The 54928-nt window shown below is 64.4% G+C and carries 55 protein-coding genes (2 of these 55 only partly in view); 29 read left to right on the plus strand and 26 right to left on the minus strand.

Going from position 1 to position 54928, the window contains the following annotated elements; all coding sequences use genetic code 11:
• Positions 1-714, plus strand: partial view of a threonine ammonia-lyase, biosynthetic gene (gene ilvA, locus NRG23_RS21010; protein ID WP_009051358.1) — the 3' portion only. 801 nt of this gene lie to the left of the window's left edge; 714 of the gene's 1515 nt are visible here — the last part of the coding sequence; its start codon lies off the left edge, out of view; the stop codon is at positions 712-714.
• Between the two features lie 40 nt (positions 715-754).
• Positions 755-1183, plus strand: a complete 429-nt coding sequence (locus tag NRG23_RS21015; protein ID WP_009051357.1) for a DUF2269 family protein — start codon at positions 755-757, stop codon at positions 1181-1183.
• An 81-nt stretch (positions 1184-1264) separates the two neighbouring features.
• On the opposite strand, the gene NRG23_RS21020 is transcribed toward NRG23_RS21015, so the two are convergent.
• Complete coding sequence (locus NRG23_RS21020; RefSeq protein ID WP_009051356.1) at positions 1265-1921, minus strand: HAD family phosphatase; 657 nt, start codon at positions 1919-1921, stop codon at positions 1265-1267.
• A gap of 143 nt (positions 1922-2064) precedes the next feature.
• Here NRG23_RS21020 and NRG23_RS21025 point away from each other — a divergent pair, with 143 nt between their 5' ends.
• Together NRG23_RS21025 and ptsP are read left to right on the plus strand one after the other, a co-directional pair.
• On the plus strand, positions 2065-2544 hold the full coding sequence (locus tag NRG23_RS21025) for an RNA pyrophosphohydrolase (RefSeq protein ID WP_007927344.1): 480 nt from the start codon (positions 2065-2067) through the stop codon (positions 2542-2544).
• A gap of 22 nt (positions 2545-2566) precedes the next feature.
• Positions 2567-4846 (plus strand): phosphoenolpyruvate--protein phosphotransferase, encoded by a 2280-nt coding sequence (gene ptsP / locus NRG23_RS21030; RefSeq protein ID WP_016704812.1) that lies wholly within the window; start codon positions 2567-2569, stop codon positions 4844-4846.
• 87 nt (positions 4847-4933) lie between these two features.
• Here ptsP and NRG23_RS21035 read toward each other — a convergent pair whose 3' ends face one another.
• Positions 4934-5680, minus strand: coding sequence for an NRDE family protein (locus NRG23_RS21035; protein ID WP_009051354.1), 747 nt, complete (start codon positions 5678-5680; stop codon positions 4934-4936).
• A 123-nt stretch (positions 5681-5803) separates the two neighbouring features.
• On the opposite strand from NRG23_RS21035, the gene NRG23_RS21040 reads away from it, so the two are divergent.
• The 3 genes from NRG23_RS21040 to NRG23_RS21050 all read left to right on the plus strand — a co-directional run bounded on the left by NRG23_RS21040 (position 5804) and on the right by NRG23_RS21050 (position 8506).
• On the plus strand, positions 5804-6586 hold the full coding sequence (locus NRG23_RS21040) for a sulfite exporter TauE/SafE family protein (RefSeq protein ID WP_257371933.1): 783 nt from the start codon (positions 5804-5806) through the stop codon (positions 6584-6586).
• A 79-nt stretch (positions 6587-6665) separates the two neighbouring features.
• The gene (gene lgt, locus NRG23_RS21045; protein WP_009051352.1) at positions 6666-7487 is read left to right on the plus strand and encodes a prolipoprotein diacylglyceryl transferase; all 822 of its coding nucleotides are present in this window, start codon (positions 6666-6668) and stop codon (positions 7485-7487) included.
• Between the two features lie 47 nt (positions 7488-7534).
• The gene (locus NRG23_RS21050) at positions 7535-8506 is read left to right on the plus strand and encodes a thymidylate synthase (protein ID WP_257371942.1); all 972 of its coding nucleotides are present in this window, start codon (positions 7535-7537) and stop codon (positions 8504-8506) included.
• Positions 8507-8611: 105 nt separating this feature from the next.
• Here NRG23_RS21050 and cadR read toward each other — a convergent pair whose 3' ends face one another.
• Together cadR and NRG23_RS21060 are read right to left on the minus strand one after the other, a co-directional pair.
• Positions 8612-9061, minus strand: a complete 450-nt coding sequence (cadR, locus tag NRG23_RS21055; RefSeq protein WP_009051350.1) for a Cd(II)/Pb(II)-responsive transcriptional regulator — start codon at positions 9059-9061, stop codon at positions 8612-8614.
• A 49-nt stretch (positions 9062-9110) separates the two neighbouring features.
• On the minus strand, positions 9111-9290 hold the full coding sequence (locus NRG23_RS21060) for a hypothetical protein (RefSeq protein ID WP_232539797.1): 180 nt from the start codon (positions 9288-9290) through the stop codon (positions 9111-9113).
• 45 nt (positions 9291-9335) lie between these two features.
• Between NRG23_RS21060 and NRG23_RS21065 the strand changes: the two genes are divergently transcribed.
• The 7 genes from NRG23_RS21065 to NRG23_RS21095 all read left to right on the plus strand — a co-directional run bounded on the left by NRG23_RS21065 (position 9336) and on the right by NRG23_RS21095 (position 18349).
• Positions 9336-11534: a heavy metal translocating P-type ATPase gene (locus tag NRG23_RS21065; RefSeq protein ID WP_238534129.1), complete on the plus strand. Its 2199-nt coding sequence runs from the start codon at positions 9336-9338 to the stop codon at positions 11532-11534.
• Positions 11535-11554: 20 nt separating this feature from the next.
• Positions 11555-12418: a LysR family transcriptional regulator gene (locus tag NRG23_RS21070; protein ID WP_009051348.1), complete on the plus strand. Its 864-nt coding sequence runs from the start codon at positions 11555-11557 to the stop codon at positions 12416-12418.
• 222 nt (positions 12419-12640) lie between these two features.
• Positions 12641-13717, plus strand: a complete 1077-nt coding sequence (locus tag NRG23_RS21075; RefSeq protein WP_038636035.1) for a putative 2-aminoethylphosphonate ABC transporter ATP-binding protein — start codon at positions 12641-12643, stop codon at positions 13715-13717.
• Between the two features lies 1 nt (position 13718).
• Positions 13719-15443 (plus strand): putative 2-aminoethylphosphonate ABC transporter permease subunit, encoded by a 1725-nt coding sequence (locus NRG23_RS21080; protein ID WP_257371955.1) that lies wholly within the window; start codon positions 13719-13721, stop codon positions 15441-15443.
• Between the two features lie 38 nt (positions 15444-15481).
• Entirely contained in the window at positions 15482-16507 is a 1026-nt protein-coding gene (locus NRG23_RS21085; RefSeq protein ID WP_016704819.1) for a putative 2-aminoethylphosphonate ABC transporter substrate-binding protein, read from the plus strand.
• A 154-nt stretch (positions 16508-16661) separates the two neighbouring features.
• On the plus strand, positions 16662-17795 hold the full coding sequence (locus tag NRG23_RS21090; protein WP_257371957.1) for a TIGR03364 family FAD-dependent oxidoreductase: 1134 nt from the start codon (positions 16662-16664) through the stop codon (positions 17793-17795).
• Complete coding sequence (locus NRG23_RS21095; protein ID WP_009051343.1) at positions 17795-18349, plus strand: phosphonate degradation HD-domain oxygenase; 555 nt, start codon at positions 17795-17797, stop codon at positions 18347-18349. The genes NRG23_RS21090 and NRG23_RS21095 overlap by 1 nt, the downstream gene beginning before the upstream one ends.
• A gap of 113 nt (positions 18350-18462) precedes the next feature.
• On the opposite strand, the gene NRG23_RS21100 is transcribed toward NRG23_RS21095, so the two are convergent.
• Together NRG23_RS21100 and NRG23_RS21105 are read right to left on the minus strand one after the other, a co-directional pair.
• Positions 18463-19851: a GTPase/DUF3482 domain-containing protein gene (locus NRG23_RS21100; protein ID WP_103331437.1), complete on the minus strand. Its 1389-nt coding sequence runs from the start codon at positions 19849-19851 to the stop codon at positions 18463-18465.
• Positions 19844-21223: a DUF2868 domain-containing protein gene (locus NRG23_RS21105; RefSeq protein WP_038636051.1), complete on the minus strand. Its 1380-nt coding sequence runs from the start codon at positions 21221-21223 to the stop codon at positions 19844-19846. The genes NRG23_RS21100 and NRG23_RS21105 overlap by 8 nt, the downstream gene beginning before the upstream one ends.
• A gap of 96 nt (positions 21224-21319) precedes the next feature.
• Here NRG23_RS21105 and NRG23_RS21110 point away from each other — a divergent pair, with 96 nt between their 5' ends.
• Positions 21320-21832 carry a dihydrofolate reductase gene (locus NRG23_RS21110; protein ID WP_103331438.1) on the plus strand — a complete coding sequence of 171 codons (513 nt, stop codon included), beginning with the start codon at positions 21320-21322 and terminating at the stop codon, positions 21830-21832.
• Positions 21833-22036: 204 nt separating this feature from the next.
• Here the strand turns inward: NRG23_RS21110 and NRG23_RS21115 are convergent, their stop codons facing one another.
• Entirely contained in the window at positions 22037-23428 is a 1392-nt protein-coding gene (locus tag NRG23_RS21115) for an L-cystine transporter (protein ID WP_016704825.1), read from the minus strand.
• 240 nt (positions 23429-23668) lie between these two features.
• Here NRG23_RS21115 and NRG23_RS21120 point away from each other — a divergent pair, with 240 nt between their 5' ends.
• Entirely contained in the window at positions 23669-24724 is a 1056-nt protein-coding gene (locus tag NRG23_RS21120; RefSeq protein WP_101283854.1) for a phosphorylcholine phosphatase, read from the plus strand.
• Positions 24725-24879: 155 nt separating this feature from the next.
• Here NRG23_RS21120 and ilvD read toward each other — a convergent pair whose 3' ends face one another.
• Positions 24880-26721, minus strand: coding sequence for a dihydroxy-acid dehydratase (gene ilvD / locus NRG23_RS21125; RefSeq protein WP_038636062.1), 1842 nt, complete (start codon positions 26719-26721; stop codon positions 24880-24882).
• Positions 26722-26882: 161 nt separating this feature from the next.
• On the opposite strand from ilvD, the gene NRG23_RS21130 reads away from it, so the two are divergent.
• Positions 26883-27605, plus strand: a complete 723-nt coding sequence (locus NRG23_RS21130) for a hypothetical protein (protein WP_257371963.1) — start codon at positions 26883-26885, stop codon at positions 27603-27605.
• Between the two features lie 77 nt (positions 27606-27682).
• On the opposite strand, the gene NRG23_RS21135 is transcribed toward NRG23_RS21130, so the two are convergent.
• On the minus strand, positions 27683-28879 hold the full coding sequence (locus NRG23_RS21135; protein WP_007921262.1) for a class I SAM-dependent rRNA methyltransferase: 1197 nt from the start codon (positions 28877-28879) through the stop codon (positions 27683-27685).
• A gap of 264 nt (positions 28880-29143) precedes the next feature.
• Between NRG23_RS21135 and NRG23_RS21140 the strand changes: the two genes are divergently transcribed.
• Together NRG23_RS21140 and mutM are read left to right on the plus strand one after the other, a co-directional pair.
• Complete coding sequence (locus NRG23_RS21140) at positions 29144-29956, plus strand: HDOD domain-containing protein (RefSeq protein WP_164485217.1); 813 nt, start codon at positions 29144-29146, stop codon at positions 29954-29956.
• 34 nt (positions 29957-29990) lie between these two features.
• Positions 29991-30803, plus strand: a complete 813-nt coding sequence (gene mutM / locus NRG23_RS21145; RefSeq protein ID WP_007921258.1) for a bifunctional DNA-formamidopyrimidine glycosylase/DNA-(apurinic or apyrimidinic site) lyase — start codon at positions 29991-29993, stop codon at positions 30801-30803.
• Between the two features lie 106 nt (positions 30804-30909).
• Here mutM and NRG23_RS21150 read toward each other — a convergent pair whose 3' ends face one another.
• The 5 genes from NRG23_RS21150 to NRG23_RS21170 form a co-directional block, all read right to left on the minus strand.
• Complete coding sequence (locus NRG23_RS21150; RefSeq protein WP_007921257.1) at positions 30910-31161, minus strand: YfhL family 4Fe-4S dicluster ferredoxin; 252 nt, start codon at positions 31159-31161, stop codon at positions 30910-30912.
• Between the two features lie 158 nt (positions 31162-31319).
• Entirely contained in the window at positions 31320-31799 is a 480-nt protein-coding gene (gene coaD, locus NRG23_RS21155) for a pantetheine-phosphate adenylyltransferase (protein ID WP_003229157.1), read from the minus strand.
• 115 nt (positions 31800-31914) lie between these two features.
• Complete coding sequence (locus tag NRG23_RS21160; RefSeq protein WP_016704830.1) at positions 31915-33510, minus strand: GMC family oxidoreductase; 1596 nt, start codon at positions 33508-33510, stop codon at positions 31915-31917.
• A 114-nt stretch (positions 33511-33624) separates the two neighbouring features.
• Entirely contained in the window at positions 33625-34170 is a 546-nt protein-coding gene (locus NRG23_RS21165) for a hypothetical protein (protein ID WP_016704831.1), read from the minus strand.
• Between the two features lie 27 nt (positions 34171-34197).
• Positions 34198-35628, minus strand: a complete 1431-nt coding sequence (locus NRG23_RS21170; protein WP_257371977.1) for a coniferyl aldehyde dehydrogenase — start codon at positions 35626-35628, stop codon at positions 34198-34200.
• Positions 35629-35773: 145 nt separating this feature from the next.
• Here NRG23_RS21170 and NRG23_RS21175 point away from each other — a divergent pair, with 145 nt between their 5' ends.
• The gene (locus NRG23_RS21175; protein WP_038575050.1) at positions 35774-36445 is read left to right on the plus strand and encodes a TetR/AcrR family transcriptional regulator; all 672 of its coding nucleotides are present in this window, start codon (positions 35774-35776) and stop codon (positions 36443-36445) included.
• 39 nt (positions 36446-36484) lie between these two features.
• The gene (locus tag NRG23_RS21180; RefSeq protein WP_257371981.1) at positions 36485-37339 is read left to right on the plus strand and encodes a sulfurtransferase; all 855 of its coding nucleotides are present in this window, start codon (positions 36485-36487) and stop codon (positions 37337-37339) included.
• A gap of 121 nt (positions 37340-37460) precedes the next feature.
• On the opposite strand, the gene NRG23_RS21185 is transcribed toward NRG23_RS21180, so the two are convergent.
• The 5 genes from NRG23_RS21185 to NRG23_RS21205 all read right to left on the minus strand — a co-directional run bounded on the left by NRG23_RS21185 (position 37461) and on the right by NRG23_RS21205 (position 42817).
• Entirely contained in the window at positions 37461-38294 is an 834-nt protein-coding gene (locus NRG23_RS21185; protein WP_257371983.1) for an AraC family transcriptional regulator, read from the minus strand.
• Entirely contained in the window at positions 38291-39295 is a 1005-nt protein-coding gene (locus tag NRG23_RS21190) for a hydrolase (protein ID WP_110175766.1), read from the minus strand. The genes NRG23_RS21185 and NRG23_RS21190 overlap by 4 nt, the downstream gene beginning before the upstream one ends.
• Before the next feature lie 63 nt (positions 39296-39358).
• Complete coding sequence (rsmD, locus tag NRG23_RS21195) at positions 39359-39979, minus strand: 16S rRNA (guanine(966)-N(2))-methyltransferase RsmD (protein ID WP_007921224.1); 621 nt, start codon at positions 39977-39979, stop codon at positions 39359-39361.
• The gene (locus tag NRG23_RS21200; RefSeq protein ID WP_103331444.1) at positions 39979-41469 is read right to left on the minus strand and encodes a pitrilysin family protein; all 1491 of its coding nucleotides are present in this window, start codon (positions 41467-41469) and stop codon (positions 39979-39981) included. Before NRG23_RS21200 ends, rsmD begins: the two co-directional genes overlap by 1 nt.
• Positions 41462-42817, minus strand: a complete 1356-nt coding sequence (locus NRG23_RS21205) for a pitrilysin family protein (protein ID WP_009051328.1) — start codon at positions 42815-42817, stop codon at positions 41462-41464. Before NRG23_RS21205 ends, NRG23_RS21200 begins: the two co-directional genes overlap by 8 nt.
• A 621-nt stretch (positions 42818-43438) precedes the next feature.
• On the opposite strand from NRG23_RS21205, the gene ftsY reads away from it, so the two are divergent.
• The 4 genes from ftsY (at position 43439) to rpoH (ending at position 47637) form a co-directional block, all read left to right on the plus strand.
• Positions 43439-44980, plus strand: coding sequence for a signal recognition particle-docking protein FtsY (ftsY, locus tag NRG23_RS21210; protein WP_016704837.1), 1542 nt, complete (start codon positions 43439-43441; stop codon positions 44978-44980).
• Complete coding sequence (gene ftsE, locus NRG23_RS21215; RefSeq protein WP_009051326.1) at positions 44977-45648, plus strand: cell division ATP-binding protein FtsE; 672 nt, start codon at positions 44977-44979, stop codon at positions 45646-45648. Before ftsY ends, ftsE begins: the two co-directional genes overlap by 4 nt.
• Entirely contained in the window at positions 45645-46667 is a 1023-nt protein-coding gene (gene ftsX / locus NRG23_RS21220; protein WP_081359510.1) for a permease-like cell division protein FtsX, read from the plus strand. The genes ftsE and ftsX overlap by 4 nt, the downstream gene beginning before the upstream one ends.
• 115 nt (positions 46668-46782) lie before the next feature.
• The gene (gene rpoH / locus NRG23_RS21225) at positions 46783-47637 is read left to right on the plus strand and encodes an RNA polymerase sigma factor RpoH (RefSeq protein ID WP_007921212.1); all 855 of its coding nucleotides are present in this window, start codon (positions 46783-46785) and stop codon (positions 47635-47637) included.
• 162 nt (positions 47638-47799) lie between these two features.
• Here the strand turns inward: rpoH and mtgA are convergent, their stop codons facing one another.
• The gene (gene mtgA / locus NRG23_RS21230) at positions 47800-48522 is read right to left on the minus strand and encodes a monofunctional biosynthetic peptidoglycan transglycosylase (RefSeq protein WP_009051324.1); all 723 of its coding nucleotides are present in this window, start codon (positions 48520-48522) and stop codon (positions 47800-47802) included.
• A gap of 73 nt (positions 48523-48595) precedes the next feature.
• On the opposite strand from mtgA, the gene NRG23_RS21235 reads away from it, so the two are divergent.
• The 4 genes from NRG23_RS21235 to trmB all read left to right on the plus strand — a co-directional run bounded on the left by NRG23_RS21235 (position 48596) and on the right by trmB (position 50987).
• Positions 48596-48976 (plus strand): DUF423 domain-containing protein, encoded by a 381-nt coding sequence (locus NRG23_RS21235; RefSeq protein ID WP_016704840.1) that lies wholly within the window; start codon positions 48596-48598, stop codon positions 48974-48976.
• A 71-nt stretch (positions 48977-49047) separates the two neighbouring features.
• Positions 49048-49248: a sulfur carrier protein ThiS gene (gene thiS / locus NRG23_RS21240; protein WP_016704841.1), complete on the plus strand. Its 201-nt coding sequence runs from the start codon at positions 49048-49050 to the stop codon at positions 49246-49248.
• Between the two features lie 209 nt (positions 49249-49457).
• Positions 49458-50252: a thiazole synthase gene (locus NRG23_RS21245; RefSeq protein ID WP_007921204.1), complete on the plus strand. Its 795-nt coding sequence runs from the start codon at positions 49458-49460 to the stop codon at positions 50250-50252.
• 9 nt (positions 50253-50261) lie between these two features.
• Positions 50262-50987: a tRNA (guanosine(46)-N7)-methyltransferase TrmB gene (gene trmB, locus NRG23_RS21250; RefSeq protein WP_016704842.1), complete on the plus strand. Its 726-nt coding sequence runs from the start codon at positions 50262-50264 to the stop codon at positions 50985-50987.
• Positions 50988-51056: 69 nt separating this feature from the next.
• Here the strand turns inward: trmB and NRG23_RS21255 are convergent, their stop codons facing one another.
• From NRG23_RS21255 to metW, 6 genes are all read right to left on the minus strand, one after another.
• The gene (locus NRG23_RS21255; protein ID WP_257372020.1) at positions 51057-51605 is read right to left on the minus strand and encodes an RNA 2'-phosphotransferase; all 549 of its coding nucleotides are present in this window, start codon (positions 51603-51605) and stop codon (positions 51057-51059) included.
• A 157-nt stretch (positions 51606-51762) separates the two neighbouring features.
• Positions 51763-52086, minus strand: coding sequence for a DUF3392 domain-containing protein (locus tag NRG23_RS21260; RefSeq protein WP_007921199.1), 324 nt, complete (start codon positions 52084-52086; stop codon positions 51763-51765).
• Positions 52087-52108: 22 nt separating this feature from the next.
• Positions 52109-53311, minus strand: coding sequence for a radical SAM family heme chaperone HemW (hemW, locus tag NRG23_RS21265; RefSeq protein ID WP_041984940.1), 1203 nt, complete (start codon positions 53309-53311; stop codon positions 52109-52111).
• Entirely contained in the window at positions 53308-53904 is a 597-nt protein-coding gene (gene rdgB, locus NRG23_RS21270; protein WP_041984937.1) for an RdgB/HAM1 family non-canonical purine NTP pyrophosphatase, read from the minus strand. Before rdgB ends, hemW begins: the two co-directional genes overlap by 4 nt.
• Positions 53901-54335, minus strand: a complete 435-nt coding sequence (locus tag NRG23_RS21275; RefSeq protein ID WP_028683555.1) for a DUF4426 domain-containing protein — start codon at positions 54333-54335, stop codon at positions 53901-53903. Before NRG23_RS21275 ends, rdgB begins: the two co-directional genes overlap by 4 nt.
• Positions 54336-54362: 27 nt before the next feature.
• Positions 54363-54928 carry the 3' portion of a methionine biosynthesis protein MetW gene (gene metW / locus NRG23_RS21280; protein ID WP_007921185.1) on the minus strand. The gene runs 55 nt beyond the window's last position, so the window shows 566 of its 621 coding nt (coding positions 56-621); its start codon lies off the right edge, out of view — the gene reads right to left on this strand; its stop codon occupies positions 54363-54365.

Consider the following 54928-nt stretch of genomic DNA (forward strand, 5'->3'; position numbering starts at 1 on the left):
TACGACGACACCCGCTCCATCACCGAGCCGGCTGGCGCCCTGGGCGTGGCCGGGATCAAGAAATACGTCGAGCAGCGTGGCGTCAGCGGGCAGACCCTGGTGGCCATCGACTCCGGTGCCAACGTCAACTTCGACCGCCTGCGCCATGTCGCCGAGCGTGCCGAACTGGGCGAGGGCCGCGAAGCCATCATCGCCGTGACCATTCCCGAGCAGCCGGGCAGCTTCAAGGCGTTCTGCGAAGCCATCGGCAAGCGCCAGATCACCGAATTCAACTACCGCTACAACACCGGCAGCGAAGCGCACATCTTCGTTGGCGTGCAGACCCACCCGGAAAACGATCCGCGCAGCGCGCTGATCGCCAGCCTGTCCGAACAGGGCTTCCCGGTGACCGACCTGACCGACAACGAACTGGCCAAGCTGCATATCCGTCATATGGTCGGCGGGCATGCCGCGCGGGTCAGCGATGAAGTGGTGTTCCGCTTCGAGTTCCCGGAACGCCCGGGCGCGCTGTTCAACTTCCTCAACAAGCTCGGCGGGCGCTGGAACATCTCGATGTTCCACTACCGCAACCATGGCGCGGCCGATGGCCGGGTGGTCGCCGGCCTGCAAGTGCCGGCGAGCGAACGCCATCTGGTGCCGGCGGCGCTGGAGCAGATCGGGTACCCGTATTGGGACGAGAGTGATAACCCGGCGTATCAGCTGTTCCTCGGCTGAACGGCTACGCTGGTGGGCTAGGCCTCAAGGAGTCGATTACATGGAAACGCTGACCGTCCTCAAAACCGTCCATATCCTGGCCACCGTGTTGCTGCTGGGCAGCGCGCTAGGGCTGGCGATCTGGGTCTGGCGCGCTCGTAGCAAGGGTGACGCAAGCATCTACAGCCGGCTGTTGCGCCGGCCGCTGGTGTTCGTCTGGCTGTTGCTGGTGATCTGCCTGGCCAGCCTGCCGTTCAGCGGCTGGTGGCTGGTGCACCTGCTGGGCTGGTCGCTGGGGCAGACCTGGATCCTGGCCTCCAGCCTGATCTATACCCTGGGTGCCCTGAGCTGTTTCTGGCTGCTGGCGCGGCTCAATCGGGTCCGGATCGCTTCGGGTGTAGGGAGTCCGAAGTTCACCCTGGCGCTGGCGGTGTTCAGCTTCGTGTGTTTCTTCGCCATTGCCGGGTTGATGGGCGCCAAGCCTGTCTGATCGGCTTTTAGCATTGTTATCGCGAGCAAGCTCGCTCCTACAGAGATTGGCGTAGGAGCGAGCTTGCTCGCGATGGCGTCCTCAGGTGCGCAGGCTGATCACCGGCCAGCCACGCTGCTGGGCCAGGGCCCGCAGGTTCGGGTCCGGATCCACGGCGATCGGGTTCGCCACCAGATCCAGCAGCGGCAAGTCATTCATCGAATCGCTATAGAAGTAGCTGTCTTCCAGGCTGTGGCCGGTTTCCTCGAGCCAGCGCGTCAGGCGGGTGACCTTGCCTTCGCGAAAGCACGGGACGTCGATGCTGCGCCCGGTGTAGCGGCCGTCTTGCATCTCGCACTCGGTGGCGATCAGGGTTTCCACGCCCAGGCGTTCGGCGATCGGCGCGGTGACGAAGCGGTTGGTGGCGGTGATGATCACCAGCTTGTCGCCGGCGGCCTTGTGCTTGGCCAGCAATTGCGCAGCCTTGGGCAGCATCAGCGGCTCGATGCAGTCGCGCATGTAGTCGCGGTGCCATTGGTCGAGCACGTCCATCTCGGTGCGGCCGAGAACCTCCAGGCAGAAGTTCAGGTATGCAGCCTGGTCGAGCTTGCCGGCCAGGTAGTCCTGGTAGAACTCGTCGTTGCGGGCCTTGTAGGCGACGGCGTCGAGGAAGCCTCGTTCGCACAGGTAATCGCCCCAGGCGTGGTCACTGTCGCCGCCCAGAAGGGTGTTGTCCAAGTCGAATAAAGCCAGGCGCATCACGGTTACTCGCTGATAAGTCTGAAAAAAGGCGTCCAGAATACGGTCTTTTCACAAGAGTGCACATAAGCTAGGAAGCCTCGTTGCTGCTTTCACAACCTTTGTGGAACAATGCGGCGACATGCGTTTGCGAGGTTGTTGCCGTGATCGACCCCGATGGTTTCCGCCCCAATGTCGGGATCATTCTGACGAATGATGCCGGCCAGGTGCTATGGGCTCGCCGTATCAATCAAGATGCCTGGCAGTTTCCGCAAGGGGGAATCAACCCCGAAGAGACGCCGGAAGACGCTCTGTACCGCGAGTTGAACGAAGAAGTAGGCCTGGAACGCGAAGATGTGCAAATTCTCGCCTGCACCCGGGGCTGGTTGCGCTATCGTTTGCCGCAACGCCTGGTCCGTACCCACAGCCAACCGTTGTGCATCGGCCAGAAACAGAAATGGTTTCTCCTGCGCCTGATCTCCAACGAGCAGCGGGTGCGGATGGATTTGACCGGTAAACCGGAGTTCGATGGCTGGCGCTGGGTCAGTTATTGGTATCCGTTGGGCCAGGTGGTGACATTCAAGCGCGAGGTTTATCGCCGCGCTCTCAAAGAGCTTGCCCCGCGCCTTCTAGCGCGCGACTGACGACGGAGTTCGACCCCGAGCCATGCTCAATACGCTGCGCAAGATCGTCCAGGAAGTTAACTCCGCCAAGGATCTCAAGGCGGCGTTGGGGATTATTGTGTTGCGCGTCAAAGAGGCCATGGGCAGCCAGGTCTGCTCGGTCTATCTGCTGGATCCGGAGACCAACCGTTTTGTCCTGATGGCCACCGAGGGCTTGAACAAGCGCTCGATCGGCAAGGTCAGCATGGCACCCAACGAAGGTCTGGTCGGCCTGGTCGGTACGCGCGAAGAACCGCTGAACCTCGAAAACGCCGCCGATCACCCGCGTTATCGCTACTTCGCCGAGACCGGCGAGGAGCGCTATGCCTCCTTCCTCGGCGCGCCGATCATTCACCACCGCCGGGTCGTCGGCGTTCTGGTCATCCAGCAAAAGGAGCGTCGTCAGTTCGACGAGGGCGAAGAAGCCTTCCTGGTGACTATGAGCGCCCAGTTGGCGGGGGTTATCGCCCATGCCGAAGCCACCGGTTCGATCCGTGGCCTGGGTCGTCAGGGCAAGGGTATCCAGGAAGCCAAGTTCATCGGCGTGCCCGGCTCGCCCGGCGCGGCGGTCGGTACCGCGGTGGTCATGCTGCCGCCGGCCGACCTGGACGTGGTGCCTGACAAGAGCATTACCGACATCGACGCCGAGCTGGCGTTGTTCAAGACCGCCATCGAAGGCGTGCGCGCCGACATGCGCACCCTCTCGGAAAAACTCGCCACCCAGCTGCGCCCCGAAGAGCGGGCGCTGTTCGACGTCTACCTGATGATGCTCGACGATGCCTCCCTGGGCAGCGAAGTGACCACCGTGATCAAGACCGGCCAGTGGGCCCAGGGCGCGTTGCGCCAGGTGGTCACCGATCACGTCAACCGTTTCGAACTGATGGACGATGCCTACCTGCGCGAGCGGGCGTCGGACGTCAAGGACCTGGGCCGTCGCCTGCTGGCTTATCTGCAGGAAGAGCGCCAGCAAACCCTGGTCTACCCCGACAACACCATCCTGGTCAGCGAAGAACTGACGCCGGCCATGCTCGGCGAGGTGCCGGAAGGCAAGCTGGTCGGCCTGGTCTCGGTATTGGGTTCGGGCAACTCCCACGTGGCGATCCTGGCCCGGGCCATGGGCATCCCGACAGTGATGGGCCTGGTCGACCTGCCGTACTCGAAAGTCGACGGCATCCAGATGATCGTCGATGGCTACCACGGCGAGGTCTATACCAACCCCAGCGATGTGCTGCGCAAGCAGTTCGCCGATGTGGTCGAGGAAGAACGGCAACTGGCCCAGGGCCTGGATGCGCTGCGCGACCAGCCGTGCGTGACGCTGGACGGCCACCGCATGCCGCTGTGGGTCAACACCGGCCTGCTGGCGGACGTGGCGCGGGCGCAGAAGCGCGGCGCCGAAGGTGTGGGTCTGTACCGCACCGAAGTGCCGTTCATGATCAACCAACGCTTCCCGAGCGAAAAGGAGCAGCTGGCGATCTATCGCGAGCAACTTGCGGCCTTCCACCCGCAACCGGTGACGATGCGCAGCCTGGACATTGGCGGCGACAAGTCACTGTCGTATTTCCCGATCAAGGAAGACAACCCCTTCCTCGGCTGGCGCGGCATTCGCGTCACCCTCGACCATCCCGAGATTTTCCTCGTCCAGACCCGCGCCATGCTCAAGGCCAGCGAAGGCCTGAACAACCTGCGCATTCTCCTGCCGATGATCTCCGGCACCCATGAGCTGGAAGAAGCTCTGCACCTGATCCACCGCGCCTGGGGCGAAGTGCGCGACGAAGGCACCGACGTGCCGATGCCGCCGATCGGGGTGATGATCGAGATCCCGGCCGCGGTGTACCAGACCAAGGAACTGGCGCGCCAGGTGGACTTCCTGTCGGTCGGCTCCAACGACCTGACCCAGTACCTGCTGGCCGTGGACCGCAACAACCCACGGGTGGCGGATCTCTACGACTACCTGCATCCGGCGGTGCTGCAAGCCTTGCAGACCGTGGTGCGCGACGCCCATGCCGAAGGCAAGCCGGTGAGCATCTGCGGCGAGATGGCCGGCGATCCGGCGGCGGCGGTGCTGCTGATGGCGATGGGCTTCGACAGCCTGTCGATGAACGCCACCAACCTGCCGAAAGTGAAGTGGATGCTGCGTCAGATCAATCTCAGCAAGGCCAAGGAACTGCTGGCCGAGTTGATGACCATCGACAACCCGCAAGTTATCCACAGCTCGCTGCAACTGGCGCTGAAGAACCTGGGCCTGGCACGGATGATCAATCCGGCGTCGGCCAAGACTCTTTAAAAACGATCGCGAGCAAGCTCACTCCTACAGACGTCACCAAACCCTGTAGGAGCGAGCTTGCTCGCGATAGCGTACTTTCAGACGCCGCTAAACCCTCAGCTCCACTTCCCCCAGATGCCCGCCATAGGGCCCGAAGCTGCGCTCGACTATGTGCCTGGAACCATCGGCCCGGACGATCAGCGCCGTGCTGGCCCGCGTGCCATAACTGGGACTGGCGATAAACACGCTCGACAGCAGGCTCTCGGTGGCCAGGCCAACCCCGGTGTCGGGCAGGTCGGCAAACGGCGCGGTCTGCGCATCGCTGAGCAGGGCGAGCAGAGCCTGGGGGTGCGGGTCGTGCAGTACTTCCTGCAGCGCCGCCTTGGCCTTGAGCAGCTTGGGCCAGGGTGTGTCGAGCCCGGCATTCGACAGGCCGTACACGCCACTGTCCAGTTGCTGCGGCTCACGGGCCTGGGCGTTGTAGTGCCAGAGCTGGTCAGGGGTGCCTATCAGCAGGTTGAAGCCGGCATATTCCAGGGATCGGCCGACAACGTCGCTGAAATAGTCGTCTATCGACATCTTGTTGCTGAGAAAACGCGCTACCAGCTCGCCTCGGGAACGGCGTGCGGGGGGCTGGTGGGGATTGCGGATATTGGTCAGGGCGGCGAAGCGTCCGTCGGCGCCGAGGCCGAGCCAGGTACCGCCGGCCTCGAGGTCGCGCCCGGCGTAGATGTCGGGCGCTTCGGGCCATTGCGCCAGCGGCAGGCTGGGGCGGGCGTAGAACTCGTCACGGTTGGCCGCGACGATCAGGGGCAGGGCGTGGCCCGGCCGCCAAGCGAATACGATCAAGCACATCAGGTCGTCCCTTTTGTGTTTTTTGCCCACTCTACGCACAGATCGACTGGGTATCCATCGCCATCCAGTGGAGCCAAGGGCCATGCATCCGTTACCATGCCGCTCTCTTTTCGGGATGCCTCCATGGAATTTCTGCTCTATCTGCTGCTGGGGGCCTGCGCCGGCGTATTGGCCGGTCTGTTTGGCGTGGGTGGCGGCATCATCATCGTGCCCGTGCTGGTGTTCAGCTTTACCCTGCAAGGTTTCGATCCGTCGATCCTGACCCACCTGGCGGTCGGCACGTCGCTGGCGACCATCATCTTCACCTCGGTCAACGCGGTTCGCGAACACCAGCGCAGGGGCGCGGTGCGCTGGCCGATCTTTGCCTGGATGACCCTGGGCATCCTGCTCGGCGCCGGGGTCGGGGCGCTGACGGCCGAAGCGATCTCCGGGTCGAACCTGCAGAAAATCATCGGTGTCTTCGCCCTGGTGATCGCCCTGCAGATGACCCTGGACCTGCGGCCCAAGGCCAGCCGCGACGTTCCCGGCAAGCTCGGGCTGACCCTGGCCGGTAGTGTGATCGGCTGGGCTTCGGCGATTTTCGGCATCGGCGGCGGCTCGCTGACCGTGCCGTTCCTGACCTGGCGCAGCGTGCCGATGCAGCAGGCGGTGGCCACGTCCTCGGCCTGTGGTTTGCCGATTGCCGTGGCCAGTGCAATAAGTTTCATGATTCTGGGCTGGCATGATCCGTCGCTGCCGGCTCATAGTCTGGGTTTTGTGTATTTGCCGGCGCTGCTGGGCATCGCCCTGACCAGCATGGTCTTTGCCCGGTTCGGCGCGCGACTGGCCCATCGACTGTCTCCGCGCCTGTTGAAGCGGCTGTTCGCCGGCCTGCTGTTCGTGGTCGGCCTGACGTTCCTGCTCTGACAGGTTTCGCAATCCTGGCTTAATCCGCGCGTGACATGGTCGCGGCGCACATCGAGTTTCACTCTAACGAGGAGTCGCAATGCTGCCTTACCCGCAGATCGACCCGGTGGCCCTGGCCATCGGCCCGCTGAAAATTCACTGGTACGGCCTGATGTACCTGATCGGCATCGGTGGTGCCTGGCTGCTGGCGTCGCGCCGGTTGAACCGCTTCGACCCGACCTGGACCAAGGAGAAGCTCTCCGACATGGTGTTCTGGATGTCGATGGGGGTCATTGTCGGCGGGCGCCTGGGGTATGTGCTGTTCTACGACCTGAGCGCCTACCTGGCCAACCCGACGCTGATCTTCGAGGTCTGGAAAGGCGGTATGTCGTTCCACGGCGGTTTCATCGGGGTGATGCTGGCGGCCTTGTGGTTCGGCAAGAAGAACAACAAGTCGTTCTTCCAGCTGATGGACTTCGTCGCGCCGATGGTGCCGATCGGCCTGGGCGCCGGGCGCATCGGCAACTTCATCAACGCCGAGTTGTGGGGCAAGCCGACCGACCTGCCGTGGGCCATGATCTTTCCGCCGTTCAGCGACCCGGCCCAGCTGCCGCGCCATCCTTCGCAGCTGTATCAGTTCGCCCTGGAAGGCGTGGCGCTGTTCCTCATCCTCTGGCTGTTCTCGCGCAAACCTCGCCCAACCATGGCGGTTTCCGGGATGTTCGCCCTGTTTTACGGTATTTTCCGTTTTATCGTCGAGTTCGTCCGGGTCCCGGATGCGCAGCTGGGTTACCTGGCGTGGAACTGGCTGACCATGGGCCAGGTGCTGTGCCTGCCGATGATCGTTGGCGGCCTGTTCCTGATCTGGCTGGCCTACCACCGCGCTCCAGCGGCACCGGCGGCGAAAGACGCCGCGCTCTAATTCGGATCGCAGGGCGCGAGCCCTGCCTTCAAGGACACAGGTAATACATGAAGCAATATCTCGATCTGGTCGCCCACGTCATCAAGAACGGCACCAAGCAGGCCAACCGCACGGGCGTGAACACCATCAGCTTTCCCGGCGCGATGCTGCGTTATGACCTGAAAGACGGTTTCCCGGCGATCACCACCCGCAAGATGGCCTTCAAATCGGCCATCGGCGAGATGTGCGGTTTCCTTCGTGGGGTGAACAACGCCGCCGAATTCCGTGCCCTGGGCTGCAAGGTCTGGGACCAGAACGCCAACGAAAACGCCCAGTGGCTGGCCAACCCCTTCCGCCAGGGCGAGGACGACCTGGGTGAGATCTACGGCGTGCAATGGCGCAAGTGGCCGGCGTACAAGCAGATCCCCCTGAGCAACCCGGCCGCCATCGAGCAGACCCTGGGCCAGGGCTACCGGCAGATCGCCGAAGGCGAGGAAAACGGCCAGGCCTACGTGGTGCTGTACAAGGCCATCGATCAGGTGCGCCAGTGCGTGGACACCATCATCAAGGACCCGGTCAGCCGCCGTATCCTGTTCCACGGCTGGAACTGCGCCCAGCTGGATGAAATGGCCCTGCCGCCGTGCCACCTGCTGTACCAGTTCCACCCGAATGTCGAGACCCGGGAGATTTCCCTGACCCTCTACATCCGTTCCAACGACCTGGGCCTGGGCACGCCGTTCAACCTCACCGAAGGCGCGGCACTGCTGAGCCTGATCGGTCGCCTGACCGGCTACACCCCGCGCTGGTTCACCTATTTCATCGGTGACGCCCACGTCTACGAAAACCACCTGGACATGCTCAACGAACAGCTCAAGCGCGAGCCGTTCCCGATGCCGAAGCTGGTGATTTCCGAGCGTGTACCGGAGTTCGCCAAGACCGGCGTGTACGAGCCGGAGTGGCTGGAAAAGGTCGAGCCGAGCGACTTCTCGCTGGAAGGCTACGAGCACCACGCGCCGATGACCGCGCCGATGGCGGTCTGATCCACCCTCTGTAGGAGCGAGCTTGCTCGCGATCAGCCGCCAGGCTGAGATTTGCGGTGCTCACCTTACCGCTATCGCGAGCAAGCTCGCTCCTACAGGGTTTGTCTAGTGGCCGTGGCTACGGCCCACGTGAGAATCCTCGGCCTCGCTGGGGGCCACCGAGCCGCTGACTTCCAGGCTCTGCAAAATCCCGCACTGATCCAGATCCGGCCCTTCGCTGCAGCGTTGGCGCAGGTCGAGCAGCTGTGTCTGCAAGGCCAGCAGCCCGTCGATCCGCGCCTTGACGTGGTGGATATGTTCGTCGATCAGCGCGTTCACGCTCTGGCACTGGTCCTGCGGGCTGTCGCGCAGGTTCAGCAGGCTGCGGATTTCCTCGAGGGTCATGTCCAGGCTGCGGCAGTTGCGGATGAAGGTCAGGCGTTCGGTGTGGGCCTGGGTATACAGACGGTAATTGCCTTCGCTGCGGGCCGGTTCCGGCAGCAGGCCTTCGCGCTCGTAGTAACGGATGGTTTCGACTTGACAGTCGGTCAGCTTCGCCAGCTCGCCAATTTTCATCGCGCCAATCTCCGAAAGGGTGCTTGACCCTATAGTGGCTACAGGGTGTTCACTTGGCAACAGGCACCTTTTCGGACGCGACCTTATGAGCGATTCGTTGCACACCCCTGGCAAACCCGGCGCTGGTTCCAAGCATGCTGGCCACGATCACGATCACGATCACGATCACGATCACGATCACGATCACGGCCATGGCGCAAAACTGCATCCGGTGAAAAAACACGATCATGCCGGTCACGGCGGTTCCTGCTGTTCAGCGCCGTCGTTGGTCCAGTTGAGCGAGCCCCAGGCCGTCAGCCATGGCGATGCCTGTTGTTCGTCGGCCGCCGCGCCGTCGCTGGTCAAGCTCAGCGCGGCGCCGAGCGCCAATGCGCGCCTGAGCAGCTTTCGCATCGACGCCATGGACTGCCCGACCGAGCAGACGCTGATCCAGAACAAGCTGGGCAAGCTGGCGGGTGTGCAGCAACTGGAGTTCAACCTGATCAACCGCGTGCTGGGCGTGACCCACGACCTGCAGGACGACGCTCCGATCATCGCCGCCATCAAGTCCCTGGGCATGGAGGCCGAGCCCATCGGCCAGGGTGGCGAGTCCGATGCCCCGGCCGCAGCACCGGTGAAAAAGCACTGGTGGCCGCTGGCGCTGTCCGGCATCGGCGCGCTGGCCGCGGAAGTGATCCACTTCACCAGCGCCGCGCCGACCTGGGTGGTGGCGGTGATCGCCCTGGTATCGATCCTCAGCGGCGGCCTCGGCACCTACAAGAAGGGCTGGATCGCCCTGAAGAACCGCAACCTGAATATCAACGCCCTGATGAGCATCGCCGTGACCGGCGCCGTGCTGATCGGCCAATGGCCGGAAGCGGCGATGGTGATGTTCCTGTTCACCGTGGCCGAGCTGATCGAGGCCCGGTCCCTGGACCGCGCGCGCAATGCCATCAGCGGCCTGATGCAGATGACCCCGGAACGGGTCACGGTGCAGCAGGCGGACGGCAGCTGGCTCGAGCTGGAAGCGAAAAGCATCGAACTCGGCGCGCGGGTACGGGTGCGTCCGGGTGAGCGCATCGGCCTGGACGGCGAGGTGGTGGCCGGCAGTTCGACCATCGACCAGGCGCCGATCACCGGCGAAAGCCTGCCGGTGGAGAAGACCCTGGGCGACAAGGTCTTCGCCGGCACCATCAACCAGGCCGGTTCCCTGGAGTACCGGGTGACCGCGGCGGCCAACAACTCGACCCTGGCGCGGATCATCCACGCGGTGGAACAGGCCCAGGGCGCGCGGGCGCCGACCCAGCGTTTCGTTGACAGCTTCTCGAAAATCTATACCCCCGCGGTGTTCGCCTTCGCCCTGGCCGTGGCGGTGATTCCACCGCTGTTCATGGGCGCCGCCTGGTTCGACTGGATCTACCGCGCGCTGGTGCTGCTGGTGGTGGCATGTCCGTGCGCCCTGGTGATTTCCACCCCGGTGACCATCGTCAGCGGCCTGGCCGCGGCGGCGCGCAAAGGCATCCTGATCAAGGGCGGGGTCTACCTGGAGGGTGGCTACAAGCTCGACTATCTGGCGCTGGACAAGACCGGCACCATCACCCACGGCAAGCCGGTGCAGACCGATTTCCTGTCCCTCGACCCGCTGGCGGACAGCAGCGCCCCGGCCATCGCCGCCAGCCTGGCGTCCCGTTCCGACCACCCGGTGTCCCTGGCCATCGCCAATGCGGCTGTGGATAAGCAACTGAGCCTGCACCTTGTGGATAACTTCGAAGCCCTGGCCGGCCGCGGTGTGCGCGGGGAAATCAACGGCCAGCTCTACCACCTGGGCAACCATCGCCTGGTGGAGGAACTGGGGCTGTGCTCGCCAGAGCTGGAAGAGCAGCTGTTCGCCCTGGAGAAACAGGGCAAGACCGTGGTGCTGTTGCTCGACAGCGCCGGCCCCCTGGCCCTGTTCGCCGTGGCGGATACGGTCAAGGAGTCCAGTCGCGAAGCGATCCAGCAGTTGCACGAGCTGGGCATCAAGACCCTGATGCTGACCGGCGACAACCCGCACACCGCCGAGGCCATTGCCGCCCAGGTGGGCATCGATCGGGCCCGTGGCGACCTGCTGCCCACCGACAAGCTGCAAGCCATCGAAGACCTATACGCCCAGGGGCATCGGGTCGGTATGGTCGGCGACGGCATCAACGACGCCCCGGCCCTGGCCCGCGCGGAGATCGGTTTCGCCATGGCCGCGGCGGGGACCGACACCGCCATCGAGACCGCCGATGTCGCCTTGATGGACGACGATCTGCGTAAGATCCCGGCCTTTGTCCGGCTGTCCCGCCAGACCTCGAACATCCTCGTACAAAATATCGCCCTGGCCCTGGTCATCAAGGCGATCTTTCTTGGGGTAACCTTCTTCGGGTTGGCCACCATGTGGATGGCCGTGTTCGCCGACATGGGCGTCAGCCTGTTGGTGGTCTTCAACGGTTTGCGCCTGTTGCGCAAATAAAGGGATAACGAGAGCGTGCAGTGCTGAGTGCCGAGCTGAAGGCGTTTTACATGGTGGCCCGCCTGGGCAGCATCACCCTGGCGGCGAAAAAGCTCGGCCTGAGCCAGCCCACGGTGACCACCCAGATCCGCCATCTGGAAAGCCAGTACGCGGTCGAGCTGTTCTATCGCGGCGGGCGCCGCCTCAGCGTTAGCGAGGAGGGCGCCCGGCTGCTGCCGATGGTCAAGGCGCTGTTGCAACAGGAAGCCGATATCGAGTTTTTCCTGCGTAACAGCGGCCAGCTGCAAGGCACCCTGCGGATCGCCGCCACGGCGCCGTATTACATCCTCGATCTGGTGAAGACCTTTCGGGAGCGCCTGCCCCAGGTGGAGGTGTCGGTGGAAATCGGCAACTCGCAGCAGGTCCTGGAGTCGCTGGAGGAGTATCGGGTCGACATCGCCGCGTCCTCGCAGTTGCTGGAAGATTCGCGCTTGATCCGCCGGGTGCTCGGCAGCGATCCGCTGGTGCTGGCGGTGCATCGCAATCATCCGTTGGCGGCCCTCGATCACGTCCCCCTGAATGCCCTGGCTGGGCATACCCTGCTGATGCGCGAGCCGGGCTCCACCACCCGGCGCCTGACCGAAGAGTTGCTCGACAGCGCCCGGGTCAGCTTCGGGCCGCTGCTGGAGATCGGCAGCCGCGAGTCGATCCGCGAGGCGGTGCTGCGCAATATCGGCATCAGCATCATTGCCCGCCAGGAAGTGCCCCACGATCCGCAGCTGCGGGTGCTGACCATCGAGAACGCGCCGCAGATCGCCGAATACCTGTACTGCCTCAAGGAGCGCAAGGGCGCGCGCCTGCCGGCGGCCTTCCTCGGATTGGCGCAGGAAATGGCTCCGGCCTGAACAGCCACCTGCTGCGCAGGTGATCGCGGGCAAGCCTCGCTCCTACAGAAACACCGCCCGGCTTCTGTAGGAGCGAGGCTTGCCCGCGATAGCGTCGCAACGGCTAACGCGATCCCCAACCCAAATCCGCCAATACCACTATCGGCAGCTTTTGCCTCACTGCCACAGTAACTACGCATTCGCTCCCTAGGATGGCCTGCATCTGCTTGATGAGGTCCGTCCATGAACAACCCGATCGCAACTGCCCTGAGCAACCCCGGCGCACCGATGAAGGTGCGCGGCATGCAGAAGCGCTTTGGCGCTTTCACCGCGCTGGATAACGTCTCCCTGGATGTGGCGGCCGGTGAGCTGGTGTGCCTGCTCGGCCCGTCGGGCTGCGGCAAGACCACCTTGCTGCGCTGCATCGCCGGCCTCGAGCGCCAGGACCGGGGTGAGTTGTACCTGGGCAGCCGCGACGTCTCGCACCTGGCGCCCCAGGCCCGGGACTACGGCATTCTGTTCCAGTCCTATGCGCTGTTCCCCAACCTCAGCGTCGAAGCCAACATCGCCTACGGCCTGGCCGGCAGCGGCCGTGACGAAGTGCGCCAGCGCGTGGCGCAGATGCTGGAACTGGTGGGCCTGACCGGCAGCGAAAAGAAATACCCCGGCCAGCTGTCCGGCGGCCAGCAGCAGCGGGTGGCCCTGGCGCGCGCCCTGGCCCCGGCGCCTTCGTTGCTGTTGCTGGATGAGCCGATGTCGGCGCTGGATGCCCGGGTGCGCGAGCACCTCTGTACCGAACTGCGCCAGCTGCAGCGGCGCCTGGGTATCACCACCCTGATGGTGACCCACAACCAGGACGAGGCCATGTTGATGGCCGACCGCATCGCGGTGATGAACAACGGCAGGGTCGAGCAGTACGCCACGCCGCAGGAAATCTACGATCGCCCGGCCACCCCATTCGTCGCCGAATTCGTCGGCCAGGGCAACTGGCTGCCGTTCCGCCGCAGCAGCGACAGCCACGCCCAGGTCGGCGGGATGAACCTGCGGCTGGCGGCCGACTCCGGCAAGGCCGCTTCGGGCCGGTTGTTCTGCCGTCCGGAAGCGATCAACGTCAATCCGCCGGTGCACGAGGAAAACCTGTTCCCGGCCAAGGTCCGGGAGATCACCTTCCTCGGCAACCGCTGCCGCATGAGCTTCGAACTCAACGAATTGCCCGGCCATCCGCTGCTGGCCGAGCTGGCCCCGGAAGCCATGCCGCGCCTTGGCGCCCAGGACATCTGGGTCGCCTTGCCACCGCGCAGCCTGCAGGTGTTTGCCTGAGATGGCCGTTGATCTGAGCCTGCCGCTACCCGCAAAACGGGCGCGCCAGGCTTCCCGTGCGGAAATCGGCGACCGCATCTTCGTGCTCGGCGGCAAGCTGGTGCTGCTCGTGCTGCTGGGCCTGGCGGTACTGCTGCCGTTGCTGGCGATCTTCTGGCGCGGCTTCAGCGGTGAAGCCGGGCAGGGCGGTGGCCTGGTCGCCGCCCGTGAGTTGGTGACCAGCGCCAACTTCCACTGGCTGCTGGGCAACAGCCTGAAAGTCTCCCTCAGCGTCGCTGCCATCGTGGTACCGCTGGCCTACCTGTTCGCCTATGCCCTGCAACGCACGCTGATTCCCGGCAAGGCGATCTGGCGCGGCCTGTCGCTGCTGCCGCTGATGGCGCCATCGATGCTGCCGGGGATCGCCCTGGTCTATCTGTTCGGCAACCAGGGCCTGCTGCGCGGGCTGCTCTCGGACAATATCTACGGCTTCTGGGGCATCGTCCTCGGCGAAGTGATCTACACCTTTCCCCACGCGTTGATGATCCTGCTGTCGGCCCTGTCCCTGGCCGATGCGCGGTTGTTCGACGCCGCGTCGAGCATGGGCGCCAGCCCGGCCAAGGCCTTTCGCAGCATTACCTGGCCGGCCACCCGGCAGGCGGTGTTCGCCGCGTTCTGCCTGGTGTTCACCCTGACCATCACCGATTTCGGGGTGCCGGTGGTGGTCGGTGGCGACTATCAGGTGCTGGCGCTGGAAGCCTACAAGGCCGTGGTCGGCCAGCAGCAGTTCGGCCGTGGCGCCTTGATCGGCATGGTGCTGTTGCTGCCGGCGCTGTTCAGCTTCGGCGTCGATGCCTGGCTGCGCCGCCGTCATGGCGATTCCATGAGCGGCCGGGCCCAAGTCTTCAAACCGGCGCCCTCTCACGTGAGAGACGGCTGCTACCTGGCGATCGTCCTGCTGATCTGCGCGGCGCTGCTGCTGGTGTTCGGCATGGCGGTGTTCTCGTCGCTGGTGAAGTTCTGGCCCTATAACCTGTCGCTGTCGCTCAACCACTACCAGTTCAACGACACCGCCGGCGGCGGCTGGCTGGCCTACCGCAACAGCCTGACCATGGCCCTGTGCACGGCGCTGATCGGCGGCCTGCTGATCTTCACCGGCGCCTACCTGATGGAGAAGACCCACGCCCAGCGCGGCCTCAACCTGGCGCTGCGCATGCTCAGCTTCGTGCCGATGGCGGTGCCGGGCCTGGTGCTGGGCCTGGGTTATGTCTTCTTCTTCAACCTCAGCGGCAACCCGCTGCATGTGTTCTACGGCAGCATGACCCTGCTGGTGGTGTGCACCATCGCCCACTACCTGACCACCGCGCAGATGACCGCCACCACCGCGCTGCGCCAGCTCGACGCCGAGTTCGAGGCCGCCGCGCTGTCGCTCAAGGCGCCGCTGTACCGCCATTACCTGCGGGTCACCGTGCCGATCTGTCTGCCGGCGCTGCTGGATATCCTGCGCTACCTGTTCGTCTCGGCCATGACCACCGTCTCGGCGGCGATCTTCCTCTACAGCCCCGACACCATCCTCGCGGCGGTGGCGGTGCTGAACATGGACGACGCCGGCAACGTCGGCGGCGCGGCCGCCATGTCGACCCTGATCCTCTTGACCTCGGCGGGCGTGTCCCTGCTCCTGGCCTGGGCTTCGCGTGGCTTGCTGCGCCGCTCCCAGGCCTGGCGGCAGACCGCGCCCGGCCACTGAATCTGTCCAACCCCACTACCACAGAAAGGAACCGCACCATGTTCAAGCCCCTGGCTGTTGCCGCTGCTGTCCTCACTGCTTTCAGCATGAACGCCTTCGCCGCGAAGACCGAACTGACGGTCTATACCGCCCTCGAGGCCGAGCAACTGAAGAGCTACAAGCAGGCCTTCGAAGCCGCCAACCCGGACGTGGAAATCAAATGGGTGCGCGACTCCACCGGGATCATCACCGCCAAGCTGCTGGCGGAAAAAGCCCGGCCGCAGGCGGACGCGGTGTGGGGGCTGGCGGCCTCCAGCCTGGCGATCCTCGATCAGCAGGGCATGCTGCAAAGCTATGCGCCGAAGGATTTGGGCAAGATCGGCGGCAACTACCGCGACGCCGCCAACCCGCCGGCCTGGGTCGGCATGGACGTCTGGGCCGCGACCATCTGCTTCAACACTGTCGAGGCCGAAAAGCAGGGCCTGACCAAGCCGGTGAGCTGGCAGGACCTGACCAAGCCTGAGTACAAGGGCAAGATCGTCATGCCCAACCCGGCCTCGTCCGGCACCGGCTTCCTCGACGTCAGCGCCTGGTTGCAGACCTTCGGCGAGAAGCAGGGCTGGCAATACATGGACGAGCTGCACCAGAACATCGGCCAGTACGTTCACTCCGGTTCCAAGCCGTGCAAGCTGGCGGCGGCCGGCGAATTCCCGATCGGCATCTCCTTCGAATACCCGGCCGTGCAGCTCAAGCGCCAGGGCGCGCCGCTGGACATCGTGCTGCCGAAGGAGGGCCTGGGCTGGGAAATCGAAGCCACCGCGGTGATCAAGGGCACCCCGCATGAAGAAGCCGCGAAGAAACTCGCCGACTTCTCCGCCAGCCCCGCGGCCATGGAGCTGTACAAGGAAAACTTCGCCGTCCTGGCCCAGCCGGGGATCGCCAAGCCGCAGACCGAACTGCCGGCCGACTACGAGCAGCGCCTGATCAAGAACGACTTCGCCTGGGCCTCGAAGAACCGCGACCAGATCCTCGCCGAGTGGCGCAAGCGGTATGACGGCAAGTCCGAGAAGGTCGCCACGAAGTAACCGCAAGGTCTCCCTGTAGGAGCAGCCGGTCGACGCTCGATTGCTCGCGATGGAGGCCAACGATGACAAGGGCGTCCTGAATGCACGCGGTGCCCTTGGTTTTTTTCGCGAGCAAGCTCGCTCCTACAGGTCATCTCCCAAGGACAACATACACATGAGCAACCACAACGACCTGCTGATCGTCGGCGCCGGCATCCTCGGGCTGTCCCATGCCTATGCCGCGGCCAAGCGCGGTTTGCGGGTCAAGGTTTTCGAGCGCAGCGCCACGCCCCTGGGCGCGTCGGTGCGCAATTTCGGCCAGGCCCTGGTGACCGGCCAGCCGCCTGGGGTGATGCTCGACCTGGCCAGGGCCAGCCGCGGCATCTGGGGTGACTGGGCCGAACTGGCTGGCCTGCCGCTCAAGCGCAACGGCTCTTACCTGTTCGCCCGCACCGAGGCCGAAGAGCAATTGCTGCAGGCCTTCTGCGCCGGACGCGCGCGGGAACACGGCTACCGCGTCGAACTGCTGCGCGGCGCGGCCTTGAACGATTTGTACGGCGGCCGTTTCCGCCATCATCGCGCGGCGTTGCACGGCCTGGACGACCAGCAGCTGTATTCCCGCGAAGCCCTGCCGATGCTGATCGACTACCTGCGCCGCGACCTCGGGGTGGCGTTTCATTTCTCCACCCTGGTGCGCGACATCGAGCCCGGCCAGTTGCACAGCACCGCCGGCAGCTTTCGCGCGGCGCAGATCCTAGTCTGTTCCGGGCATGACTATCAGACCCTGCTGGCCGAGCCGATTGCCGCGCTGGCGCCGCAGGTCTGTCGCCTGCAAATGCTCCGCGCCCGGCCCGCCGTGCAGCTGGACCTGCAACACGCGCTGCTCACCGGCCTGAGCTGTGTGCATTACGGCGCCTTTGCCGACCTGCCCGAAGCGGCGGCGGTGCAGGCGCAGATCCTGCGGGACGCGCCGCACCTGCACGAAAACGGCATCCACCTGCTGATCAGCCCGACGCCCTATGGTGAGCTGATCATCGGCGACTCCCACCATTACGGCAGCGATCCCTCGCCGTTCAATGCCGAACAGGTGGACAACTGGATGCTCGAACTGGCCGAACACACCCTGGGCTGCAAGGTGCAGGTAATCGAGCGCTGGCAGGGTGTCTATGGCGCCCGCGGCCCGGGGCCGTTCTCGTTCCTGCGCCCGGCCGCCGGGGTCAGCGTGGCGCTGATGCACAGCGGTGTGGGCATGAGCGTCGGCCCGGCCATGGCCGAGGGCAATATCGCCCGTTTGCTGGAGGAAGCCTGATGGGGCCTGAGCAGCGGATCGCCGAGGTGTTCGGCCTGTACGAGCGTTTTGGCGACAGCGACTATATCGGCGAGCCGGTGTCGCAGCTCGAACACATGTCCCAGGCCGCGCAACGGGCCATGGCCGAGGGCTTCGACGACGAAGTGGTGTTGGCGGCGTTCTTCCACGATATCGGGCATATCTGTGTGCAGGATGCCGAGAACATGGGCGGTTTCGGCGTGGTCAGCCATGAACGGCTGGGCGCCGACTACCTGCGTCGCGCCGGTTTCAGCGAGCGCCTGGCGCGGCTGGTGGAGTACCACGTGCAGGCCAAGCGTTACCTGACCTTCAAGGAACCGGGCTATTACGAGCGGCTCAGCCAAGCCAGCCGGCGCACCCTGGAATACCAGGGCGGAGTGATGAGCGCCGAAGAGGCTCGGGCCTTCGAACAGGACCCGCTGTGCTCGGTCAGCCTGCGCTTGCGCCATTGGGACGAACAAGCCAAGGAACTGCGGGTGCCGGTGATGGATTTGCAGGTGCTCAAGGACAAGGCGGCGCGTCTGCTGAACCCCTGATTTTGTGGGTGCCTGGAAGATGGCTATCGCGGGCAAGCCTCGCTCCTACAGGATCAGTGCCGTCTGTAGGAGCGAGGCTTGCCCGCGATGGCGTCCGTGAGAACGGCGCTAACCTAATCCCCGACCACCAGCTTCTGCGCCAACGCCTCGATCTGCTCCTGGCGCTCGGCCTGGCTCAGCCGCGGCGCCGGGTTGAGGGATGACCACTGCGGATGGGCGCGGGCCTTGTTCAGTGCCTCCGGCAGCTTGCCCTCGCGCCAGCTCTGGTCCTGGGGCGTGGCCAGCTGGATGCTGCCCAGCGCCGCATGGCCGCGCACATTCAGCGCCTGCACCAGTTGCCGTTGGCGCAGGGCCAGCAGGCGCAGCACGCTGTCGTCCACGGTCAGCTCGCGCTGGCCCTTGAGCTTGCCCAGCAGGCGGCCGCCGTAGCTGCGGGCGGTTTGCAGCGCGCCGCCGGCGATCGCCCCGGCCAGGGCCGCCGCGCCCAGGGTCAGGCCACCCACCAGCAGATCGACGCCGGCCCCGGCCGCCGCGCCGGCGGCGATCCCGCCACCGACCCGCACGCCCAGCTGCTTGAGGGTTTCCGGGTTGAACAGGTCATCGCCCCAACGCCCGTCGAGCAGCGGCACATCGCTGGCGGCGGCATCCTGCGGGCGGAAGGCGTAGAGCTTGAGTAGCGATTCGACGCAGCGCTGCTCACGTTGACGCACGGCCTTGCGCAGTTCGCCAATGGCCTGTTGTTCCTGCTCGACCTCGCTGACCACGCTGCGCCGGCAGGCGGCGCAATCGATCAGCAGTTCGGCGATCAGCCGCGCGGCGCTTTGCTGGCGGGCCAGGCGCTGCGCCTGCTGATCGGCGATCAGGCGTTCCAGCTGTGGCCGCGAGCTTTCCAGGAGCAACGCCAGGCTTTCATACAGCCGCCGCTCGCCGTCCTCCGGCGGCGCCACGCTGTCGAACCGCACCAGCGCGTGCAGGCCCAGGCGGGCCAGGGCTTCGCGCCAGTCCGGCTCGCGATGGTCGGCGCTGCTGACGAAATTCAGCACCGGCAGCAGCGGCTTGCCGCAACTGGCGAGGACTTCCAGTTCGTCGCGGTACTTGGCCAGTACCGGCTCGCGGGCGTCGATTACATACAGCCCGGCGTCGGAGTCCAGCAGCTGGCGCAGCACCTTGGCTTCCTGTTCGAAACGCTGGCGCGCCTCGCTGCCTTCGAGAAACCGCACCAGGCGGGCCGGGCCGTCCAGGCGCTCGCCGGGGTGCTCCAGGCGTTCCAGGTAGTCGAGCAGGGCGATGGCGTCTTCCAGGCCGGGGGTGTCGTACAGGTCGAGCAGCGGTTCGCCGTCCACCGACAGCCGCGCGCCCTCGACATGGCGAGTGGTGCTGGGGCGATGGGAGACCTCGCCGAAGCCGACGTCCCGGGTCAGGGTGCGCAGCAGGGAGGTCTTGCCGACGTTGGTGTGGCCGACTACCGCCAGCTTCAACGGCGGTTTGCGAGGATCAGTCATGCCCGGTCTCCAGCCAGTTCAGCGGCACGCAATCGGCGAATGGCAGTTCCAGTTGTTGCAGGGCCACGTGCCAGTCACCCAGGCGTTCGGCATCCAGCGCCTGGCCCGGTGGCGCCTGCAACAGCCAGACCCGGGTGGCAGTGGCGCTGCGGGCCAGCTCGGCGATCAGCGCCAGGCTGCCACGGTCCGGCGAGCGCCGTGGATCGCAGGCGATGGCCAGGCGCGCCGGCGGAAAGCGGCTCATCTGTTCCAGCAGCTTGTGCCGGGATTCGCGGCTGTCGAGGATGCCGGCGTCTTTCACCGTGGCCGGCAATTGCGGTGGCCAAGGGCGCTGGTCGTCCAGTTCGATGGCCACCAGCAGGGCGCCATCGCTGTCCTGCGCGCTGACGCCGCCTTCGATACGGTGCAGCAAGTCGGGGGCGGCATCGTTGATCCCCAGGCGTTCGCTGCTGGGCATCAACGCTTCGCGCAGCTGGCTGTAGCCGGGGAGGTTGAGGTCCAGTTGCAGGCGCGCCTGCCCGTGCTTCCAGCGCCAGCGACAGAACAGCATCAACAGCAGGCGCGGCAGCACGCCGTAAATGATCAGCGAGGCCACCAGCCAGACGGCCCACATCTGGCGCACCAGTTCAGTGTTGTAAACATCCCGGGTGCTGGCGTGAATCATCTCTACGGTCGGTACGCCAAAACCTATGGCACGGGGTATGGCGGCGAGGGCGTTGGTCATCGCCACGAAGGCATCCGCGCCGAGCAGGGTGCTTTCCCAGTAGAACCCGTAGCGCTTGGTGATCAGCAGCATCAGCAGGATTGCCGTGGCGCTGAGCAGGGCCAGCAGCCACAAGCCGTTGACCAGGGTGCCGATGGCCCAGCGATTGAGTTTGCGCCGTTGCAGCAACAGCAGCAGGGCGGGCGCCAGCTGCGCGGCCTTGGCGTCGCGGGCGAGCTTGGCGCTGAGCCACAGCCACAGGCGGCCGAGGCTGGCGCCCTGTTCGCCGGCGAACAGCAGGCCCAGGGCCCAGCTCAGCAACAGGAGCAGGTTGAGACCGAGCAGGCTGCCCAGGGCCCAGAACACATTGACCGGCGCCTGCCCGTTGCCCAGGGCGGCGAAGGCCAGGCCGGCGCCGCTGACGATGGCCAGCAGCGCCAGCAGCATCAGCGCCAGGCGCGCACCCTGGACCCAGTGGCGCAGGGCAGCGGCCAGGCCGTCGCGTTCGGCCAGCCACAGCGCGCGGTATTGGAGGCGGCTCGCCAGATCGCCGCCAGCGGTGCGCGCCAGGCGATTGGCTTCCTGGTCCTCCAGGGCGCCGGCGTGTTCTTCACGCAGGCGTACGGCTTCGGTGAGCCAGAGTTTTTCCAGTGGGGTCAGTGCTGTCACACGTCATTCCGTTGCTCAAATGAGGGGTGAGCATAACCGCTGTCGCGCCGATCGGGGTACGTTGCGGGGCACCGAGCCTCTGGTATCCTCGCCGGCATGAAAAAATCTCTCCCTCTCAGCCTGATCGCGGCCCTCGGTGAAAACCGCGTGATCGGCGTCGACAACAGCATGCCCTGGCACTTGCCGGGGGATTTCAAATACTTCAAGGCCACCACCCTGGGCAAGCCGATCATCATGGGTCGCAAGACCTGGGATTCGCTGGGGCGTCCGCTGCCGGGGCGGCTGAATATCGTGGTCAGCCGCCAGGCCGACCTACGGCTCGAAGGCGCCGAGGTGTACCCGTCGCTGGACGCCGCGGTGGCGCGTGCCGAGGAATGGGCGCTGGAACAGGGCGTTACCGAGCTGATGCTGATCGGCGGGGCGCAGCTGTATGCCCAGGGCCTGGAGCAGGCCGATCGCCTGTACCTGACACGCGTGGCGTTGAGCCCGGAAGGGGATGCGTGGTTCCCGGAGTTCGATCAGCAGCAGTGGAAACTGGTGTCTGACGTGCCGAACCCGGCGGAAGGCGACAAGCCGGCCTATAGCTTCGAAGTCTGGGAGAGGGTTTAACCCCGTAGCCCTGTAGCCGCTGCCGAGCCTGCGAGGCTGCGATCGAGGACGAAGTCCTCGCAAAACCTGAGCACGCGGTGTTTCAGGAAAAACAGGTTGTCTGGTTTTACGACTGCTTCGCAGTCGATCGCAGCCTCGCGAGCTCGGCAGCGGCTACAGGTCGTGATCCCGTTCCGGGCGTGAACCCGGAACGGGGCTGAAAGATCAGGCCTGCGCCAGCTCCGCATGCTCATCGGCATCGAGCTTTTCTTTATCGGTCTGCTGCATGATCTGGCTGGTGATCGCCCCGGCGGTCATCGAACCGCTGACGTTCAGTGCGGTACGGCCCATGTCGATCAGCGGCTCCACGGAAATCAGCAGCGCCACCAGGGACACCGGCAAGCCCATGGCCGGCAGCACGATCAGCGCGGCGAAGGTCGCGCCACCGCCCACCCCGGCCACACCGGCCGAACTCAAGGTCACTATCGCCACCAGGGTCGCGATCCACAGCGGGTCCAGCGGGTTGATGCCCACGGTCGGGGCCACCATCACCGCCAGCATCGCTGGGTACAGGCCGGCGCAGCCGTTCTGGCCGATGGTCGCGCCGAACGAGGCGGCGAAGCTGGCGATGGACTGCGGAATGCCCAGGCGGCTGGTCTGCGCCTCGATGCTCAGCGGGATGGTCGCGGCGCTGGAGCGACTGGTGAAGGCAAAGGTCAGCACCGGCCAGACCTTGCGGAAGAAGCGCAGCGGGTTGATCCCGGCCAGCGACACCAGCAGGCCGTGAACCACGAACATCAGGCCCAGGCCGATGTAGGACACCACCACGAAACTGCCGAGCTTGATGATGTCCTGCAGGTTGGAGCTGGCGACCACCTTGGTCATCAGCGCCAGCACACCATAGGGGGTCAGCTTCATCACCAGGCGCACCAGGCGGGTGACCCAGGCTTGCAGGGTGTCGATGGCGTTGACCACTTTCTGGCCCTTGTCGGCGTCGTCCTTGAGCAGTTGCAGGGCGGCGATACCGAGGAAGGCGGCGAAGATCACCACGCTGATGATCGAGGTCGGCTTGGCCCGGGCCAGGTCGGCGAAGGGGTTCTGCGGAATGAAGGACAGCAGCAGCTGCGGGATATTCAGGTCGGCGACCTTGCCCGCGTAATCGCTCTGGATCACCTGCAGGCGAGCCATTTCCTGGGTACCGGCCACCAGCCCTTCGGCGGTCAGGCCGAACAGGTTGGTCAGGGCGATGCCGATCACCGCGGCGATGGCGGTGGTGAACAGCAGGGTGCCGATGGTCAGGAAGCTGATTTTGCCCAGGGACGAGGCGTTGTGCAGGCGCGCCACGGCGCTGAGGATCGAGGCGAACACCAGCGGGATCACGATCATCTGCAGCAGCTGCACGTAACCGTTGCCCACCAGGTCGAACCAGCCGATGGAGGTTTTCAGGATGGGGTTGCCGGCACCGTAGAGGCTGTGCAGGGCAACACCGAAGACCACGCCCAGCACCAGCGCCAGCAGGACCTTCTTGGCCAGGCTCCAGGTGGTGTGACGGGTTTGTGCCAGGCCCAGCAGCAAGGCGAGGAACACCAGCAGATTGAGGATCAGCGGCAGGTTCATTGAGGCTCCATAAGACTTGTGCCAATCGCTTGTGGCTGCGATTGCGAACCGGCAAGCCTAACAGCTTGATATCTAATGAATTAATATCAAAAACGCATTGAGACTGTCGTTTTTGGAATAAGCCGCTGACGCTCAGGCACATGCCGGTGGCGGAATCAGGACGCGGGCGGTCGCCCACAGGCGAGGATTGTCACAGCGATTTGTTAGCGTCGATCTCTTTAAATCAGGGAGAAAACGCCGATGAAACTCACTCCGAAATTTCTGGTTGCCGCACTCTGCCTGGGCCTTGCCGGCCAGGTTCTCGCCACCGACTTGAAGCACTGGCCCGCGGAACAGGCCAAGCAACTGGACGCGATGATCGCGGCCAACGCCAACAAGGGTAACTACGCGGTGTTCGACATGGACAACACCAGTTACCGCTACGACCTGGAAGAGTCGCTGCTGCCGTTCATGGAGAACAAGGGCCTGATCACCCGCGAGACCCTCGACCCCTCCCTGAAGCTGATGCCGTTCAAGGACACCGCCGAGCACAAGGAAAGCCTGTTCAGCTACTACTACCGCCTCTGTGAAGTCGACGACATGGTCTGCTACCCCTGGGTGGCGCAAGTCTTCTCCGGCTTCACCCTCAAGGAACTCAAGGGCTATGTCGACGAGCTGATGGCCTCGGGCAAACCGGTGCCGGCCACTTATTTCGAAGGCGACGTGGTCAAGAACACCGAGATCAATCCGCCGAAGATCTTCACCGGCCAGAAAGAGCTGTACAACAAGCTGATGGAGAACGGCATCGAGGTCTATGTGATGACCGCCGCTTCCGAAGAGCTGGTGCGCATGGTCGCGTCCGATCCGAAGTACGGCTACAACGTCAAGCCGCAGAACGTCATCGGCGTGACCACCCTGCTCAAGGACCGCAAGACCGGCGAGCTGACCACCGCGCGCAAGCAGATCAGCGCCGGCAAATATGACGAGAAGGCCAACCTCGGCCTGGAACTGACCCCTTACCTGTGGACCCCGGCGACCTGGATGGCCGGCAAGCACGCAGCGATCCTGACCTACATCGACGAGTGGAAAAAACCGGTGCTGGTGGGCGGCGACACCCCGACCAGCGACGGCTACATGCTGTTCCATGGTGTCGACGTGGCCAAGGGCGGCATCCACCTGTGGGTCAACCGCAAGGACAAGTACATGGCCCAGATCAACGGCATGATGGCCAAGAATGCCGCAGCCCAGGCCAAGGAAGGGCTGCCGGTGACGGCGGACAAGAACTGGGTGATCGTCAAGCCGGAAGATATCCAGTAACAGCGGGTTGAACCCATCGCGGGCAAGCCTCGTTCCTACAGGATCAGTGTCGTCTGTAGGAGCGAGGCTTGCCCGCGATGGGCCTCGCAGAGGCTGATCTCCAGGCAAAAAAATGCCCCGCACTTGGCGGGGCATTTTCATTCAGCGGCTGGCAATCACAGGCCGTCGAGCAGTGCCTTGTTGCGCACCGCGCCTTTGTCGGCGCTGGTGGCCAGCAGGGCGTAGGCTTTCAGGGCGGTGGTCACCTTGCGTGGGCGTTTTTCCGCTGGCTTCCAGCCTTTCTTGTCCTGCTCGACACGGCGCGCGGCCAGTTCTTCGTCGCTGACCAACAGATTGATCGAGCGGTTCGGAATGTCGATCAGCACCTTGTCGCCGTCCTGGACCAGGCCGATGGCGCCGCCCGCGGCGGCTTCCGGCGAAGCGTGGCCGATGGACAGGCCCGAGGTGCCGCCGGAGAAGCGGCCGTCGGTCAGCAGGGCGCAGGCTTTGCCCAGGCCCTTGGACTTCAGGTAGGAGGTCGGGTAGAGCATTTCCTGCATGCCCGGGCCGCCTTTCGGACCTTCGTAGCGAATGATGACGATGTCGCCTTCTTTCACTTCGTCGGCGAGGATGCCGCGTACTGCGCTGTCCTGGCTTTCGAAGATCTTCGCGTTGCCTTCGAAGACGTGGATCGACTCGTCGACGCCGGCGGTCTTCACCACGCAGCCGTCCAGGGCGATGTTGCCGTAGAGCACGGCCAGGCCGCCTTCTTTCGAGTAGGCGTGCTCGACGCTGCGGATGCAGCCGTGTTCACGGTCGTCGTCGAGGCTCGGCCAGCGGGTCGACTGGCTGAATGCGGTCTGGGTCGGGATGCCGGCCGGGCCTGCCTTGAAGAAGTGGTGCACCGCTTCGTCGTTGGTCTGGGTGATGTCCCACTTGGCGATGGCTTCTTCCATGCTGCGGCTGTGCACGGTCGGCAGGTCGGTGTGCAGCAGGCCGCCACGGGCCAGGGAACCGAGGATGCTGAAGATGCCGCCGGCGCGGTGCACGTCTTCCATGTGGTACTTCTGGATGTTCGGCGCCACCTTGCACAGCTGCGGCACGCTGCGGGACAGGCGGTCGATGTCGCGCAGGTCGAAATCGATCTCGGCTTCCTGGGCGGCGGCCAGCAGGTGCAGGATGGTGTTGGTCGAACCGCCCATGGCGATGTCGAGCATCATGGCGTTCTCGAACGCCTTGAAGTTGGCGATGTTGCGCGGCAGCACCGACTCGTCGTTCTCGCCGTAGTAGCGCTTGCACAGCTCGACGATGGTGCGGCCGGCCTGCAGGAACAGCTGCTCGCGGTCGCTGTGGGTGGCCAGGGTCGAACCGTTGCCCGGCAGGGCCAGGCCCAGGGCCTCGGTCAGGCAGTTCATCGAGTTGGCGGTGAACATGCCGGAGCACGAACCGCAGGTCGGGCAGGCGCTGCGCTCGTACTCGGCAACCTTCTCGTCAGAAGCGCTGGAGTCGGCGGCGATCACCATGGCGTCGACCAGGTCGAGGCCGTGGGAGGCGAGTTTGGTCTTGCCGGCTTCCATCGGGCCGCCGGAGACGAAGATCACCGGGATGTTCAGGCGCAGGGCGGCCATCAGCATGCCAGGGGTGATCTTGTCGCAGTTGGAGATGCAGACGATGGCGTCGGCGCAGTGGGCGTTGACCATGTACTCCACGGAGTCGGCGATGATCTCGCGGCTCGGCAGCGAATACAGCATGCCGTCGTGGCCCATGGCGATGCCGTCATCCACGGCGATGGTGTTGAACTCCTTGGCCACGCCGCCGGCGCGTTCGATTTCGCGGGCGACCAGCTGGCCCAGGTCCTTGAGGTGCACGTGGCCCGGTACGAACTGGGTGAAGGAGTTGGCAATGGCGATGATCGGCTTCTTGAAGTCGTCATCTTTCATCCCCGTGGCGCGCCACAGTGCGCGGGCGCCGGCCATGTTGCGGCCGTGGGTGGATGTTTTCGAGCGGTAATCAGGCATGGAGCACTCCGGGCGGCTAATCAGGTAACAAATGGGGAGTGAGCTTCTGTTGACCTCTGGAACACTCAGAAATGGCCGTGTGTCCTGAAGCTGCCGATGACGCCGCGGGATCGCCGCGCGCCTCAGCCTGAGCTCATAAACCCGCCGGGGGATGACTGGCGATGAATCTCGCGATTCTACACCGCTGGCGCCAGGAAGGAATGCCGTGGCCGCTCTACGGCGTCGATTGCCTGGAGATCGAATTGCGCAGCCGTCGATCAGGGACTGGTTTAGACTCGCCGGCCTTCGATCACCTTCCAAATGGAGCTGGAATGTCCGCGACGCTGCGATCCTTGAGGTTCTACTTTTTTGTTGGCCTGGGGCAGGGCCTGCTGCTGATGTGGGCCGTCCTTTACAGCGGCTTGTCCGGTGTCGCCATGGCCGCGCTGGCGGCTGCCCTGTTGATGGGCGGTGGGCTGCTGCAACTGCTGGCCGAGCAGCGACGCCAGCCGCGGACCTGGATTGCGATGCTGCTGGTGGCACTGATGGCGGCGGGGCTGGTGTGGGCCTGCAGTGGTCTGCCCTTCACCCTTGGTGTGGGGGGCGGCGTGACAGCCGGCCTGCTGCTGATGACCCTGCTCGGTGCCACGCTGCTGCAGGGGCGTGACCATCTGTGGCGACGGCTGCTCGGCAACGGCGCCTGGGTGCTGCTGGCTTTGCCCATGCCCTGGCTGGTGCAGTGGTTGTTCAAGCTATGGATTCAGCACCGCCACCTCGACCCCTTCAAGAGCGGACTCCTGTCCCTGGCGTTTTTTGCCGCGCCGACCCTCGCATTCTCCGGCGCCATGTTCCTCGGCGCTTTATGGCGCGCGCGCGCCGTCGGGCACAGGTCGCTTGAGCGCTGAGTATTGGGTGAGGAGGTGGTGGGGGCAATCGGCATGGATGCCCCTTGCCGCGTGGGGCAAGGGGCGTCCAGTCAGGCTCAGCTGTTAGGCAGCAGGCGGCAGGTGATGCTCTTGATGTAGCGGGTTTCCGGGATGGCCGGGTGCACCGGATGGTCCGGGCCCTGGCCGCCGCGTTCCAGCAGCTGGATATTGCGGTCCAGGTGGCGGGCGCTGGTGAGCAGGATGTTCTGCAGGTCGTCTTCCGGCAGGTGCATCGAGCACGAAGCGCTGACCAGGATGCCGTCCTTGCTGAGCAGGCGCATGGCCTGTTCGTTCAGGCGGCGGTAGGCGCCTTCGCCGTTCTTCAGGTCTTTCTTGCGTTTGATGAAGGCGGGCGGGTCGGCCACGATCACGTCGAAACGCTCTTCGGCGGCCTTGAGTTCTTTCAGGGCCTCGAATACGTCGCCTTCGATGCAGGTGACTTTCTCGGCGATGCCGTTCAGGGCGGCGTTGCGTTCAACGCCATCGAGGGCGAAGCCCGAGGCATCGACACAGAACACTTCGCTGGCACCGAAGGCGCCGGCCTGCACGCCCCAGCCGCCGATGTAGCTGAACAGGTCCAGCACGCGCTTGCCCTTGGCGTAAGGCGCCAGGCGGGCGCGGTTCATGCGGTGGTCGTAGAACCAGCCGGTTTTCTGGCCTTCCATCACCGGGGCTTCGAACTTCACGCCGTTCTCTTCCAGGGCGACCCACTCCGGCACCAGGCCGAACACGGTTTCCACGTAACGGTTGAGGCCTTCGGCATCACGCGCGGCGGAGTCGTTCTTGAACAGGATGCCGCTTGGCTTGAGCACCTGGACCAGGGCGGCGATCACGTCGTCCTTGTGCTGTTCCATGGTCGCCGACGCCAGCTGCACCACGAGGATGTCGCCGAAACGGTCGACCACCAGGCCCGGCAGCAGGTCGGAGTCGCCGTAGACCAGGCGGTAGAACGGCTTGTCGAACAGGCGCTCGCGCAGCGACAGGGCCACGTTCAGGCGGTGCACCAGCAGCGACTTGTCCAGCGCCAGCTTGGCGTCGCGCGACAGCAGGCGGGCGCAGATCAGGTTGTTCGGGCTCATGGCGACGACGCCCAGCGGCTTGCCGCCGGCGGCTTCCAACACTGCCTGGTCGCCTGCCTTGAAGCCGTGGAGTGGGGTGGCGGCTACATCGATTTCGTTGCTGTAGACCCACAGGTGGCCGGCGCGCAGGCGGCGATCGGCGTTGGCTTTGAGGCGCAGGCTTGGCAGGGACATGACGTCGCTCCGGAAAAAAGAGCGGGAGTATAACGTGTTGCGCTCGCCGAGAGGCTGGCGAGTGGATATGCGGTGACAGGGCAGACCCGCCATGGATATCCCGCGCCTGCCCCGGCGTTGCCCCGAGGCGCTCGTTGTAAAGTTCCTTTCGGGTGGCCATGGGCGCCTTTTAAAGGGTTAGAATCGCCGCCTAGTCCAGAGTGCGTATCTATGTCCCAAGAGCTTTCCGCCGAACAGATTCAACAGGCCCTGCAAGGCATCAGCGTGCCGCCCCAACCGCAAATCATGGTGGATTTGCAGATGGAGCAGTACATGCCCGACCCTGACCTGGAAGTGATCGCGCGGCTGATCTCCCAGGACCCGGGCCTTTCCGGCGCCCTGCTGAAAATCGTCAACTCGCCGTATTACGGGCTGAGCAACAAGATCGCCTCGATCCAGCGCGCGGTGAACCTGCTGGGTAGCCGTTCGATCATCAACCTGATCAACGCGCAGTCGATCAAGGGCGAGATGAGCGACGAAACCATCGTCACCCTCAATCGTTTCTGGGACACCGCCCAGGATGTGGCGATGACCTGCCTGACCCTGGCCAAGCGCACCGGCTCGCAAGCGGTCGACGAAGCCTATGCCCTGGGGCTGTTCCACGATTGCGGCGTGCCGTTGATGCTCAAGCGCTTCCCCGACTACATGACGGTGCTGGAAGAGGCCTACGCCAGCGCGGGCCCCGAGAACCGGGTGGTGGATACGGAAAACCGTGTGTTCAATACCAACCACGCGGTGGTCGGTTACTACACGGCCAAGTCCTGGCGCCTGCCGGAGCACGTGACCAACGCCATCGCCAATCATCACAACGCGCTGGCGATCTTCAGCGACGAGTCTTCGCGCAACAGCCAGCTGAAGAACCTGCTGGCGATCCTGAAAATGGCCGAGCATATCTGCGCGTCCTACCGGGTGCTGGGCAATCAGGTCGATGATCATGAATGGAACAGCATCGGCCATCTGATCCTCGATTACGTCGGCCTGTCCGACTATGACTTCGAGAACCTCAAGGAAACCGTGCGCGAACTGGGCGCGCACTGATTCCCGACCACGTTATAGAGAACACGAGGCGCACATGCCTGAATTACCGGAAGTCGAAACCACCCGGCGCGGTATCGCGCCGCACCTGGAAGGGCAGCGCGTCAGCCGCGTGATCGTGCGCGAGCGGCGTCTGCGCTGGCCGATTCCGGAGGACCTCGATGTGCGCCTGTCCGGCCAGCAGATCGTCAAGGTCGAGCGCCGCGCCAAGTACCTGCTGATCAATGCCGAAGTCGGCACCCTGATCAGTCACCTGGGCATGTCGGGCAACCTGCGCCTGGTAGAGGTTGGCCTGCCGGCAGCCAAGCACGAGCACGTCGACATCGAGCTGGAGTCCGGCCTGGCACTGCGCTACACCGACCCGCGGCGCTTTGGCGCGATGCTCTGGAGCCTCGATCCGCTCAATCACGAGCTGCTGATCCGCCTGGGGCCGGAGCCGCTGACCGACCTGTTCGACGGCGAGCGCCTGTATCAGCTGTCGCGGGGACGTTCGATGGCGGTCAAGCCGTTCATCATGGACAACGCGGTGGTGGTGGGGGTGGGCAATATCTACGCGACCGAAGCGCTGTTCGCCGCCGGCATCGACCCGCGTCGCGAAGCCAAGGGGATTTCCCGGGCGCGCTACCTGAAGCTGGCGATCGAGATCAAACGTATCCTGGCCGCGGCCATCGAGCGCGGCGGCACCACCCTGCGCGACTTTATCGGCGGCGACGGGCAGCCGGGCTATTTCCAGCAGGAACTGTTCGTCTACGGGCGTGGCGGGGAACACTGCAAGGTCTGTGGCACGGGGCTGCGCGAGATCAAGCTGGGGCAGCGTGCGAGCGTGTTCTGCCCTAAATGCCAGAGCTGAAAAGCATCGCGGGCAAGCCTCGCTCCTACAGAAGCAAAACCCTGTAGGGGCGAGCGGGCGGCGATCCGACTTGCCCGCGAAGGCGTCCAGCCAGACGCTAAATTTCTCAAGCCTTGCCGGTGATCTTCCGGTACTTGGCCATCAACTCTTCTTCGGTTTCCGGGTGGGCCTCGTCCAGTGGGATGCAATCCACCGGGCAGACCTGCTGGCATTGCGGCTCGTCATAGTGGCCGACACATTGGGTGCACAGGTTCGGGTCGATCACGTAGATCTCTTCGCCTTGGGAAATCGCGGCGTTCGGGCACTCGGGTTCGCAGACGTCGCAGTTGATGCAATCGTCGGTGATGATCAGGGACATGGGGCACTCCGGCCAGGGCGGCGGGCCCAGGCATTTGAAAAACCAATGGCGCAATTGTGCCGCATTGGCGAGCGCAGTGCACGCGGGGCTCGATGGGAGGGGCGTTTGCAGGTCGACTGCGCGGGAGCTGGCGCAGGCTGCGCCAGCTCCCGCGGGGGTTATTTCTTGAAGCGCAGGGTCAGGGCGTCGGCCACGGCCGGATGCACGAACTTGCTGATATCGCCGCCCAATGCCGCGATTTCCCGGACCAGGGTCGAGGAAATGAACGAATAACGTTCAGACGGCGTGAGGAACAGGCTTTCCACGTCCGGCGCCAGTTGGCGGTTCATGTTGGCCAGCTGGAATTCGTATTCGAAGTCCGAAACCGCCCGCAGCCCCCGCAGGAAGACATTGGCGTTCTGCTCCTTGGCGAAATGCGCTAGCAGCGTGGAAAAACCGACGACTTCAACGTTCGGCAGATGCTTGGTGACCTCGCGAGCCAGTTCCACACGCTGTTCCAGGGGAAAAAGCGGGTTTTTCTTCGGGCTGGCGGCGACGGCGATGATCACATGATCGAACAGGCGCGAGGCGCGTTCGACCAGATCGCCATGGCCCTTGGTAATAGGGTCGAAGGTACCTGGGTACAACACTCGGTTCATCGCGTCGTCCTGGCGGGAGTCCGTTGGGGAGTCGGATGGTATCGCAGCCTTTCCGGTCGGCCAAGTCGCCTGTAACGGAAGAAAGCACTATAGACGACGAAAATAAGCGGCGTTTTCACCTGCTTTTCAGCCGTTCGGCCAGGGCCGTGGCCAGTTGCGCGGTCAGGCCGTAGACCGACAATTGCGGATTGGCGCCGATGCTGGTGGGGAACAGCGAACCGTCGTGGATCGACAGATTGGCCAGTTGGTGATGGCGGCCCAGGCTGTCGGCGACAGCGTTTTTCGGGTCTTCGCCCATGGCGCAACCGCCCATCACATGGGCGCTGCCCAGGCGGGTGCGGTACAGCGCAAGGTTCAGGCCGTCGATCAGGGTCCTGGCCTCGGCCAGGGTCTTCACGTAGCGGGCATCGCTGTGCATCGGCATGACCGCCTTGGCGCCGCCGGCGAACTGGATCTGCGCCATGCTGTGAAAGGCCCGGCGCACGCCGTCCCAGGCGTAGTCCGAGACCTGATAGTCGAGCACCGGCGAACCGTCGCCGCGCAGTTCCACGCTGCCGCCGCTGCTGTCCGGGTGAAAACCGTCGCGCAGCAGCGCGAGCATGGCGTGGGTGTGGGGCAGTTGCTGCATGTTCAGGGCGCTTTGCGGGCCGAAACCGCCGAGCAGGGTGGCGGCCAGCGCCGGTTGCAGCGGTGGTACCTCGAGCTTGTAGGACATCTTGCCGGTGGCGCCGTCCTGCCACTGGAAATGATCGGAGTAGATCGACTGCGGCGCACCGTAGAACGGGTTGATCACCTGGTCGAACTGCCCGGCGGAGAAGTTCACCAGGTGCAGGAAGGTGCGTTTGCCCAGGCGTTTGTGCGGATCGGCCGCATCGGAGCGCAGCAGCAGGGCCGGGCTGTTGATGCCGCCACCGGCCAGCACGTAGTGCCGGGCCTTGACCTTGATGGTGCGCCCGGTGGGCGCCACGCAGCGCTCGTCCATGGCCAGGCAGAGCAGGCTCTCGACCTGGTCGCCCTTGATCTGCAAGCGCTCGGCGCGGGCCAGGTACAGCAGTTCGCCGCCTTTCTCCAGGGTTGCGGGGATGGTGGTGACCATCATCGACTGCTTGGCGTTGGTCGGGCAGCCCATGCCGCAATAGCCGAGGTTCCAGCAGCCGCGCACGTTGCGCGGGATCACGTGCCAGCTGTAGCCGAGCTTCTCGCAGCCGAGCCTGATCACGTCGTTGTTGGCGTTGGGCGGCATGATCCACGGAGCGACCCCCAGGCGCTGCTCCATTTTTTCGAACCAGGGCGCCATCTCGGCCGGGCTGTGGCCCTTGACGCCGTGCTCCTTGGCCCAGTGCTCCAGGGTCGGCTCGGGGGTACGGAAGCTGGAGGTCCAGTTGATCAGGGTGGTGCCGCCGACCGCGCGGCCTTGCAGGATGGTGATGGCGCCGTCCTTGCTCATGCGGCCGATGCCTTCCTGATAGAGGCTGGTGTAGGCCTGGTCCTCGAGCATCTTGAAGTCGTCGCTGGTCTTGAGCGGGCCTTCTTCGATCAGCAGCACCTTGTAGCCGGCGGCGCTGAGGATCTCGGCGCTGGTGCCGCCGCCCGCGCCGCTGCCGATGATGGCGACATCCGCTTCGAGGGTCAGGTCCTCCTGCAATTGCGAGCCGTTGTAGGTTTTCCAGCCTCGGGCCAGGCCTTCGCGAAACAGATCGGGTACGGGCATATCAGGCGCTCTCTTGTTGTTCTGTATTTTTGTAGCCGCTGTCGCAGGCTGCCGATCGACTGCAAAGCAAGCCCCTGCGGGGCTTATCGCAGCCTGCGGCAGCGGCTACGGGTATCAGATCCTGGGCGGCCCGGGATAACCGCAATGGGCCCAGGATTCGGGGCGGCTGTACCAGGCCATCATCACCAGTTGCAGCAGGGACGCGTGGCCCATGCGCAGCAGGCTGAGGGAGCTGTTTTTCCAGCGTTCGAGAAAGTGCCGGATGTCTTCGGCGCTGGCGTTTTCCCAGCTGCCCCAGATGCCGGTCAGGGGGCCGCGGGTGATGCCCATGCCCAGCACGTCGAACAGCTGGCGGGTGAGCTTGAGCATCTCCGGCGACAGGTGGTCGAGGCTGTGATCCAGGCTGTTCAGGGTGGCGTCGAGCGCCGCCGGCAGCTTCTCGGCAGCCACGGCGCCGTCGAGCATGACCGGGATCAGCGCCCGCAGCACCGGCAGGTCACTGCTGCGCAATGCGGTAAAGCCGCTGGCCGCGGTGCCGGACGAGCAGCCGCTGAGGCTGGCGCCGAGGCCGGCGGTGGTCAGGAACGCGCTGGCGCACAGGCCGATTTTCAACAGGCCACGGCGCGACAGTACGGGTGCTGCAGGCAGGCTGGGGGTCATTATTGTTATTACCCGGCAATGGTCTGGTTAGCGGATGAACAGCTTCTGGATCAGCTTCTGGATCGGTTTGCCATAAGGCGGGTAGATCAGTCGCGCGGCATTCAGGCGCTGCTTGCTCAGTACACCCTTGGCTTTGCTGAAGGTCAGGAAGCCTTCGTGACCGTGGTAATGGCCCATGCCCGAGTGGCCGATGCCGCCGAACGGCATGTCGTCCTGGGCGACGTGCAGCAGAGTGTCGTTGAGGCAGACCCCGCCCGAGTGGGTTTCGTTGAGTACCCGCTCCTGCTCGGCCTTGTCGTAGCCGAAGTAGTAGAGCGCCAGGGGGCGAGGGCGCTGGTTGATGTAGGCGACGGCCTGGTCCAGGCCGGTGTAGGGCACGATCGGCAGGATCGGGCCGAAGATCTCGTCCTGCATCACCGTCATGTCGTCGCTGACATTGAGCATCAGGCTGTGGCCCATGCGCCGTTCCTGGTTCTCCTCGAACAGCGGGATCAGCAGCGCGCCCTTGCTGGTGGCGTCGCTGATGTAGCTGTTCAGGCGCGCCAGTTGCCGCGGGTTGATGATCGCCGTGTAGTCGGGGTTGTCGACCAGGGTCGGGAAGAAGCCCCGGACCACCTGGCGATAGGCGTCGACGAAGGCGCCGACGCGGTGTTCCGGGACCAGCACGTAGTCCGGGGCGACGCAGGTCTGGCCGGCGTTCATGGTCTTGCCGAAGGCGATGCGTTCGGCGGCGTCCTTGAGCGGCACGTCATCGGAAACGATGGCCGGGGACTTGCCGCCCAGCTCCAGGGTCACCGGGGTCAGGTTTTCCGCCGCGGCGCGCATCACATGCTTGCCGATGCTGGTGGCGCCGGTGAACAGCAGGTGATCGAAAGGCAGCCGGGAGAAGGCCACGCCCACGTCGGCTTCGCCCAGCACCACGGCGACCAGGTCCTCGGGGAACGCCTTGGCCAGCAGGCGCTTGAGCAGCAGGCCGGTGGCGGGGGTCGATTCGCTGAGCTTGAGCAATACCCGGTTGCCGGCGGCGAGCGCGCCGACCAGCGGGCCGATGGCCAGGAACAGCGGGTAGTTCCACGGCACGATCACCCCGACCACGCCCAATGGCTGGTAGACGACCTTGGCCGAGGCCGGCTGGAAGGCCACGCCGACTTTGCGCCGCGAAGGTTTCATCCAGCCCTTGAGGTGTTTGCTGGCGTAGTGGATGCCCTGCAGGCTGGGCATGATTTCGGCGAGCAGGGTTTCGTCGGCGCTGCGATGGCTGAAATCTTCGCTGATGGCCTCGATCAGGGCCTGGCGTTCGCTGTCGAGCAGGTCGCGCAGGCTCTTGAGCCATTGCTGGCGCTGGCCGGCCGGCGGCATGGGGTTGGCCGCGAAGGCCTGGCGCTGGACAGCGAACAGGCGGTGGAGCTCATCCAGCTGCTGGTGGGCTTCCGGCAAGTAGGCGATTTCGGCAGACATGGGCGGCTCCGGTTTTTGTGGGTGGGAGATTTTTAGAGTTTATACTCTAAAATGTCAAATGAGATCCCGGGCCAGCTTTGATTTATCCCATCGGGGATAGGTCGTAAGATGCCGGGCAATGCCTTCTCGATTAAAGCCCACGCTCATGGCCCCACGCATAAAAACCCGCGAACGTATCGTCCAGAACAGCCTGGAACTGTTCAACCAGCAAGGCGAACGCAGTGTCAGCACCAACCACATTGCCGCCCACATGGAGATTTCACCGGGCAACCTGTATTACCACTTCCCCAACAAGCAGGCGATCATCGCCGTGCTGTTCTGCGAGTACGAAGCCCTGGTCGACAGCTTCCTGCGCCTGCCCCAGGGCCGCAGCGTGACCGTGGAAGACAAGCGCTATTACCTGCAGGAGTTGCTGGCCGCCATGTGGCGCTATCGCTTCCTGCACCGCGACCTGGAACACCTGCTCGACAGCGACGCCGAACTGGCCGCCCGTTACCGGCGCTTCTCCCAGCGCTGCCTGATCCACGGCACGGCGATCTACGAAGGTTTCGTCGAGGCCGGCATCCTGCGGATGGACAAGGTGCAGATCGAGTCCCTGACCCTCAATGCCTGGATCATCCTCACCTCCTGGGTGCGTTTTTTGTGCACCACCCGGGAAAACTCCGCGCACCTGAGCGAAGAAGCGATCAAGCGCGGGGTGTATCAGGTGCTGGTGCTGGAGGCCGGATTTGTCACCGACCATGCCCGGGAGGCGGTCGACGCGCTATACGACGAGTTTTACGTGCCCCTGGCGCAAGCCCTGGAAGAAGTGCAGTAGGATCTGGATCAAGTCATCGTTCAATTACTGGAGCCCGTCATGCCCATCGCGCAACTGATCAGTCCACAGCAATTGGCCGCTCGCCTGGAGCAGCCCGGGCTGGTGATTATCGATTGTCGTTTTGCCCTGGAAGACCCGGATTACGGCCAGCGCAGTTATGCCAGCGGGCATCTGGCCGGCGCGCATTTTGCCGACCTGGAGCGCGATCTCAGTGGGCGGGTGGTCAAGGGCATGACCGGGCGCCATCCGCTACCCGAACCGGCGACGCTGATCGCGCGCCTGCAGGCCTGGGGCATCGACGCCGACAGCGACATCGTGCTCTACGACGACGGCCCCGGTGCCTATGCGGCCCGCGCCTGGTGGCTGCTGGCCTGGCTGGGCAAGCGCGACGGTGTGTTCATCCTCGATGGCGGCTTGAAAGCCTGGCACGCCGCGGGCCTGCCGTTGAGCCTGGATCCGCCGACCAATGTTCTCGGCCATTTCACGGGCCAGCCCGACAAAACCCTGCTGCTGAGTGCCGAGCAGCTGCAAAAACGCCTCGGCCAGCCGACCCTGACCCTGCTCGACGCCCGCGCCCAGCCACGCTTTCGCGGCGAGGTGGAGCCGATCGACCCGGTGGCCGGGCATATCCCCGGCGCGCAATGCGCGGCTTTCACCGACAACCTGGACAGCGACGGCCGTTTCCTGCCGGCCGATCAGCTCAAGAAGCGTTTTGCCGCGAAGCTGGGCGAGCGTGCGCCGACCGAACTGGTGGCGTACTGCGGTTCGGGCGTGACCGCCTGTCACAACCTGTTCGCCCTGTGCCTGGCCGGTTATCCCCTGGGCAAGTTGTATGCCGGCTCCTGGAGCGAATGGATCACCGATCCGCAGCGCGCGGTCGCCACGGGCGACTGAATCCCCTTACCGTAGGAGCGAAGCTGGCTCGCGATCCAGGCGCTGCGTTGTTTCTGCTGGACCGCGTCGCCTGAGACATTTTTCGCGAGCAAGCTTCGCTCCTACAGGGACAGGTGCTGTTTCAGAGAAACTGGCGGGCGCTGCGATAGGCCGCCGGCCCCACGCCATAGACCTGCTTGAACTGCCGGCTCAGATGGCTCTGGTCGGCGAACCCCAATTGCGTCGCCACCTCCAGCGGCAGGCAACCGTCGCGCAGCAATGCCCGGGCCTGGGCGATGCGCTGTTGCATCAGCCAGGTGTGCGGCGGCATGCCGGTGGCGCGACGGAATACCCGGGCGAAATGAAACGGCGAGAGATTGACCGCCGCGGCCAGTTCTTCCAGGGACGGCGGGGCGGCCAGTTGCGCTTGCAGCAACTCCTTGGCCTGGACGATCGCCCGGTGTTCCCGCCCGGGTTTGCCCGGCGCCTTGACCCCGGCGTGACGCCGCAGCAGCAAGAGCATCATTTCCCGCCACAGGGTCTGTTGTTGCAGGGCGGTGGCCGGGCTTTCCAGTAATTGATGCAACTGGCAGAAGCCGCTGACCAGATCGGGGTCGCGATACAGCGTGGCGCCGAAGGCCGGCAGGCTGTCGGTGGGCAATTCCAGCTCGCCCAGCATGGCGAGGATTTGCGCGTTGTCCGGATAAAACGCCCGGTACAGCCAGCCGTCCTCGGTGCCTTTGTGGCCGGTGTGCAACTCGTCCGGGTTGATCAGCACCAGGGTGCCGCGCCCCGCCAGGTGCTCGGCGCCGCGATAACGGTAGCGCTGGGCGCCGTCCATGATCATGCCGATCACATAGCCGTCATGCACATGGGGCACGAAGCGATGCTCGATATAACGCGCGGCCAGCAACTCCACGCCGGCCAGGGGTGCGGTTTGCCAGAAACGGATCGATTCGCCCTGGCCGCTGTTCATCGCAGCTCGCCCCCCAGGCCGGACAGCCACTGGGGAATGCGCCGTTCCAGGTAATAACCCGGCGTCTTCACCGAACCCTCGACAAAGCCGACGTGCCCACCCTTGGCCTGCAATTCGAAGTGGGTGCTGCCGGACAGCTCCCGGGCTTCCGGCAGGCTGTGGGGGAATACGAAAGGATCGTCCGCGGCCTGGATGATCAGGGTTGGTGTGCGGATTTCCCCAAGGAAATAGCGGCTGGAGGCACGCCGGTAATAATCCTGGGCATCGGCAAAGCCATTCAGCGGCGCGGTGACCCGGCCGTCGAAGTCCCAGAAGGTGCGCAGCTTTTCCAGCGGCCCGAGCCGCTCCAGCACGGCCAGGCCCTCATGGCGCCCGTCGTGCTGGAACTGGCGCTGCTTGTCCTTGATGTAGGCAAGCATCTCGCGCATGAAATGCGCCTGGTAGACCTTGGAAAAGCCCTGGCCGATACGGTCGGCGCACTGGTCCAGGCGAAACGGCACCGATACCGCGACGGCGCCTTGCAGCTGGCTGGCGCTGCCGCTTTCCCCCAGGTGCTTGAGCAATACATTGCCGCCCAGCGAGTAGCCCACCGCGAACAGCGGGGCCAGCGGGCGCTTGCTGCGCAGGTGGTCGATGGCGGCGGCCAGGTCTTCGCTGGCGCCCGAGTGGTAGCTGCGCGGCAGCAGGTTCGGCTCGCCCGAGCAGCCGCGCCAGTTCAGCGCCGCGCTGGCCCAGCCCTGGTTCGCCAGGGCCTTTTGCAGGCCGGCCACGTAAGGCGAATTGGAAGAACCGGTCAGGCCGTGCAGCACCAGCACCAGGGGCGCGGTGGCGGTGTGCGGGCCGTGCCAGTCGAGATCGAGAAAGTCGCCGTCGTCGAGCCACAGGCGTTCGCGCTGGCGGTCGAGGTGAGTGGTCTTGCGCCACAGCGGACCCCACAGGGTTTGCAGGTGCGGGTTGCCGAGGCCGAAGGCGGGAATGAAGCGATCTGACGGAGTAGGCACGGTGATTCTCGTAGCAGCGGTGCGCGTCCCCGGCGGGGCTGCGCACCTTTTCAGGCCAGTGGTTTAACCGGCGATCTCTGCCATACGTTGCCACAAGGCGTAGTACACCTGCCCGGATTTCTGCTCGCGGTGCAGGCGCCAGTTCGCCGGGAGGCCGAGGGTCGACGGCGCGGTTTCACTTTCGGTATAGACCCAGGCGTCGTCGGCCAGCCAGTCGCGTTCTTCCAGCAGGGCGCAGGCGGCCGGCAGCAGGTTCTGATGGAACGGCGGGTCGAGGAACACCAGGTCGAAACGGCTGGCCGGCTGGGTTTCCAGATAACGCAGGGCGTCGGCGGTCTGCACCTGGCCGACGGTGCAGCGCAGGGTGCCCAGGTGCTCGCGCAGGCGCGACACGGCCAGGTTGCTGGCATCCAGCGCCTGGCCCATGGCGGCGCCACGGGACAGGGCTTCGAGAAACAGCGCGCCGCTGCCGGCGAACAGGTCGAGCACCTTGGCCCCGGCGACATAAGGCGCCAGCCAGTTGAACAGGGTTTCGCGCACCCGGTCCGGGGTCGGGCGCAGGCCCGGCACATCGGGGAAGCTCAGGCGACGGCTGCGCCACTCGCCGCCGATGATGCGCAGTTGGCCCACGCCGTTGTGCTGGTTGTGGACGGGTTTCTTGCTGGGACGCGATGGGCTGGCCATTAGTGCTCCGGAACCCCGAGCGGCTGCTCGGCGGGTTTTTCAGTAGGGGCCGGCAACGGCTTTTGCGGCACGGTCGGACCGGCGGTGACGACGACCATCTTGTCCGCGCTCAGGTGCTTGTTCAGTACATCCCGGACTTGCTCCACCGTCAGGCTCTGGGACTGCTGCATGAAGTCTTCAAGATAGCTCAGCGGCAGGTTGTAGAAGCCGATGGCGCCCAACTGGCCGACGATGTCGGCGTTGCTGGCGGTGGACAGCGGGAAGCTGCCGGCCAGCTCGCGCTTGGCGTCGTCGAGTTCCTTCTGGGTCGGGCCGGTCTTGAGGTAGTCGGCGAGCACGTCCTGCACCAGCTTGAGGGTGCCCTCGCTCATTTCGGCGCGGGTCTGCAGGTTGATCATGAACGGGCCACGGGCCTGCATCGGGCTGAAGCCGGAATAGACGCCGTAGGTCAGGCCGCGCTTCTCGCGCACTTCGCTCATCAGCCGGGTGCCAAAACCGCCGCCGCCAAGGATCTGGTTGCCCAGGGACAGCGCGGCGTAATCCGGGTCGTCACGATCGATGCCCAGTTGCGCCAGCAGCAGGCTGGTCTGGCTGGACGGGTATTCGATATGGCCGACGCTGGCCTGCGGCTCGGTCGGTTGCGGGATTTTCGCCAGCGCCGGGCCTTTGGGCAGGGCAGAGGAGATCTGTGCGGCAATCGCCTCGGCATCGCTGCGCGACAGGTCGCCCACCAGGGCGATCACCACGTTGCCGGCGGCATAGGCCTTGGCGTGGAACGCCCGCAGCTGGGCCAGGCTGATCGGCGGCACGCTCTGCGCGGTGCCGTCGCTGGAGTGGGCATACGGATGGCTGCCGTACAGGCGGTTCATCAGTTCCAGGCTCGCCAGCTTGCCGGGGTTCTGCTTCTGGTATTCGAAACCGGCAAGCATCTGGTTCTTGATGCGCGCCAGGGAGTCGGCCGGGAAGGTCGGCTTGCCGACGACATCGGCGAACAGTTGCAGGGCCGGCGTGCGCTTGTCCGGTGCGCTCAGGCTGCGCAGGGAGGCGATGGCCATGTCCTTGTAGGCACCGTTGCCGAAGTCGGCACCCAGGCCTTCGAAACCTTCGGCGATCGCGCCGACATCCTTGCCGGCCACGCCTTCGTTGAGCATGGCGTTGGTCAGCATCGCCAGGCCTGGCGCGTCGCCGTCCTGGCTGCTGCCGGCGGCGAAGGTCAGGCGCATGTCGAACATCGGCAGCTCATGGGCTTCGACGAACAGCACCTTGGCGCCTTCGGCGGTGCTCCAGGTTTTGATGTCGAGGCTGCGGCGGCTTGGGGCCTTGCCGTCGAGCTCGGCCAGGGATTGCAGCTTCTGGCTGCTCTTGGCCTTGTCCAGCGCCTGGCTGGCGTTGGATTCGTTCGCCCGCAGCAGATAAAGGCCGGCAGCGATGATCAGGGCCACGAGTGCCAGGCCGAGCAGGACCGGGCTGGCGCTTTTGCGCTTACTCATGAGCGGACTCCTCAGGCAATACGTGGGCAACGCTCAGGCGTTCGCGAGTGAAATAGGTACGAGCGGCCTTCTGGATGTCTTCAGGGGTCACGCTTTGCAGTTCGGCGAGTTCGGTGTCCATGAGTTTCCACGACAGGCCGACGGTTTCCAGCTGGCCGATGGCGGTGGCCTGGCTGGTGATGGAGTCACGCTCGTAGACCAGGCCGGCGATCACCTGGGCGCGCACGCGCTCCAGCTCTTCGGCGGTCGGCGGGGTGGTTTTCAGCTCTTCGAGCAAACGCCACAACCCGGCTTCGGCCTGGGCGATGGTTTTCTTCTTCTGGCTGTTGGGCATGGCCGAAAGCAGGAACAGGCTGTCGCCGCGGGTGTAGGCGTCGAAGCTCGACGAACCGCCGGACACCAGCTCTTCGCCACGCTCCAGGCGGGTCGGGATGCGGGCGCTGTAGCCGCCGTCGAGCAGCGCGGCGATCAGGCGCAGGGCATGCACCGAATGCTTGTCTTCGGCGGTGGCAATGCTCGGCACGTTGAAGGCCAGCATCACGCTCGGCAACTGGGTCTTCACCCGCAGGGTGATCTGCCGCTCGCCGGGCTCGGCCAGTTCCAGGGGAATCTTCGCCGCGGGCACGGCGCGCTTGGGAATCGCGCCGAAATAACGTTGGGCCAGGGTTTTGACTTCGTCCGGGGTGACGTCGCCGACCACCACCAGGGTGGCGTTGTTCGGCACATACCAGGACTCGTACCAGTGGCGCAGCTCCTCGACCTTCATCCGGTTGAGGTCGGCCATCCAGCCGATGGTCGGCGTGTGGTAGCCGCTGGCCGGGTAGGCCATCGCCTTGAAGCGTTCGAAGGCCTTGGACATCGGCTTGTCGTCGGTGCGCAGGCGGCGCTCTTCCTTGATCACTTCGATTTCGCGGCTGAACTCGTCCGGCGGCAGGCGCAGGCTGGCCATGCGATCGGCTTCCAGCTCGAAGGCCACGCCCAGGCGGTCACGGGCCAGCACCTGGTAATAGGCGGTGAAGTCGTCGCTGGTGAAGGCGTTCTCTTCGGCGCCCAGGTCGCGCAGGATCAGCGAGGCTTCGCCGGGGCCGACCTTTTCGCTGCCCTTGAACATCATGTGTTCCAGGGCGTGGGACAAACCGGTCTGGCCCGGGGTTTCGTAGCTGGAGCCGACTTTGTACCAGACCTGGGAGACCACGACCGGAGCCCGATGGTCTTCCCGGACCACGACCTTGAGGCCGTTGTCGAGGCTGAATTCGTGGGTGGGTTGTGGATCGGCAGCCAAGGCTGAAAGGGGCAGACAAACCGTACTGAGCAGCAGGCCTGCGGCGCGGCGGGCTAGAGCATTCATTCGTTTTTTAAACCTGTTGGACTGCCCGCTTGGTCTTAGCCTACGGGCGAGAGGTTGGGGCGTGTCATCAATCATTACCAGTACCGCGCCGGAGCCTGCCAGTGCGCAGGGCAAGGCGCGAGGAGTGTGGTTTGGTCATTCCAAATAAACTCCGAGCAACGCAGCCCTGCGCACTGGCAGGCCCGGCCCTCCGGGTGGCGCCTGAAAGCGGGCCATGCTGCGTTGCAGTCCTTGGAAAGGAAAACACATTTCCGGCGGACTGCGCCTTGCCTGGCCCGTTTTCAGGCGGCCACGCGGTACTGGTAATGATTGATGACACGCCCTAGGATACTGATCCGTTTTACTGGCGGCCACGCCTATCAGGCTCGCATGGATCAACGTGTGCTTGAGCAGGTTGTATGGGTTCCCGGCAAGAAGCGCTGTTTTATCAACTAGACTTCGACTTTTCGCCGATTTTGCCGTTTCAGTCCTTTAGTAAAATCGATCCTTGAGATGCCATTGGGCACCTCGACAAAATGTTGCGCGTGAACAAGCCGGCGGAAACGCAGTCTGTTCTGCATCGAATATTTATTTGCCGGTGCGCCTTGATGGCGCGTCGCTACCTTGAGATAGCCGTCCTCCATGTTTGGTTCCAACGACGACAAGAAGACCCCAGCCGCGGCTGGCGAAAAGAAAGGCCTGTTCGGATGGCTGCGCAAAAAACCGCAGGAAACCGTCGTCGAACAGCCACAAGTCCCTGTCGAGCCTGCCCCGGCTCCCGCTCCCGTTATAGATCAAGCCCCGGTTGTCGAAGTCGCCGCTCCTGTGGTGTCGCCGATTGCCGAGCCGATCCTGCAGCCTGAACAACCTGCGCCGGCGGTCGAACATGCTCCCGCGCCGGAACTGCCGCTGACCCCCGAGCACAAGCCCTGGCTGACCCTGCCGGTGGCGGAAGAGCCGGTGGCGCTGGTGGAAGACGAGCAGGCGCCGCACATCACCCCGCCGATTCCGGCCGCGACCGATGTGCAGCAAGCCGCCGAGCTGTTGGTGGCCGAGTTGGCACACAGCGAGCCAGCTGCGGCCCAGGCGCCGATCGAAGAGGAGGACGTGCCACAACCAGTGATCGCGGCCTTCGTGCAGCCCGAGCCTGTCCGAGCACCGGAGCCTGCCCCGGTTGTCGTTGCTCCAGTTGCTCCGGTCGCGGCGGTCGAAGTGCCTGCTGCCGTCGAGCCGCCCCGTGCCGAAGACAACAAGGTCGGCTTCTTCGCCCGCCTCAAGCAGGGCCTGTCCAAGACCAGCGCCAGCATTGGCGAAGGCATGGCCAGCCTGTTCCTGGGCAAGAAGACCATTGACGACGAGTTACTGGAAGATATCGAGACCCGCCTGCTGACCGCCGACGTGGGCGTGGAAGCCACCGCGGTGATCATCCGGAACCTGACCCAGAAGGTCGCGCGCAAGCAGCTGACCGACGTCGATGCGCTGTACAAGTCGCTGCAGGCCGAGCTGGCGAGCATGCTCAAGCCGGTGGAGCAGCCGCTGCAGATCGCTTCGCAAACCAAGCCCTTCGTGATTCTGGTGGTGGGCGTCAACGGCGCCGGCAAGACCACCACCATCGGCAAGCTGGCCAAGAAGCTGCAGCTCGAAGGCAAGAAGGTCATGCTCGCCGCGGGCGACACCTTCCGCGCCGCAGCCGTGGAACAGCTGCAGGTCTGGGGTGAGCGCAACAAGATCCCGGTCATCGCCCAGCACACCGGCGCCGACTCGGCTTCGGTGATCTTCGACGCCGTGCAGGCCGCCAAGGCCCGTGGCATCGATGTGCTGATCGCCGACACCGCCGGCCGCCTGCACACCAAAGACAACCTGATGGAAGAGCTGAAGAAGGTCCGCCGGGTGATCGGCAAGCTCGACGCCGACGCGCCGCACGAAGTGTTGCTGGTGCTCGACGCCGGTACCGGCCAGAACGCCATCAACCAGGCCAAGCAGTTCAACCAGACGGTCGAGCTGACCGGCCTGGCCCTGACCAAGCTTGACGGCACCGCCAAGGGCGGGGTGATCTTCGCCCTGGCCAAGCAGTTCGGCCTGCCGATCCGCTATATCGGCGTCGGTGAGGGCATCGACGACCTGCGTACCTTTGAAGCCGAACCCTTTGTCCAGGCACTGTTTGCCGAGCGGGAGCGTTCATGATTCGTTTCGAACAGGTCGGTAAGCGTTATCCGAACGGCCATGTCGGCTTGCACGAGCTGAGTTTCCGGGTTCGTCGGGGCGAGTTTCTGTTCGTCACCGGTCATTCTGGCGCCGGCAAGTCCACGCTGCTGCGGTTGCTGCTGGCCATGGAGCGTCCAACCAGCGGCAAGCTGCTGTTGGCCGGTCAGGACCTGAGCACCATCAGCAATGCGCAGATTCCGTTCCTGCGGCGGCAGATCGGCGTGGTGTTCCAGAACCACCAGCTGCTGTTCGATCGCACCGTTTTCAACAATGTCGCCTTGCCGCTGCAGATCCTCGGCCTGTCCAAGGCCGAAATCGCCAAGCGCGTGGACTCGGCCCTGGAGCGCGTGGCGCTCTCGGACAAGACCGATCTTTACCCGGGCGACCTGTCCACCGGTCAGCAGCAGCGCGTCGGCATTGCTCGCGCCATCGTGCACCGCCCGGCCTTGCTGCTGGCGGACGAACCCACAGGTAACCTCGACCCGCGTCTGGCGGCGGAAATCATGGGCGTATTCGAAGATATCAACCGTCTGGGCACCAGCGTGCTGATCGCCAGTCACGACCTGGCGCTGATCGCGCGCATGCGCCACCGCATGCTGACCCTGCAACGCGGCCGATTGATCGGCGACGGGGAGGCTAGCGTATGAGTGCGACCCGCAGCCCTAAAGTGGCCGAACGCGTGGCTCCGAAAGCCCCGGATCAACCGCCGCAGAAGAAAAAACGCGACGAAGACGACGGTCCGGATTTCAGCACCCTGCTGCACGCCTGGATCGAAAGCCATCGCGCCAGCCTGCTCGACAGCCTGCGTCGCCTGGGCAAACAGCCGATCGGCAGTTTCTTCACCTGCCTGGTGATGGCCGTGGCCCTGAGCCTGCCGATGGGCTTGTCGTTGTTGCTCAACAACGTCGAGCGCCTGGGTGGCTCCTGGCAGCGCGCGGCGCAGATTTCCCTGTACCTGGAGCTCGACGCCAGCGCCACCGAGGGCGAAAGCCTGAGTGAGCAGATCAAGGCCATGCCGGGCGTGGCGGATGCCGAGTTCATCAGCAAGGACAAGGCCCTGGACGAGTTCCAGCAGCAGTCCGGGCTGGGCGAGGCGCTCAAGGAGTTGCCGCAGAACCCGCTGCCGGGCGTGGTCCTGGTCACGCCGAACGAAGTGGACAAGGCGACCCTGGAAGCCTTGCGCCAGCGCCTGGCGGAAATGCCCAAGGTGCAGCAGGCGCAGCTGGACCTGGTGTGGGTCGAGCGGCTGGCGGCGATCCTCAAGCTGGGCGACCGGTTTGTCTTCGGCCTGACGGTGTTGCTGGTTTCTGCATTACTTTTGGTGATAGGCAATACCATTCGTCTTCATATTGAAAACCGCCGCACCGAGATAGAAGTGATTAAACTCGTCGGCGGCACGGACAGTTATGTACGGCGTCCCTTCCTTTATATGGGCGCCTTGTATGGCTTCGGTGCGGGGATTCTGTCCTGGGGTGTTCTGGCGTTCGGCCTCAACTGGCTGAACGACGCGGTAGTGGGGCTGGCCGGCTTGTACGGCAGTGATTTCGCCCTGGCTGGCGTGCCGGTCGCCGATGGTCTATCACTCTTGCTTGGCGCGGTGTTGTTGGGGTATATCGGTGCGTGGATTGCGGTGGCCCGTCACTTGCGGGAGCTGGCGCCGAAATAGTGTCTTTTTGCTTGTATTGACCTTTTAGAATTTTTGGGAACTTGTTTTGTGGTTCCCGGTCAATTTTCAGCAGTGCTGAATAAGCACGAGTTATGTGAGTCGGAGGTTTTTTCGTATGACCACTTCTTTGCAACCTGCTTATGCCTTGGTCCCGGGTGCGAACCTGGAGGCCTATGTGCACACGGTGAACAGCATTCCATTGCTGACGCCCGAGCAGGAGCGTGAACTGGCCGAGAGTCTCTACTATGAGCAGGATCTTGAGGCGGCTCGGCAGATGGTGCTCGCCCACCTGCGTTTTGTCGTACATATCGCCCGTAGCTATTCCGGCTACGGTCTGGCCCAGGCCGACCTGATTCAGGAAGGCAACGTCGGCCTGATGAAGGCTGTAAAACGCTTCAACCCGGAAATGGGTGTGCGTCTGGTTTCGTTCGCCGTGCACTGGATCAAGGCGGAAATCCACGAGTTCATCCTGCGCAACTGGCGCATCGTGAAAGTCGCGACCACCAAGGCCCAGCGCAAGCTGTTCTTCAACCTGCGCAGCCAGAAGAAGCGCCTGGCCTGGTTGAACAACGAAGAAGTCCATCGTGTGGCGGAAAGCCTCGGTGTGGAGCCGCGCGAAGTGCGCGAGATGGAAAGCCGCCTGACCGGCCATGACATGGCCTTCGACCCAGCCGCCGAAGCGGATGACGACAGCGCCTTCCAATCGCCGGCCAACTACCTGGAAGACCACCGGTACGATCCGGCTCGTCAGCTGGAAGACGCCGACTGGACCGACAACTCCACCAGCAACCTGCACGAAGCGCTGGAAGTGCTGGACGACCGCAGCCGCGACATCCTCTACCAGCGCTGGCTGGCGGAAGAGAAAGCCACGCTGCATGACCTGGCGCAGAAGTACAACGTCTCGGCCGAGCGTATCCGTCAGCTCGAGAAGAGCGCGATGAACAAGCTCAAGCTATCGATTGCCGCGTAATACGCCACGCAATACAAAACGCCCCGATTCGATCGGGGCGTTTTTGTTTGTGGCGTTGGGGCGGCGGTATCTGTAAGGGCGCTATCGCGAGCAAGCTTCGCGCCTACGGGGCCGCGCATTCTTCTGTGGGAGCGAAGCTTGCTCGCGATCAGATCTTGAACGTCACTGCGCCCACAGCGCCTTGCGCGAATCGTTCAGGCCCAGCAGGTAGCTGTCGCCGCCCAGCTGGTTCATCTGCCGGCGGATCCAGCCGGCCCGTTGCGCCACGTAGCTGCTCGGATGGCTGGCACTCCATACCCGTGGATTGGGCAGGACCGCGGCCAGCAGGCTGGCCTGCTGCCGCGACAGCGAGCCCGCGCTGACGCCGAAGTGATGCCGCGCCGCGGCCTCGGCGCCAAATACGCCTTCGTCCCACTCAACGCTGTTGAGGTAGACCTCGAGAATCCGTTGCTTGGGCCAGAAGATCTCGATCAGCCCGGTGAACCAAGCCTCCAGCCCTTTACGCAGCCAGCTGCGTCCGGACCACAGGAACAGGTTTTTCGCCACCTGCTGGCTCAGGGTGCTGGCGCCACGAATCGAACCGCCGCGCTCGTTGTGGGCGAAGGCGGCCTGGATCGCGCCGAAGTCGAACCCCCAGTGTTCAGGGAACTTCTGGTCTTCGCCGGCGATCACCGCCACCTTCAGGTCGTCGGAGATCTCGTCCCAGGGTTTCCAGCTGCGTTGCAGGTCGATGGGTTCGCCGTCGACCCAGGATTCGACCTTGCGTTCGACCATCAAGGCCGTGCCCGGAGGCGGCACGACACGGAACACCAGCACCAGCAAAACGCTGCCGACGGCGAACCAGAGCAGGGCTTTAGAGAAACGACGGAAAAATAAACGCAGCATAGAGATGGCTTGGCCGAACCCGTTGAGCGCGCCATTATACAGGCCCGACCGACGATTCTGACTGGAGTTCCTCATGCTGCGTGGTTTCCTGATGCTGGCCGCCTTTTTCGGCTTTACCGGCGTTGCCCTGGGTGCATTCGCTGCCCATGGCCTGAAAAATCGCCTGAGCGCGGAATACCTGGCGATTTTCCATACCGGCGTCACCTACCAGCTGGTGCACACCCTGGCGCTGCTGGGCGTGGCGCTGCTGGCCACGCAGATCCCCGGCCGCCTGATGACCTGGGCCGGCGCTTCGTTCGCCATCGGCATCCTGCTGTTTTCCGGCAGCCTCTACCTGCTGACCCTGACCGGTTTCAGCAAGCTGGGCATTGTCACCCCGTTCGGTGGGCTGGCCTTCCTGATCGGCTGGTTATGCCTGGGTCTTGCCGCCTGGCGCTTGCAGCTGACCGCTTGACGCTTGTAGCTGACCTTTAGGTCATGATCGGGCTAGAATGCTGGCCCCTAAAAATGATGGCGGCATCCGGCATGCGCATTCAGTTGAACGGCGAATCCTTTGAACTGCCCGACGGCGAAACCGTTGCGGCCCTGCTGACCCGTCTGGACCTGACCGGACGCCGGATCGCGGTCGAACTCAACCTGGATATCGTCCCGCGCAGCCTGCACGCCGAGACCACCCTCAACGAGGGCGATCAGGTCGAAGTAGTCCACGCCATCGGCGGCGGCTAGCCAAACACCGTGAAAACTACTGCAGGCTTCGCGCGCAATACTGCGTTAAAAACAGGCTCGGAATGCTCATTTACAGCCAGTAAAGTCGGGTGCGACTCCAACCGTTCCTCGCCTGTTTTTGCCTTGTCTTGCCTTCGCTCGCTACGTTTTCACGGCGTTTGGTCTAATAAAGCATTCTGCAAGAACCTCACCCCAACAGAGGATTTCCGATGAGCAACGTTCGCAGCGACAAGCCTTTCGTCCTGGCCGGTCGTACTTACCAGTCGCGTTTGCTGGTAGGCACCGGCAAGTACCGTGACATGGAAGAAACCCGCCTGGCCATCGAAGCCTCGGGTGCCGAGATCGTCACCGTCGCCGTGCGCCGGACCAATATCGGGCAGAACCCGGGCGAACCGAACCTGCTGGATATCCTGCCGCCGGACCGTTACACCATCCTGCCGAACACCGCCGGCTGCTATGACGCGGTCGAGGCCGTGCGCACCTGCCGCCTGGCCCGTGAACTGCTCGACGGCCACAACCTGGTGAAGCTGGAAGTGCTGGCCGACCAGAAAACCCTGTTCCCCAACGTGCTGGAAACCCTCAAGGCCGCCGAAGTGCTGGTCAAGGAAGGTTTCGACGTGATGGTGTACACCAGCGATGACCCGATCATCGCCCGCCAGCTGGCGGAAATGGGCTGCATCGCGGTCATGCCGCTGGCTGGCCTGATCGGTACTGGCCTGGGGATCTGCAACCCGTACAACCTGCAGATCATCCTCGAAGAAGCCAAGGTCCCGGTGCTGGTGGATGCCGGTGTCGGTACTGCCTCCGACGCCACCATCGCCATGGAACTGGGCTGCGAAGCGGTGCTGATGAACTCGGCCATCGCCCATGCACAACAACCGGTGCTGATGGCCGAAGCCATGAAGCACGCCATTGTGGCAGGCCGCCTGGCGTACCTCGCCGGCCGCATGCCGAAGAAACTCTATGCCAGCGCCTCCTCGCCGCTGGATGGTCTGATCAAGTAAGAGCCATTGATGACTGAATCAAACGACACGCCAATCCAGCCGGAAGCCGGCGACGAGCGCCAACACCGCCGCATCAAGAGTTTCGTGATGCGCGCCGGGCGCATGACCGAAGGCCAGCAGCGCGGCCTGGAGCAGGGCGCGCCGCTGTATGTGCTGCCGCTGGCCGACGCGCCGGTGGATTTCGATCAGGTGTTTGGCCGATCGGCGCCACGTTCCCTGGAAATCGGCTTCGGCATGGGTCACTCGCTGCTGGAAATGGCCGCGGCCGCGCCGGAGCAGGATTTCATTGGTGTGGAAGTGCACCGTCCGGGTGTCGGCGCGCTGCTCAACGGCGTGCTGACCCAGGGCCTGACCAACCTGCGGGTCTACGATTGCGATGCGATCGAAGTGCTCAACCGCTGCATCGCCGATAACAGCCTGGATCGCCTGATGCTGTTTTTCCCCGATCCGTGGCACAAGAGCCGTCACCACAAGCGTCGTATCGTCCAGGCGTCCTTCGCCGAGCTGGTGCGCAGCAAGCTGAAGGTCGGCGGCATCCTGCATATGGCCACCGACTGGGAGCCTTATGCCGAGTACATGCTGGAAGTGATGAATGTCGCGCCGGGTTACCGCAACCTGGCCGAAGACGGCAAGTGCGTGCCGCGCCCGGCCGAGCGCCCGATCACCAAGTTCGAGCGCCGCGGCGAGCGCCTGGGCCATGGTGTGTGGGATCTGAAGTTCGAAAAGCTGGCTTGAGCCCAGCCTTGTAGGGGCCGGCTGACCGGCGATGGGCTTCTTGCGGGCCAATCGCTGGCAAGCCAGCTCCTACAGGATTGCGATGAAATTCGCCGGAACCTGATCGGTCAGCCAGACCCCGTTCTCCGCCTGATAGAACTTGAAGCCCTGCGCCTGCATGTCCTGTGCGGCGATCTTGAGTATCACCACCTTCCCGTAACGCTGCCCCACCGATGCGGCGGTCGCCAGGTCCTGTGACAGGTGCACGTGATGGCGTGCGCCTGGGATCAGGCCTTTCTCGTTGATCGAGTCCATGAACCGCGTGGCGGTGCCGTGGTAAAGCACGGCCGGTGGCTGCTGCTCGGCCAGTTGCAAGCTCACGGTCTTGCTGGAATGGCCTTGCACGGCGCGAATGCGCTGGCCGTCCTCGGACAGGGCGAAGCGTTTCTTGTCGTTGCTGGCGACCACCTCGGCGATCAGTTCGGGCGTCAGCTGGCGTCCTTCCTTGGCGGCACCCTCGATCAAGGCATCGATCCCGGCCCAGCCTTCGCTGTCCAGCTGCAGGCCAATCGCCTGCGGCTCGTGGCGCAGCACGTAGCTGAGAAATTTGCTGACTTCTTCGGCGGCTTTTCTGCTCATATTCATCCTTGTGCATAAGTCATGTAGCCGCTGCCGCAGGCTGCGATCGGTTGCGAAGCGACCGCCAAGCCTGTTGATGCGATACGTCAGGTGTAATGCAGTGTCTGGGTTTATGGCTGCTGCGCAGCCAATCGCAGCCTGCGGCAGCGGCTACAGGTCAGCGGCGGTCGGCGACGACGCCGATCAGCACCAGCACCACCAGCAGCACCGGCGCCAGGCTGTAGTTGTTGAACTGGCTCAGTCCGCGGACGATCCACGGCGTGGCGTAGATCAGCGCTGCGCCGCTGCCGATCATGCACAGCAGCGCCATCATCGGTACGCGCAGGGCGCCGGCGAGGCCGCCCAGGCGCGCTTCGACCCAGCCTTTGATATCGGCGCCGAACAGCACCAACAGGCAGCCGACCAGGGCCAGGGAGATTTCTGAAAGGTTGCTGCGACTCCAGCGGGACACGGTAGCGAGCAGGTCGAGTATCAAATCCATTCGTTTTCCCTTAGGGCTGAAATCAGCTCAGAAATTTCTGCAGCAAGTCATTGAGGAAGAGTTGGCCGCGCGGGGTGGCCGCCAGGCGTGACGGTTCGACCTGCAACAGGCCGCTTTGTTCGGCGTCGCGGCGACCTTCGGCGAGGCTTTCCAGGGGCAGCCCGGTGCGCTCCGGGTACAGCCGGGCCTCGACGCCTTCGGTCAGGCGCAGGGCGTTCATCAAGAACTCGAACGGCAGCTCTTCGTTGCTCAGGTCCTTTTCGCCGGCCTTGAAGTTTTTCGCCGGGTTGAGGTAGTCCTTGGGCAGGCGGGTCTTCCAGGTGCGCACGATGCGCCCGTCCGGATGGCTGAGTTTGCCGTGGGCGCCGGCGCCGATGCCGATGAAGTCGCCGAAGCTCCAGTAATTGAGGTTGTGCCGTGCCGCTCGGCCGGGCTGGGCATAGGCCGAGACTTCGTACTGGGCGTAGCCGTGTTCGGCCAAAAGCGCCTGGCCGGCTTCCTGGATGTCCCACAGGGTGTCGTCTTCCGGCAGCGTCGGCGGCTGGTTCCAGAACACCGTATTGGGCTCCAGGGTCAGCTGGTACCAGGACAGGTGGGTCGGCTTCATGGCGATGGCCTGGCGCAGGTCGCTCAGGGCGTCGTCCAGGGACTGGTCGGGCAGGCCGTGCATCAGGTCCAGGTTGAAGTTGTCGAACCCGGCCTGGCGCGCCATGCCGGCGGCGCGGACCGCCTCGTCGCCGTTATGGATGCGGCCCAGGGCCTTGAGCTTGTCTTCCTGGAAGCTCTGGATGCCGATCGACAGGCGATTGATGCCCAGGGCGCGATAGGCGGTGAACTTCTCCTGCTCGAAGGTCCCGGGGTTGGCTTCCAGGGTGATCTCGATGTCGTGGGCGAACGGGATGCGTTGCTCCACGCCTTTGAGCAGCCGGCCCAGGGCCTGGGCGCTGAACAGGCTCGGCGTGCCGCCGCCGAAGAAGATCGAACTCAGCTCGCGGCCGTAGACGGCGGGCAGGTCCTGGTCGAGGTCAGCCAGCAGGGCGTCGACGTACTCTTCTTCCGGCAGCACCGGGCTGGCGGCGTGGGAGTTGAAGTCGCAGTAAGGGCATTTGCGTACACACCACGGGATGTGGATGTACAGCGCCAGTGGCGGCAGATGGGGGAGGGCCGCCCGGGGCGTTTGCGCACCGCCGAGAATCAGCGGTTGCGCGGACGAATCAATGGTCATTGCAGGCTCAAGCGTTGCCGCAGAAGGGCCATGGCGCGGGCGCGATGGCTGAGTTGGTTCTTTTGGATCGGGTCCAGTTCGGCGCTGGAGCAGTTGCGCTCCGGCACCCAGAACAGCGGGTCGTAGCCGAAACCGTGCTCACCGCTGGCCGCCGTGAGAATGCGTCCGTGCCACAGGCCTTCGCAGAGGATCGGCAGCGGATCCTCTGCATGCCGCACCAGTGCCAGCACGCAGACGAACTGCGCGCCGCGCTCGGCCTCGGGGACGTCCTTCAGGGCGCCCAGCAGCTTGGCGTTGTTCGCCGCGTCGCCCTGGCCGTCGGCATAACGCGCCGAGTAGATGCCCGGCGCGCCGCCGAGGAAGTCCACCGCCAGTCCCGAGTCGTCCGCCAGCGCCGGCAGGCCGGAAATCCGCGAAGCGTTGCGGGCCTTGAGGATGGCGTTCTCGACGAACGACAGGCCGGTTTCTTCCGGCTCGACGCTGCTGAACTCGCCGATCGAGCGCAGGTGCACCGAGTCGCCGAGCATGGCCTGGAGTTCCTTGAGTTTGCCGGCGTTATGGCTGGCCAGTACGAGTTGGGTAAAAGTCATCATTCGCCGGGGAAAAGCTCTTGGTTGAAATTGATGGTGTTGATCGTGTCGCCGGTCTGCACCTTGATTTCGAAGGTGCGGGTTTCCTGCTGTTCCACCGGGTACTGGGCGATGTAGTAGATCGCGCCCTGTTCGGTGACCTGCTTGAATTTCAGCGGCACCGATTGGCTGGTCAGGTCCTTGACGGTCCCGGTGACCTGGGCGACCAGCGGTTTGCCGGCCTTGAGCACCGAAACGTTGATCACGCCCTGGTTCTTGCTGCGCACCAGCTCCGCGGCCTTGGCGATATCCGGTTGCAGGAAGGTGGAGTTGAAGGTGTTGTAGTGTACGGTCACGTCACCGAACACTTCCTGGCGCTCGCCCTTGATGGGCTCGGCGGCCATCGCCGACGCGCTCAGGCACGCTGCCAATAGAAAAGTAACCAAGCGACCCATGATCGTTCTCCTTGCTTTGAACCTGGTTTATACCGCGATCTGGTGATCCTGCAGGCCGGGGCTGCTGACGCGGTAGATGCCGATCTCACCTAACAGATTAGGCCATAGCTTACTGGCCCACCCGTGGCGGTGCTGTTGATCCACCGCAAGGCGATCGATGACCTTGGCTTCACGTTCGCGGCAAAGCTCTTCGAAGTCCTCGAAGGTGCAGAAGTGGATGTTCGGCGTGTTGTACCAGGTGTACGGCAGGAATTCGGAGACCGGCATCCGCCCCTTGCTGGCCAGGTACCAGCGGCAGCGCCAGTGGCCGAAGTTGGGGAAGGTGATGATGCACTGGCGGCCGACCCGCAGCATTTCGTCGAGGATCCGGTCCGGGTAGTGCACGGCCTGCAGGGCCTGGGTCATGACCACGATATCGAAGCTGTTGCTGGCGAAGTTGCCCAGGCCCTTGTCCAGGTCCTGCTCGATGACGTTGATGCCCTTGGCCACGCACTCGGCGATGTTGTCCGGGTCGTTTTCCAGGCCATAACCGGTGACCTGCTTGTGATCGCGCAGCCAGCTCAGCAGTTCGCCATTGCCGCAACCGAGGTCGA

Source organism: Pseudomonas sp. T8, assembly GCF_024610635.1.
In the GTDB taxonomy this organism is placed as follows: domain Bacteria; phylum Pseudomonadota; class Gammaproteobacteria; order Pseudomonadales; family Pseudomonadaceae; genus Aquipseudomonas; species Aquipseudomonas chlororaphis_I.

Coding starts and splice junctions, on each gene's coding strand:
- NRG23_RS21015 (WP_009051357.1), top strand. CDS start 755: ATGGAAACGCTGACCGTCCTCAAAACCGTCCATATCCTGGCCACCGTG.
- NRG23_RS21020 (WP_009051356.1), bottom strand. CDS start 1,921: ATGCGCCTGGCTTTATTCGACTTGGACAACACCCTTCTGGGCGGCGAC.
- ptsP (WP_016704812.1), top strand. CDS start 2,567: ATGCTCAATACGCTGCGCAAGATCGTCCAGGAAGTTAACTCCGCCAAG.
- NRG23_RS21035 (WP_009051354.1), bottom strand. CDS start 5,680: ATGTGCTTGATCGTATTCGCTTGGCGGCCGGGCCACGCCCTGCCCCTG.
- NRG23_RS21040 (WP_257371933.1), top strand. CDS start 5,804: ATGGAATTTCTGCTCTATCTGCTGCTGGGGGCCTGCGCCGGCGTATTG.
- lgt (WP_009051352.1), top strand. CDS start 6,666: ATGCTGCCTTACCCGCAGATCGACCCGGTGGCCCTGGCCATCGGCCCG.
- NRG23_RS21050 (WP_257371942.1), top strand. CDS start 7,535: ATGAAGCAATATCTCGATCTGGTCGCCCACGTCATCAAGAACGGCACC.
- cadR (WP_009051350.1), bottom strand. CDS start 9,061: ATGAAAATTGGCGAGCTGGCGAAGCTGACCGACTGTCAAGTCGAAACC.
- NRG23_RS21060 (WP_232539797.1), bottom strand. CDS start 9,290: ATGATCGTGTTTTTTCACCGGATGCAGTTTTGCGCCATGGCCGTGATC.
- NRG23_RS21075 (WP_038636035.1), top strand. CDS start 12,641: ATGAACAACCCGATCGCAACTGCCCTGAGCAACCCCGGCGCACCGATG.
- NRG23_RS21080 (WP_257371955.1), top strand. CDS start 13,719: ATGGCCGTTGATCTGAGCCTGCCGCTACCCGCAAAACGGGCGCGCCAG.
- NRG23_RS21085 (WP_016704819.1), top strand. CDS start 15,482: ATGTTCAAGCCCCTGGCTGTTGCCGCTGCTGTCCTCACTGCTTTCAGC.
- NRG23_RS21090 (WP_257371957.1), top strand. CDS start 16,662: ATGAGCAACCACAACGACCTGCTGATCGTCGGCGCCGGCATCCTCGGG.
- NRG23_RS21095 (WP_009051343.1), top strand. CDS start 17,795: ATGGGGCCTGAGCAGCGGATCGCCGAGGTGTTCGGCCTGTACGAGCGT.
- NRG23_RS21100 (WP_103331437.1), bottom strand. CDS start 19,851: ATGACTGATCCTCGCAAACCGCCGTTGAAGCTGGCGGTAGTCGGCCAC.
- NRG23_RS21110 (WP_103331438.1), top strand. CDS start 21,320: ATGAAAAAATCTCTCCCTCTCAGCCTGATCGCGGCCCTCGGTGAAAAC.
- NRG23_RS21115 (WP_016704825.1), bottom strand. CDS start 23,428: ATGAACCTGCCGCTGATCCTCAATCTGCTGGTGTTCCTCGCCTTGCTG.
- NRG23_RS21120 (WP_101283854.1), top strand. CDS start 23,669: ATGAAACTCACTCCGAAATTTCTGGTTGCCGCACTCTGCCTGGGCCTT.
- ilvD (WP_038636062.1), bottom strand. CDS start 26,721: ATGCCTGATTACCGCTCGAAAACATCCACCCACGGCCGCAACATGGCC.
- NRG23_RS21130 (WP_257371963.1), top strand. CDS start 26,883: ATGAATCTCGCGATTCTACACCGCTGGCGCCAGGAAGGAATGCCGTGG.
- NRG23_RS21135 (WP_007921262.1), bottom strand. CDS start 28,879: ATGTCCCTGCCAAGCCTGCGCCTCAAAGCCAACGCCGATCGCCGCCTG.
- mutM (WP_007921258.1), top strand. CDS start 29,991: ATGCCTGAATTACCGGAAGTCGAAACCACCCGGCGCGGTATCGCGCCG.
- NRG23_RS21150 (WP_007921257.1), bottom strand. CDS start 31,161: ATGTCCCTGATCATCACCGACGATTGCATCAACTGCGACGTCTGCGAA.
- coaD (WP_003229157.1), bottom strand. CDS start 31,799: ATGAACCGAGTGTTGTACCCAGGTACCTTCGACCCTATTACCAAGGGC.
- NRG23_RS21160 (WP_016704830.1), bottom strand. CDS start 33,510: ATGCCCGTACCCGATCTGTTTCGCGAAGGCCTGGCCCGAGGCTGGAAA.
- NRG23_RS21165 (WP_016704831.1), bottom strand. CDS start 34,170: ATGACCCCCAGCCTGCCTGCAGCACCCGTACTGTCGCGCCGTGGCCTG.
- NRG23_RS21170 (WP_257371977.1), bottom strand. CDS start 35,628: ATGTCTGCCGAAATCGCCTACTTGCCGGAAGCCCACCAGCAGCTGGAT.
- NRG23_RS21175 (WP_038575050.1), top strand. CDS start 35,774: ATGGCCCCACGCATAAAAACCCGCGAACGTATCGTCCAGAACAGCCTG.
- NRG23_RS21180 (WP_257371981.1), top strand. CDS start 36,485: ATGCCCATCGCGCAACTGATCAGTCCACAGCAATTGGCCGCTCGCCTG.
- NRG23_RS21185 (WP_257371983.1), bottom strand. CDS start 38,294: ATGAACAGCGGCCAGGGCGAATCGATCCGTTTCTGGCAAACCGCACCC.
- rsmD (WP_007921224.1), bottom strand. CDS start 39,979: ATGGCCAGCCCATCGCGTCCCAGCAAGAAACCCGTCCACAACCAGCAC.
- NRG23_RS21200 (WP_103331444.1), bottom strand. CDS start 41,469: ATGAGTAAGCGCAAAAGCGCCAGCCCGGTCCTGCTCGGCCTGGCACTC.
- NRG23_RS21205 (WP_009051328.1), bottom strand. CDS start 42,817: ATGAATGCTCTAGCCCGCCGCGCCGCAGGCCTGCTGCTCAGTACGGTT.
- ftsY (WP_016704837.1), top strand. CDS start 43,439: ATGTTTGGTTCCAACGACGACAAGAAGACCCCAGCCGCGGCTGGCGAA.
- ftsE (WP_009051326.1), top strand. CDS start 44,977: ATGATTCGTTTCGAACAGGTCGGTAAGCGTTATCCGAACGGCCATGTC.
- ftsX (WP_081359510.1), top strand. CDS start 45,645: ATGAGTGCGACCCGCAGCCCTAAAGTGGCCGAACGCGTGGCTCCGAAA.
- rpoH (WP_007921212.1), top strand. CDS start 46,783: ATGACCACTTCTTTGCAACCTGCTTATGCCTTGGTCCCGGGTGCGAAC.
- mtgA (WP_009051324.1), bottom strand. CDS start 48,522: ATGCTGCGTTTATTTTTCCGTCGTTTCTCTAAAGCCCTGCTCTGGTTC.
- NRG23_RS21235 (WP_016704840.1), top strand. CDS start 48,596: ATGCTGCGTGGTTTCCTGATGCTGGCCGCCTTTTTCGGCTTTACCGGC.
- thiS (WP_016704841.1), top strand. CDS start 49,048: ATGCGCATTCAGTTGAACGGCGAATCCTTTGAACTGCCCGACGGCGAA.
- NRG23_RS21245 (WP_007921204.1), top strand. CDS start 49,458: ATGAGCAACGTTCGCAGCGACAAGCCTTTCGTCCTGGCCGGTCGTACT.
- trmB (WP_016704842.1), top strand. CDS start 50,262: ATGACTGAATCAAACGACACGCCAATCCAGCCGGAAGCCGGCGACGAG.
- NRG23_RS21255 (WP_257372020.1), bottom strand. CDS start 51,605: ATGAGCAGAAAAGCCGCCGAAGAAGTCAGCAAATTTCTCAGCTACGTG.
- NRG23_RS21260 (WP_007921199.1), bottom strand. CDS start 52,086: ATGGATTTGATACTCGACCTGCTCGCTACCGTGTCCCGCTGGAGTCGC.
- hemW (WP_041984940.1), bottom strand. CDS start 53,311: ATGACCATTGATTCGTCCGCGCAACCGCTGATTCTCGGCGGTGCGCAA.
- rdgB (WP_041984937.1), bottom strand. CDS start 53,904: ATGATGACTTTTACCCAACTCGTACTGGCCAGCCATAACGCCGGCAAA.
- NRG23_RS21275 (WP_028683555.1), bottom strand. CDS start 54,335: ATGGGTCGCTTGGTTACTTTTCTATTGGCAGCGTGCCTGAGCGCGTCG.